Genomic DNA, 57,671 nt, shown 5'->3' on the forward strand with positions numbered 1-57,671 from the left:
AATTATAGTCAATGTAAAAGAATTTTCTGTATGTTTACAGGTATTGCAATTGTGATTGAGTATAGTAGAATAATTAAGGCTCTGGATATGAGAGTATTTAAAGGTCTCTTTATCGGTTGCTAAGAACCTTTCAGTCTTTGAAGGAAATTCCAGATTTTATGAGTGACTTTCGTCTTACATATCATCTTGGTGGATTATATTATCTAAATTCAGACAAAGATTTAAAAGCATACAATGATCTCTTGCAAGAAGCTTTAGATATTGCTGCTAGCTCTGGAATAGAAGATGTATCAATTCACCCGCCCTTTATTGGTGAAGATATAAGTCTAAGAGATCTATCTAGAGAATACTTTAAAGAAATAATTAAAGAGTGGTTGCTAAAATATAAGAATGAAGGTATAGGTTTATCCCTTGAAACTCATGTTTCAGCAGAATATTTTATCTTTAATGGTCTTGAAGATTATGCTGAGCATAGCTGGCATGTCTGTTTATCTGCTTTAATGCTAAAAGATTATGCTGATGAAAAGATTAATATTGATAAAGTTATTAAAATGCTACTTATCCATGATCTAGGCGAGATTGATTCATGAGATACTATTATATATGAAAGTGAAAAGACAGAATTGAAAGAGAACGAGGCTGATGGGGTTAGACGTTTATTAGGTATTCTACCTGAGGGTAAGACAGAGGAATATATGGAGCTATGGTATGAATTTGAAGCAGGAAAAACAGCCGACTCAAAATTTGCAAAAGCTATTGACCGTATCCCACCATTGTTCCATAACCTATACGGAGAAGGACATAGTTGGAAGGAAAATAAGATATCCAAAGAAAAAGTTTTTTCATTAAATAGCCGTATAAGTGAAGGAAGTCAGAAATTATGGCAAGCAATAGAAGCTAAGTTGAATGAAGCTGTTTCTAATGGAATTCTTAAGTAGGTTTTCTATTTTCCTTTTGATATCAATAAACTAGAGTTCTAATAATGATGGTCTGATTCAATACATTTATAAATAATGGGAGGAATTATTATGAATTATATTACTAAGAACAAAGAAGCTTGGGAGGAAGCCTTTGAGCGGGCAACAGCTTGGGGTAATGATATAGAAAAACGCTTAGCTAAAGAGGAATATCCTTTTATTGAGAAGGTTTTAGTTGATGAGTTAGTAAATTATGACTTTACTGACAAGAAAATTGCTCAATTTTGTTGTAACAATGGTAGGGAACTCTTATCAATTATGAATTTTGGTGCTGATAGCGAGGTTGGTTTTGATATTGCAGAAAATATGGTGGATTTTGCTAATCAAACAGCTCAAAACTTAGGGATTAATTGCAGCTTTGTGGCTACTAATATTCTGGAAATAGATCAAAAGTATTATAATAGCTTTGATTATATTTTTATCACAATTGGAGCATTGACCTGGTTTGAAGATTTATTACCCTTTTTTAGGAAAGTATCACAATGTCTAAAGGAAGGTGGTAGATTGATAATTAACGAATGCCATCCAGTAACTAATATGCTAGGAGCAAATGGAGAAGAGCAATATGATCAAGAAACACCTAATATATTGATTTATTCCTACTTTAAAGATAATGCTTGGATTGAAAATGATGGTATGGGTTATATGAATGGAGAGAATTATGAATCAAAGACCTTCTATAGCTATTCCCATACCTTTACAGAGATAATAAATGCAATCTGTCAAAATGGGATGAGTATCAATAAATTAATGGAATTTGATTATGATATTTCTGAAATGTTTAGCAACTTAAACAATAGAGGAATACCATTAAGCTATATTTTGATTAGCCAAAAAGTTTGATTTTTTGGTTACTTTTTCATCAAGGAAAAAGGTAACTCGCCATTCAGGCGAAACCTGGACTAAGATAAAGTAAAATTTTTAATAAAAACTTAAAACTAAGATGTTATTAGAAAGATAAAAAGAAAGCTATATATTCACTGATCTATCTTATAATATTAGAGAGAAAAATATAATAACAGTACCTAAAAAGGTTGTGATTTAAATGATAACATTATCTAAAGTAAATAAAAATTATGGTTTTGAAGCAGTCTTAGAGAATTTTTCAATGACGATAAATAGCGGTGAAAAAGTCGGTTTAATTGGTGCCAATGGCTCAGGAAAATCGACGGTTTTTAAGCTATTGGCAGGAATTGAAAGTCCAGATCAAGGTATGATAGCCATTAGTCAAGGACTAAAGGTAGGCTATATGAATCAGATGATAGACTATAAAGAACAAGAGACTGTTGAAGAAAGATTGTTAGTTAATTTTGATTATTTACAGCAGTTAGAGGAGAGATTAAGAGAATTGGAAGTAACGATGAAAAACTTAACTAACAATCAGCTAGAGAAGAAGCTCAAGGAGTATTCTAAATTATCTACTAAGTATGAAGTATCAGGAGGCTATACTTATCAAAGTCAGATTGATCAAGTAGTTCAGGGGCTAGGTTTAGATTCTTTAAAAGGTAACTTGATTTCAGAGCTAAGTGGTGGAGAACGGGCAAGGGTACAGATAGCAGAATTGCTCTTAACAGAACCTGATATCCTACTTTTAGATGAGCCTACTAATCACCTTGATTTTAAGGCTATTAATTGGCTAGAAGAGTATATCAACAATTATAGCGGGACAGTAATTATTATCTCCCATGATCGTTATTTTCTCGATAAGACTATTGATCGGATTATAGAAATCAAACATGGTCAAGCAGAAGAGTATGCTGGGAATTATTCTTATTATTTAACGGAACGAAAAAAGCGTTATCAGTTAGCACTTAAGCAATATAATAATCAACAGAAAGAGATTAAAAGGAAAGAAGAGACAATTAAACAGTTACGAAATTGGGGTAAGCAGAGTGATAATGAGAAATTCTATAAACGGGCAGCTAGTATGGAGAAACAATTAGCTAAGATAGATAAATTAGATAACCCAGATTTAGGTGATTCTGATTTTAATCTTGATTTTGCTGCTGATAGAAGTGGTCAGGAAGTAGTTGTTTTAGATCAGGTTTCTAAAACCTTTGGGGACAAGCTCCTATTTAAAAATATAGATTTAAAGATATTTTATGGACAAAAAGTAGGGTTAATTGGTCCTAATGGCTCTGGCAAGACTACCTTGCTCAGACTTTTATTAGATGAAGAAGTTGCTGATAAAGGTAATATTAAGCTAGGAGCTAATGTTAAGATCGGTTATCTATCTCAACACCAAGAGCTAGAAAATCAAGACTTGACTTTATTAGAAGCCTTTAGAGCTGATGCTCCACCGATGTATGAATCTAAAGCGAGAACTATTCTAGCTAGCTATGGTTTCAAGGGAGATAATGTCTTTAGATATATTAAAGAGTTAAGCGGTGGCGAACGGGTACGCTTCCATCTGTTGAAGATGATGCATAGTGAGATAAACTTCTTAATTTTAGATGAACCTACTAACCATTTAGATATCAAATCGATTGAGATTTTAGAAGAGACTTTGGCAGATTATCAAGGTACATTATTAGTAGTTTCCCATGATCGCTATTTTCTAAATAAAACTATAGATAGCTTGTATGTAGTAGAGACTAAAGATGTGAAGCATTATGCTGGAAATTATGATTATTACCAGCAAAAAATAAAGTTAGAAAAAGCTAGACAGTTCAGAGAGAAAGAAAATAGTAAGAAGAATAGTAATAAAAAGGTACAAATTAAATCTCAAACCAGTTCTAGTAATAGCTTAAAGAAAAAGCTGGAAGCTATAGAGAGTCAAATATTGGAGTTGGAAGTTAAGCTAGAAGAGAATAATCAATTGATGATGGAGCCACAGAATTTGAATGATTATGAATATTTGAATCAGCTAAAAGATGATAATGAAAATATTCACTTGAAATTAGAAGCTTTAATCAACAGTTGGGAAGATATTAGCTTAGAAATTGAGAAGGTATAAGTTATAGGTTATCTTTTAGAGAAGAGTCTTTAGAACAGAGTTTACTGTTTTTAAAGCTAAGGTTAGTCAATTGAAAGTGAATATAAAAGAGTAGTTATTATAAAAAAGTAGTTATTATAAAAAATATATTGGAGGAATTAATTTGAAGACAATCAATTATGAAAAATTAACAAAAGATGAAGTAGAATTATCATTATTTTCAAACTTTAATCGCTATCAAGATGTAAAGAAATGCTGGCGCAAAGAAAATGGAGACTTGATATTGAAAGAAATTTCTTTCACTGAACAGTGGGGTCCTAATGAGTATAAACATCTTGTTAACTGCCTTAAGAATACTATAGAAACAGGTGGGACAGTATTTAGTGTATTTGAAAATAATGGCAACAGCCTTGTTGGATTTGCATCTTTAGAAAATCAACTTTTTGGAACTGCAAATCAATATTTGCAACTTTCAAGTATTCACATCTCTTATAAAAATCGTGGGATGGGAATAGGAAAGAGGTTATTTTCTCTTGTTTGTGAGCAGGCAATAGAAATGGGTGCAAAAAAGTTATATATTTCTGCACATTCATCACAAGAGACACAGGCTTTTTATAAAGCTGTGGGCTGTGTAGAAGCGATAGAGCATAATGAAGCATTAGTTGCTAAAGAACCATATGATTGTCAATTAGAATATAGATTATTCTAGTTAAAAGAAATTATATTTGGTAATAGATGTTGATAGCTGGAAACAGCAGGTTAAGTACATCTCAGTAATGATGAGATTGTAAGGAATAGATTTTATATTTCAGCAGAATAATTTTTCAATCAAAAGATTAAAATGAAAGGAATTTGGTTCAATAGAGACCAGAAGCAAAACTATTGGGAAGATATAAAAGAGATTGATAGTTTAGAGAAGATAAAAGAGATCTTCTTTTAATAATGGTCTTATTTATGTTGCTAGGTATAATCAGAAGGTCTTAAAGTGGCTATATGGAAATCAGGAATTGATCAAGAGTGCTCTTAGGTGTTTAGAATAATAAAATCAAAAGAGGATAAGAAAAAAATACATTAGTTTACACAAATCATAACTAAAACCTTGAAATATAGTTAATGGTGAATATATACTATATATAATAGCATTGGATAAAGATGTAGAATAATCTAATTAAAAGGAGTTGATAACTATGATTTAGCCATAAATACTTCCTGACCTAATCGCTTAGAAATTAATATATTGTCACGACCTATCTGAAGGTAGATATAAATAATAAATTTAGTGTAACTAGATTTAAATTAGAGAGGGGATAAGATGAAGATTAGAAGAGCACAGATAAATGATTTAAAGGTGATTAAAGAATTATATTGGCTGTTAGACGGTGATGCAGTATATTATCAACCAGAACATTTTATTAGAACTCAAAGACCTGATGATTTTATCCTTGACAGTATCAAGAGTGAGAAAGCAGATTTTTTATTAGTGGAAGAAGACAATAGAACTATCGGTTTTGCTTTACTAAGAGATAATCAAACCGCAAAGATCAGCTGTTTACAAGAGCATAGATATCTCCAGGTCGATGATTTGGTAATTGCAAAAGAGTATCGGGATCAAGGCTATGGTTCTAAGTTGTTAGCAGCAGCTAAAAGTTGGGGTCAGGATAGAAATTTAGAGTTCTTAAGGTTATCTGTTTTTTCTAAAAATGAAGGAGGAATTAGATTTTATGAGCGCCATGGATTGCAAGAGAGAATGATAAAGATGGAGTGTGAATTGTAAAAGCTTTAGATAATATTTGTTGCTATAAATTGACTTTATTTAATGAGGTGAATCAAGTGGATAGAAAACTGACCTTCAATCAAGATGTAAAAAATTATGACAAGTTTAGACCTAGCTATCCTAAAGAGTTGTTTAAAGAGATTATTGATTATTCTGGTCTTGACTGTAATAAGCATTCACTTGAAATTGGGATCGGGACTGGTCAAGCAACTAGACCGATTTTAGAGACAGGTTGTGCTGTTAGAGCAATTGAATTCGGAGATAAATTAGCAGATTATTCAAAAGAAAAATTTAGTAGTTACAATAATTTTAAGATTAAGAATATCTCCTTTGAAGACTTTGAATGTGACTCTAATAGCATTGATTTAGTTTATTCTGCGACTGCTTTTCATTGGCTTCCAGAGGAAATTGCTTATCCAAAAGTCCTTGATTTACTTAAGAGGGGTGGTACGATGACTCTTTTTTGGAATCGTCCCTTTGTTGGCAGAGACAATGATCCTCTTCATCAAGAGATTCAAGCTATTTACGATAAGTATAGACCATCAACTAAGGTTCTGATTGAGCATGATCAAGAGAGGTATAATAAGAGAATTGATACAATTAAAAAGTATGGTTTTGTAGACTTAGAGTTCAAATTGTTTCATCAAACTAGAAGCTTTAATGCAGAGGATTATGTCTGTCTGTTAAATACCTATTCAGATCATCGTATCCTTCTACCAAATATCAAGGCAGAATTTGAAGCTGAGATCAAATCAGCAATAAACAGACATGGTGGTATTTTGAAGGTCTATGATACTGTAGATCTGTATTTAGCAAGGAAACCCTCATAAAATAATCTTAAATGATACTTAGTAATTATTCTATTAGGCAAAATATTAAATATAATTTGAGGTATTGGAGTTTCATCAATTTTAAGAAGGTAATTTAGAAAGGAGGTCTAAAATTGAAAGAATATCTAGGTAGAGAAGTAAAAGTGAAAATTGATCGACCACTAGGCTCAAAGCATCCAGAGTATGGTTTTTATTATCCTCTAAATTATGGATATATACCGAATACTATAGGTGGTGATGGTGAAGAGATAGATGCTTATGTATTAGGTGTACATGAGCCAATTAGTCAATATCGGGGAAAGGTGATTGGAATTATACAGCGCAAAGATGATGATGAGGATAAGCTAGTGGTAGCAGCAGAGAAAAATTACTATGGGAAGGAAGCTATTAAAGCCTTAACGGAGTTTCAAGAGAGATTTTTTGAGATAGAGATTATCGTCTTTGATAAATAACAGGTAACAAAGGAATTTAAAACAACTTTTTATTTAAAAATTTTGAAGAATAAAAGGTTTAGTAATTATATAGCTCAAATGGTGACTTATTTTAGATTTAATTTAGGATTGATTGTGAATTGTAAGATAATAGTATAGCTAACTTTATATTTATAAAAGGGGAGATTTATATTGTCTAGTCAAATTAAAGAAGAACTTAAGCAAATATATAATCAACATGCTGATGAACGTCATAAATCGAAAAAACAGCCTTGGAAAGTGAAAATTAGACAAGAATTTTTACAAATGATTGAAAAAGACAATCTAACAACCATTTTGGATGTAGGTGCAGGTACTGGGCAGGATAGTTCTTTCTTTCAGAACGAAGGTTTGGAGGTAACTGCGATAGATTTATCTAATAAACATGTTAAGTATTGTAAACAAAAGGGTATTAATGCATATGAAATGGATTTATATAATTTATCATTTTCAGATGAAAGCTTTGATGCTCTTTACTCATTAAACTGTTTATTACATATACCTAAAAGGGATTTAGATGATGTATTAATAGAATTGAAAAGAGTATTAAAGACAAAAGGTTTATTTTATCTTGGAGTTTATGGTGGAACGGAATTTGAGGGTATAAATGAAAAGGATCATTATTCTGAAAAGAGGTTTTTCTCATTTTATAGGTATGAGAATTATTTAGAAAAGCTACAAGAGCATTTTCAAATAGTCAAATCTGAAAAAATTATGCTTGAAAAAGATTTTGAGTTCCATTATTTTATTGTGAAAAAGTAATTTAGCAACTCTATTACATCATATAATATGTAATTTTAAAGATGAATTTTGGAGGATTAGTCGGTACAGGAAAAGGATCAGGTATGGCTCTTATGTTCTTTTTTGCTTGTATCATAGGATTAGTAATTAGTTTAAGTGGTTGTTTAATTAAAGATGTCAGGAATATTGAAGAAGATATACCTGATTATGAGCTGGTAGTTAATAGTAATATTTAAGTTTAGAGGTATAAATAAGAATTATATATGATTTGAGATTAAAAATGCTCAGTGAATGTAGATTTTGATTTATAAATAATATCATTTGATAGGAGGAGTTAAAGTGTCAGAAAGAAGAAGAGTTGTTGAGCTTCTTCCCTATGATCTAGAATGGAAAGAAGAATTTGCAAAGATTAAGACCATGATAGATAGTTATATTGGTGATTTAATTTTAAGAATTGAACATGTAGGAAGTACATCTGTTGAAGGATTAGCTGCTAAACCAGTTATAGATATTGATGTTGTGATTGAGAGCTATGATATATTTCCAAAGATTATTGAGTGTTTAGAACAAGAAGGCTATGAACATGAAGGAAATTTAGGAGTTGAAGGGCGTGAAGTATTTAAGAGAAGATGTGATGATGGGTTGATGAACTATCATTTATATGTATGTCCTAAAGATGGTAAAGGATATTTAGAGCATATTGCTTTTAGAGATTATTTAAGAGAGAATACCAAAGCAAGAGAAGAGTATGAAGTTTTAAAGTATAAGTTAGCTGAAGCTTATAGAGATGATAGAGATAGTTATTGTAATAAAAAATCTGAATTTGTAGAAAGTATATTAGAGCGGACTATTTACCATCAAGAGAAAGAATAACAATTATGTTTGGAGGCATGATTAATATGAAAAAAATACATAAAGATTACTTACAAATATCAAATCAGAATAGCCAAATCCCTGCTATCTTATGGGGAGAAAAGAGCAATAAAATCTTAATAGCAGTTCATGGCAATTTCTCAGATAAAGAGGATACTATAATAGCTATCATGGCAGAAATAGCAGTGGCACAGGGTTATCAGGTATTAAGTTTTGATTTACCCGGACATGGGGAGCGAGTAGATGGGAATGATGAAAGTTTTCCACAAACTTGTGTAAGTGATTTAAAGGCAGTTTATAACTATGCTAAAGTTTTAGCAGATGATCTGAGCCTTTTTGCCTGTAGTATAGGGGCTTATTTCAGTATGCTGGCTTATCAGCAATTTCAGCTAAAGCAGAGTTTATTTTTGTCGCCAGTAGTTAATTTAGAGCAGATCATAGAAGAGATGATGAAAAGCTTTAATATTAGTGAAGAGAGATTGAGATTAGAAAAGAGAATTGAATTGCCAATTGACCATAACTTATATTGGAACTATTACTCTTATATAAAGAAGAATCCACTCTCTTTTCTGGGTCAGAGTCCAATTGTAATTCTGTATGGTTCAGCAGATAATATGACACAGTGGGAACTAATTTCAGAGTTTGCCAAGAACTATCAAGCCGAGGTAGAGGTTATCGAAAATGGAGAACATTACTTTCATACTGAACAGCAGCTGGATGCATTTAGGGAATGGGCTGAAGAAAAATTATTCTAAATAAGGAGATGAAAAATTGATAGACTATAAGCAAATTCCTAATTCTGATCATTGGGAGATTGTAAAAGCAGTTAACAAAGGTTGGTCTAAGGATCAGAAATATTATATCCAAACTAGAGACAAGGAAGAATTGTTATTGAGAGTATCAGATATAAAAGAGTATGAACAGAAGAAAAAAGAATATAATTCCTTAAAAAGACTTGATAATATGGATTTTTTAGTATCGAAACCTATTGATTTTGGAGTCTGTAATAAGGGTCAAGCAGTCTATTCTTTGCTGACTTGGATTGCTGGAGAGGATGCTGAGATTATTCTACCTACCTTTGATGATAAGGAGCAGTATCACCTTGGAGTTAAGGCTGGAGAGATTTTGCGACAGATACATAGTATTCCTGCTCCTAAGGATCAGCCTAGCTGGTCAGAAAGGTTTAATAAGAAGATTGACAGAAAGATATCAAATTATAAATCTTGTAGCATTCAGTTTGAAGGTGCTGACAAAATGATTGGCTATATCGAAGAAAATCGTTCTCTGTTGTTAAATCGACCCCAGTCTTTTCAGCATGGAGATTATCATGTAGGGAATATGATTATTACACCAGTAGGAGAGTTGGGGATAATTGATTTTAACAGGTGGGATTACGGTGACCCTTGGGAAGAGTTTAATAGAATTGTTTGGTCTGTTGCTAAGAGTCCTAGCTTTGCCTCAGGATATATTAATGGGTATTTTAAAAATCAGGTACCTGATTTATTCTTTAGATTACTGGCATTATACATTGCAAATAATCAGCTTGGAGCGATTTCTTGGGCTATTCCCTTTGGAGAAGAAGAGGTTAATACGATGCTGAAGCAAGCTGATGAAGTTTTGAAATGGTATGATGGTTTCACAACATATATTCCCGATTGGTATCTGAAAATATAATTTTTCTTGTAATGTGGGGGAGTAATTTTGACAATGATTAATTATGTAAGTGGTTATATATAATAAGGATATCAACTTTGTTAATAGATAATTTGTATCTTTACTTAAGCAGTGTCATAAAGATATGAGTTATGTGAAATAGGGGTGAATTAAGTTTTAAAAAGTTAAGGAGGACCTTTTATTATGGGGATGGACTGGTATGATATGATCGCTAAAAGAAATGGTGGCTACAAAAGTAATGCTATTTACACAATTGAAGGAGAATCGGGTGAAGAAGAATTTGAAAAGAGATTAATAGAAATGTTGCCAAGTTATGAATCGGTATTAGACGCAGGATGTGGAGATGGGGAATTCACTTTAAAGATGGCTAAATATGCAAAAAAGATTATTGGATTTGATAATTCTAACGAATTATTAAAGATAGCTAGCTTATCGTTGCAAGAAATAAATGAAATTAATAATGTAAAATTTATCTACGCCCATACAAAGGATAAAGATGGACTTCCTTTCGAGGATGAACAGTTTGATTTAATCTATAATAGAAGGGGACCCACTTCTATATACAATTACATTAGAATTCTTCGTTCAGGTGGGAGAATATTTAGTATTCATCCTGCATGCTTAGAAAAAGCAAAGGAAAGATTAATAAAAGGTGGTTTCATTAATATAAAAATAGAAATATTTGATAAAGCTTATATTTACTTTCCTAATGAAATTGAATATGCTAAGTGGTTAACAGCTATACCAGGTAATCCAGATTATACAATAGAAGAAAATAAAGATAAACTCGAAAAGAAGATAAAAGAAAATATAATTGATGGTAGAATTGGTGAACAATTATGGAGATATCTAGTGACTGCAACAAAAGCATAGAAAATATTTTTTAGTAAGTGTGTGAAAGATACTTCTATTACAGATAATAAGATGTTTTAGCTACACTGATTAACTGGAGAGTAGTGGGATGACTTATGTGAGATTCGGTGGTGAAAATAAAGGCTAAGATGAAAACAACGGCGTTGCAAACCCTTGAACTGTTATATGGCATATAGTATAAAGTTATTAATGATTATATCCGATATATTTGTACAAGAATTGTCGGGAAAGAAAATTTAAATTCATATATACTATAATTGAAAGGATTGATAATATGGACTGGCTTGAACAAATAAATAGAGTAATGGAATATATTGAAGAGAATTTAGCAGATGAAATTAGCTATGACAAAGTAGCTAAAATGGCATGTTGTTCAAAGTATCATTTTTCTAGAATGTTTTCATCAATTATGGGGATTACATTATCTCAGTATATCCGCCGTAGGAGGTTATCACTTGCAGCATTTGAATTACAGAATAGTGATATCAAAATAATTGATCTTGCTATGAAATATGGATATTCTTCAGCAGACTCATTTTCCCGTGCTTTTTACAATCTTCATGGTGTTAATCCATCAATAGCCCGTAATAATGGAGTACAGTTAAAAGCCTTTCCTAAGATGTCCTTTCAAATTACTATTAAGGGAGATGTTGAAATGGAGTACAGAATTGAAAGACTAGATTTTGAGTTTACAGTTGTAGGAGTAAAAAATACTATTCTTACTGAAAAATCCTTTGAGATGGTACCTAAAATATGGGAAGAAGCTAGCAAGACAGGCTTAGTACAGAGATTAATTGATATGTCATGGGAAGATCCTCAATGTAAGCTAGAAAGTTTATTAGGAGTAGTGGGTGAGCAACCTTCTATTACCGATGAAAAGTTTGAGTATATGATAGGAGTCCGTTATAAAAATAAAGTACCTGAGGATATGGAAAAGATAGTAATCCCCAAAAGTACATGGGCGGTTTTTCCTGATGTAACTGATGCCTGGAAAAGGTTATATACTGAATGGTTGCCAACATCAGGATATGAATTAGCTGATTTACCTTGTATTGAATGTTATTATGCTCCAGATCATGAACCTAAAGATGAATTATGGGTTCCAATTATAGCTTAGATTCATTATATCTGCGTTATATGTTTCTAAATACTTATAATAATGCTTTGTGCTAGTAGAAGAACTGATACAATATAGAGATAATGCGACACTTTCGTTCTAGTTGATAGTTAAACCATTAAACTCTTTATGTTCTAAGGTTTTGAACTTAACTATCCACTATCAACTTTACACTATACACTGAGGTTAAAGTGTCGCAATATCCCCATAAAAAGACACTATTAGTATTTAAATTTAACTAGCACAACGGGTTACAATATTAAATTTATAAAAGAAAGCAGGGGTAAAATGGGAATCACAAAAATAGCAAAAGAAAATTATGAAGAATTAGGATTAAATCTCGACAGATTAAAGATGTTAGATTCAGCTTTACAAAGCTATATTGATGATGGACAGCGACAGGCGATTGTATTTAAGGCAACCAGAAGAGGAAGAACAATTTTTGAAAAGACCTATGGAAGAAATACAAAGGAATATGGATTGAAGATGGATCTATTATATAGTGTGCAATCCGTTACAAAACCAGTTGTGGCAGCTTTGATTTTGTGCCTGCAAGAGGATGGACTGCTTGATATCACAGAACCTGTTGAGAAATATCTACCTGAATTTACTGGAGGAGGTAGAGAGGATATTTGCTTATGGCACCTGATGACACATACCAGTGGAATATTTGTTAGTGACCTTGAAGAATTTGAAAAGGAATATGTTGAGAAAGAATTGAATATGAAAGCACCAGGTGGAGATGATTTTGATTGGGAAGGATTCATTAATGAAGTGAAGGAGAAGATGAATATATCAGCAGATGCAACAGGAAGGATGGCAGATCCTGAATATCTTATCTCATTAAAAATGCCAATTAAAAGAAAACCTCATGTGGAAATGGATTACTTAGGTTATGGTTTTACCCTACTAAAAGAGGTTATAGAAGAGGTTTCTGACAAGACAATTGATGAATATGCACAAGAAAGAATGTTTAAATCTTTGGGAATGAAGGATAGCTATTGGAAACTTCCTAAAAAGATGTGGGATAGAGTTATTGGAAGAGAGGAAGATGCTGTAAATGGTAAGTGGTTTAATAGTGAACATAACTATACCAGTGAAAACGGTGCTTGGGGACTTAAAACTACAGTAGATGATATAACTAAGTTCATGCTGATGATTCTAAATGATGGAAAGTATAATGGTAAACGAGTTATGTCAAAAGCCACAGTAGCTCAGTTCTTTGTAAATCATAATCAAGGTGTAATCTCAGAAGGTAGTGAGGAATATGCAAGCTGGACTTATGGCTGGAACTTACATGGTAACAAGAAGGATGCACAGGGAACAATGCGTTCACATCTTTCTATAGATCATACAGGCTTTGGTGGTACCTGGATTCTTGTAGACCCAGTCCATGAACTGACAATAGCATGTTTTGGAGTGGAAAAAGTATACTTTACAAAACCAGAGTTTTTAAATATCAATGGGCGTGTAGGAAACTTACTTATTTCAGCACTAGAGGATTAATCTATTTGATTTTATTAATTAGAGTCAGATTATCTAAATTTAGCTGCAGGTAATTATAATTACCTGCGGCTTTTGCGTATTATAAATAGTTGAATATATTTTGGAGGTGAATAATTAAGTGAAAAATAGTACAAATAAAATGAAGAGGCAAAGAGTAATTAAAGTTGTTTCATATAATCCTAACTGGAAAAAAGACTATGAGTTTGAAGCAGAAAAAATTAAAGATATCTTCAAAGAAATCATTATTGATATACATCATATTGGTAGTACTGCTATACAAGAAATTAAAGCAAAACCAATAATTGATATTCTTGTAGAAGTAGAAGATATAAATAAAAATGAATTTCATAGAAAGCATGGAGAAGTTCCAAAAGAAGTTGATATTGAAGGTGAATATCTCTATGATGCTATTAATCATTTGATGATAGACAGTGTGCTTAGAGAAGCAGGAACCCAAGAGTTCTTTTCTGAAAGCAATATTACACCACTAACTATTGTCTATGAAGATTTTATTGACAATTATGAAGAAACAGTGATAAGAATATTAAAATTTTTGGAGATAGCAAATATTAATCAAGTAAAGATTGCTCCACCTTATTTTGAGAAATTGGCAGATGACTTATCAGAGAAATGGGTACAGAGATTTCGTAAAGAAAGACAAAGGAAGTGGGAGAATATTGGTTGGTAAGTATGATGATTATATATTAATATTTGTTGTTTAGTAGGAGGAGATTGACATTAAAATAATTAATTTAAAGTCTAATCATTTAGAATACATAGATAATATTAAAGAAATGCTTATTGATGCTTTTGGAGAAAACAGTAATGGAAAGTGGCTAAAAGATATAAAAGAATCATTTGCTGAAGATAGGATAAGTATAGCAGCTATCAATGATTCTGATAATGCGATAGGTTGGATAGGTGGAATTAAAAAGTATAGTGGTAATGTATGGGAGTTACATCCTTTAGTAGTGAATAAGTATGGTAGAAAGCAGGGTATAGGCACTTTATTAGTAACTGAATTTGAAGATCAAGTTAAAGCAAAAGGTGGAATTACAATTTGCTTAGGTAGCGATGATGAAAATAACAGTACATCATTATCTAATGTTAATCTTTATGATGATTTGTTTAACAAATTAGAAACTATTGAAAATAAAAACTCACATCCCTATGAATTTTATCAGAACTTAGGTTATAAAATTGTAGGTGTTTTACCAGATGCAAATGGAATTGGTAAGCCAGATATATTTTTAGCAAAAGGAGTCAAATAATATCTTGGATTAAACACAAAGAAAGGAAGTCAATATAGATGGAAAAGAATCTAAAAGAAAAATTTGAAGAATTGATTTTAGATAAAAATAAGAATTTTAAAGGGTGGGATTTTAGTTATTTAGAGAAGAGTGGTCGAGTAAGGGAGTTTCCACTTAGCTGGAACTATTATAATGAGATAATGGACTATTGTAAACAGGCTAGTTCACTGTTAGATATGGGAACAGGTGGAGGAGAATTCTTATCTAGCTTATCCTTCTTGCCAGAGGATACGTCTGCTACAGAAGGATACAAACTTAATATTAAAATAGCCAAAGAAAGCTTAGAGCCTTTGGGAATTAAAGTTTACCCAGTAGAAGATGACTACAATCTACCAGTTGAATCAGAAAGTTTTGATTTAATCATTAATCGTCAGTCATTCTATGTAGTTGCTGAGGTTAATCGAATTTTAAAAGAAAAAGGTTATTTTATTACTCAACAGGTGGGGGCCTTAAATCACCTAGAGTTAAATTTATTATTAGGAGCAGAGAATTATGAATTTGAAGCTTGGGATTTAAAGCAAGCAAGTAAACAGCTACTTAATGGTGGGTTTAAACTAATCAAGATGAAGGAAGATGAGGTTAAGACTAGATTTTATGATATTGGAGCAATTATTTATCATTTAAAGGCAATTTCTTGGCAAATACCAGACTTTAGTGTTGATAAATATTATGAACAACTATATTCAATCCATCAGCTTATTGAAAAGCAAGGATATATTGATATTAGTTGCCATCGCTTTTTGATAATTGCTCAAAAGAAGTAATGAGCATATATTATTATTTAATTGAGGAGGTTTTTCAAAATGAACAATCCTATAATTAGAGTCAAGATGGGAAAATCCAATTCTTATTTAATTCAAGGAGAAGAAGGGTTGATTTTAGTAGATGCAGGAATACCAAATAAAGTTACTAATCTGGTTAAAGTTCTAAAAAAGATTAATAAAGATATTTTAGATATCAACTTAATTATAGCTACCCATGTTCATTATGATCATGTAGGAAGTCTTAGTAAGATAAAAGATAAATCTGGGGCTTTGGTTTTAGTACATAGTAAAGAAAAAGATTTATTAGCTGCTGGGAGTAGTGGATTTCCAAAGGGGACTATCTTCTTTTCTAAGATTATTTCTAGGCTGGCAAATAAATTTTTAAAGGAAAGTTTTGAAGCAGTAACTCCTGATATCATTGTTGAGAAGGAGTTTGATTTAAGTGAGTTTGGAGTTAAGGGAAAGGTTATTCATACTCCTGGACACACTATAGGTTCAATCTCTGTAATCATTAACGAAAAGCATTGTATTTGTGGTGATACTCTCTTTAACTTTTTACCACAATCTATTTATCCTCCCTTTGCTAATAATGAAGAACTATTAATTGAAAGTTGGAAGAAAATCAGTAACTATAGATGTGAGAGATATTATCCAGGACATGGTGGAGAATTTGATCAGATTAAATTTGAGAAGGGTCTTCATAGAGCTATCAATTAGAATATAGCTTGTTCTACTTAAAACAAATAATATTTGGTCATAGGAGTTGACTCTGTGGAGCTGAAAAAAAATATAAAATCAGCACAATGCTAATAAAATTAAGGGAGTAAAAAAGTATGGATTTATTAAGAATAGAAGACTTAAATAAAACACAAATTTTAGATATATTTAGTTTGACAGATAAGCTCAAAAAAAGTAATAGATCAAATATTTTAAGGGGAAAGGATTTTGTCTTGTTTTTTCCGGAGTCAAGTTTAAGAACAAGAATATCTTTTGAAAAAGGTATTAAGAATTTGGGTGGTAATTGTATTTTATTTCCACCTGAAACACTTGATAAAAAAGAAAGCTTATATGATGTTGGAAAATATATTGAAAATTGGGCTGAAGGGATAATTGTTAGACATCCTGATTTAAGTAAATTGGAACAATTATCAAAGGATACAGCAATACCTGTTATAAATGCGATGACAACAGAAAATCATCCTTGTGAAATTATTACAGATTTATATTCAATAAGTAAGCTGAAAAAAGACTATCAAGAGTTAGTATATACATTTGTTGGTGTTGCTAATAATATTTCAAGGTCATGGATGAACATTGCAAGAGTAATGGATCTTAAATTGAACCATGTATGTGTCAACGGTAATAGATTTACTCCTGATAATGATAATTATAGTTTTACTACTGATCTTGAAAATACACTGTATTGTAGTGACATAGTTCTTACTGATTCACTTCCAGATAAATATTCTAATCAAGAATATATTAAGAAATATCAAATAACTTTAAAAAGGATGGGGTTAGCTAATAAGAATGCATTATTAAATCCTTGTCCACCATTTTTTAGAGGTGAAGAAGTAAGTAAGGATGTAATAGCTTCAGATTATTTTGTTGGTCATTTATTTAAGAAGAACTTGATATATGTCCAGCAGGCTATAATAGCGTATTGTCTTGGATTGAGTATATAAGGGGCTAACATCAGCAATATGCAATTTGAAAGAATGAATGAGAGTATCGAGCTAGAGTACTATTCGCCTAACGAAGTACCCCTTTTTGAAAAGAGGGCTAAATTACTTTTAGAGAGATTGAATTTAATTTAGATTTGTTTAGGTTAATAGAAAAATAATTTTAGAAGATATTCTATAAGTATTTTTGGCTACAGATATACAGAGATTAACATGAATTAGTCATTAATAGATTTGAAAATCGAGATAGGAGATGATCTTTTGAAAGAGATAGCCAAGAAAGCAGTGGAAGAATGGGGAGCAGAAGTCCAGACTAAAATGGCAATAGAGGAGATGGCAGAGTTAATAGTAGCTTTAAACCATTATGATCGGGGAAGGATTACTTTAGAAGAGGTAGCTAGTGAAATTGCTGATGTGAAAATAATGATGGAGCAATTAGAGTATATCATTGATAAGAAGGCTGAAAAAGAATTAGTAAGAGAGCAAGAAAAATATAAGAAAAGTAGATTGGCTAAGATGCTGGAATAAATAATTTTATCTTAAGAAAGAGAAAATTAACATTACTTTACATAAAAATTATAATAATCCTTGACATACATTTGCAAGAAATATATACTATTGATAGTATTAAATAAAAGAAATTCAAAGTATAATCGACAGGGGGCTATGAGTGATGATTTATCCAACTTTAGTAGTGAAGACTTTTGAGTCTAATCTTTTAGAAATTAATAAATCTCACGACCTACCTGGAGGCAGATACTAAATTGAATTGATCCTTTATATCTATCCTTTTAGATATATCTATACATTCAGTGCAACTATTTTTAAACCACAGGTTCTAGTGACTTGTGGTTTTTTGTCTTTAAATTAAGGAAGGGAGAGAAAGTTAATGATCGATATAGTCAATGTAAAAGAATTTTCTGGCGATTTAACTAAAGCAATCCAATATATTCATGGGGTCTGGGGAGATGATAGCAATTATAATTTTTATCAAGATGCTATTGAAAATTCATCGCTACCGGACAAAGCATTACCACAATTTTATCTGATGCTAAAAGAGGATAAAATTATTGGTTGTTCAGCTTTGATAACCAATGATTTTATTAGTCGCCATGATTTATATCCATGGATGGCCTGTTTATATGTCGATGAAGAGGAAAGAGGGCATAGCTATGCAAGATTATTGATAGAGTATGCTGAAGATCAGGCCAGGAAGGCGGGGTTTTCAAATATTTACCTCACAACTGACCATGCTGGTTACTACGAAAAATATGGCTGGCAAAGAATTGAAGATGGAATTGATCTATTTAGTGATCAAGTAACTAGAATATATACTAAAAAGTTATAAGGTATATAGATTTAATTAAAACTTCACAGTAAAAGATAAAATCAAGTTCAAAAGATAGAATTATATAATTCTTTAGAAGATAGGCAGATTGAGATTATACGGGGGGAGTTAGAAATGGAGAAATGGGATCTATTTGATGAAAATAGAAGACCTCTAAATAAGACTCATAATAGGCAAGACCAAATGATAACTGGTGAATATCATATCGCTGTAGAAGTCTGGACTGTTAATAGTAAGCATGAAATCTTGCTTACCTTACGCCATCCAGAGAAGAAACACTATCCTAATTTTTGGGAGAATACAGGTGGTTCTGTGCTAGCAGGAGAAAGAAGTAGAATGGGAGCAAAAAGAGAATTATTTGAAGAGACTGGAATCACTACTGATGAAGATGAGTTATTCCTACTAGGAACTAGAAGGGAAGAAACAGCCTTTTTTGATACTTATATAGTTAGAAAAGATATATTAATAGCTGATTTGACAATGCAGGAGGGAGAGACAGCTGCTGCCCAATGGGTGAGTATAGATAGATTAGATGAAATGATAAAGACTGGAGCTGTTGCAGCACCAGTTGCAGAGAGATTAGCACCTTTGAGGAAGAAATTCGAGGAATTTTTATTTACTAGATGTTAGAGTATATAAAAGCCAATCAACCAAAACTTACTAAAGAATATGAAGAGATTATATATAATGACAAAAGCAACTATATAGAAGAAATAAGAGATAGATGGGCAAAGGATTCTAGAGTTAGCTTTGTATTTGATTAAAAAATGTTGATTTATAGCAGAATCTTTTAGAATTAGAACTGGGAGAGTAGTAGAGTTTGAAGATTTTTTAGATTAATCAGCTCCCCATTGTGGTGGGTAAATAATGATTAGGAGGAGAAAAATTATGCCATATGCAGAGGTTTCAGTGAGTCAAAATCTTATTAATGAAGAGGAAAAATCTATTATTGCCGAAGGATTGACAAAGATTCTTCTAAAATATGAGGGTCTAGTTGATAATTCGATTTCAAGGTCAATTGCATTGTTAGAGATCAAGGAGTTTGATGGTTTATATGTTGGTGGAGAGAAAGATAAGCATGATAAAGCTGTGATAAAGGTTTATATCTTTGCAGATGCAATCAATGAAGAGATTAAGAAGAAGCTATTTTCAGAGATTACCAAGCTGTTCATTTCAGTTAGTGATAAAGTCAAAGCACAGAATGGGAGAAATGTATGGTGTATCACAATCCCATTACATGAATTTGATTTTGCTGCTGGAGGAATTCCTGTTAGTTTGGAGATGACAAGGAAACTTGTTTTGTCTTAATTAGCTAATCAATTGTAAAGGAGTTTTGACAATGAATTTTGGGAATAATCACTTTGAATTTATCTCACTGGATTCCAAATGGTATGAGCAAGTGGTAAATTTGCGATATGAAAACTTTTTTAAAGACTTAAGTTTACCTAGAGAGATTGTAGCTGACTCTAATGAAGAAGAGAGCAGTCATTTAGTCTGTATTAATTCAGAAAGAGTACTCGGTTATGGTAGATTGACAATAGATCAGAATATAAGTCAAATATCTCAAGTGGTTGTTGATCTTGAGGTAAGGGGTCAAGGAATAGGGGAGGAAATTATAAGGAGGCTTATTGAGAGAGTAATCGAGAATAATAGTGATAAGATTTATTTAAATGCTAGGTTGGATGCCATTGATTTTTATACAAAGTTTGATTTTAAAGCAGTAGGAGAGGTCTTTGCATCAGATAAAACAGGAATATTACATCAAAGAATGGAAAGGCTATCTTAATTAGGATTGTTAAAAACAAAGGGAAGGAGAGATAGCAGTGAGCTTTACAACAAAAGATTATCCAATATCTATTCAAGAGGTCTTTCGGGCCAAGGAGAGTGTATATAGGTTTTTAAAGCCGACAAAGTTAAATTATTATCAGAACTTATCTAAGCTGATTGGAGCAGAGATATACATAAAGCATGAAAATCATAACCCAGGTGGGAGTTTCAAGATAAGAGGTGGCATAAATGTGATGCACCATTTAAAGAAAGGAGGAGTCAATGGGGTAATCACCTTCTCTACAGGAAATCATGGTATTTCTGTAGCAACTGCTGCTAAATGGTTTGGGATGGATGCTGTAGTTGTAGTACCTAAGGGAAATAACTCAGCTAAGAATCAGGCTATTATTGATACTGGTGCCAAGCTAGTAGAAGAGGGTAATAACTTTGAAGAGGCTGCAGAGGTTGTTGAAAGCTTAAGTAAAGAAAGAGGTTTGTATTATATTCATGCTGCAAATGAGCCCCATTTAATTAATGGTGTAGGTACAGAATTTTTAGAAATCATAGCTGATTTACCAGATGTAGATGCAGTGATATTACCTATTGGAGCAGGCAGTGAGCTTGCAGCAGCGATAACTGTTTTAAAGAAGATTAATCCTAAGATTGAAATCATTGCTGTTCAAGCAGAGGCTTCCCAAGCTGCTTATCTTTCATGGAGAGAGAAGATGATTCAAAGTAGTGAAAATAAGACCTTTGCAGGTGGTTTTGCCACAGGCTCAGCCTATGAATTACCATTTTCAATTTATAAAGATCAGCTTGATGATTTTGTGACATTAAATGAAGATGAGATTAAAAAAGGGATTACTCTTGCTTTAAAGCATACTCATAATCTCGCTGAAGGAGCAGGTAGTGCACCAATTATGGCAGCCCTTAAGCTAAAGGATAAATTAAAGGATAAAAAGGTAGTTCTGCAAATGAGTGGGGCTAATATAGATGAAAAGATTTTAAAGGAAGTTATTCAATCAATTTAGTTCATTCTACTAGATGGGGTATATTCTTTAAAAGGATGAGAATAGATGACTAACTTATACTCTAGTTGCTCTTGCAGTGGGGAGGGATAGCAATGAATCAGATAGCAACACTTGGTGCAATGGGAACCTTTAGTGAGATTGCTACCAAGAAATACATTGAAGTAAGCAATAAAAAATTAGAAATATCCTATTATCCAACAATAAGACAGGTCTTTAAGGCTATTGGTCAGGAATGTAATCTAGGAATTGTACCTATTGAAAATACCCTTGATGGTTTTGTACAAAGAACTCTTGATTTACTCTTAGAGTCAGATTTTTATATTGTCAATGAAATAATCATACCAATTCAATTTTCCTTTGTAGCTAATAGTCAGAATATATCAGATATAGAAAAAATATATGTTCAATTTAAGACTCGCGGTCAATGTTATAATTTTTTGGATGAATTTAACCAGATCAAGCTTATAACTACTGAAAGTAATAGTGAGTCATTTTCTCAGGTAAAAAAAGGTCATATAGCTGAGGGTGCAATCATTCCTAGACATCTGCTTGATACTAAAAAAGATTTTTCTCTCTGTATTGACAATGTAGCTGATTCAGAGCATAATCAGACTAGATTTATTGTACTTGCTAAGCCTAAGGTTGCTTATAAGATAGATAAAACCTATAAAACTTCAATAATTATTTTGGAAGGAGTAGCAGATCAAGCAGGTGTTCTGTCTAAAATTTTAAATGAGTTTTCAAGCAGAGATATTAATTTAAAATCAATCATCTCCCGCCCAACTAAACAAGAACTTGGTAAGTATTATTTTTTCATTGATATTGAAGGGCACAAATATGAAGAAGAGATAAGAGAAGCACTCGATAAAATTAGAAAGAATAATCTAGTTAAGATTTTGGGTTCTTATTCATTGCTTGGAGATTAGCTTTTTAAAATAATTCTTATTTTTGGCTTACTTCTAATTAAGAAGGATCAGGAGGTTACATTATGGGACAGATTAAGATATATGGTTTAGAGAGTTATTTAAATCCAATTAAAAAGAAGATGTCAGATATAATTCATTCTTGTGTAATTGAAGCCTTTGACTATCCTGTAGACAAAAGATTTCATAGATTCTTTCCAATGAAAGAAGATAACTTTTATTTTCCTGCAGGTAGAAGTAAAAACTATACAATAATCGAAATAAGCATTTTTGCAGGAAGAAGAGAAGCGACTAAGAAGAAGTTGATAAACTTATTATTTAAGAGGATAACAAAAGAGTTGCAGATAGATTCTAAAGATATTGAGATAACTATCTTTGAAACTCCTCCATCTAATTGGGGAATTAGAGGAGTGACAGGTGATGAGTTAATTTTAAATTATAAGGTAGAGCTTTAAAAGATATATTTAAATTCAAATAGAAGAGAAGCAGACTACGAGATAATATTTTAAAGTAAAGGCTCTACGATTATTATTAAGTCAAGTTGAAATCAATAGGGGTGGACAAATAGATGGGGCTTATTCCAATACTATTACTATTAATTGATTTATTATTTATTGTTACAGGTATAATTTACTTTGAAGTCAATATGGCAATAATTTTTTTCGTAATTATTCTAATTATTAATCTAATCTATATGGCGGTTATTAAGAAATTGAGTCTAAGCTATCAAATATTTAAGAGGTGGTTTAAAGGAGTATTATTAGCAGATGAAGAGTGGAAGGAATTAATGCTAACTAGTAGACAGTTATTAGTTGTAAACTATAGTTTGCTGTTTCTGGTTATGATTGTTTATTTTCTTGTTAGTACTTTAGGGCTGATAGTAGATCTTCCAGTAAATTACTATACTATAGTTAACTTAATGCAAACGATTATATTATATAATGGTATCTTCTTAGCACCAAGCTATCTATTACTTGCTCGGAAGCTGAAAGCTAGATTTTAATAGGTAGATACTTATTTATCAATAGCGTTGTCATAATAAGAGGCTAATTATAAGAGCTAATGCTTAAGGAGGGCGTTAATGAATAATAAAGAGAGAGAATTGTTAAAGGTAAATCATAGTTTATTACTGGTTAATTTTATCCATAGCCAAAATATAGATATAGTTATTATCTCGCTGCTTGCATTAATTATAATCGGCTTTTTTACTTATGGAATGTTTTTATTACTTGCCAAGAATTACATTTATTCAGTTATACAAATTATTCTTTCTGGATTAGCATTTTTATTATTAAGACAGATTATCAAATCTAAGCAGTTACTTTATCAAAAGGTATTTAAAGTTAAAGATAAATTTAAAAGAGATTTTCCAGAGTTAGTTGATCAAGATATCGTTAAATTACATAATAAAATAAGATAATAAAGGTAAAAAATCTCTAAGAAGGAGAGAATAATTTAATGAAGAAGGTTATTTTAATTGTATTGATGCTAATATCTATTTTTAGTTATGGTTGTGAAGCTACTTATAATTTAGAACTAAAAGATATAAATATAAACTTTGCTAAATATTTTGAAGCTTACAAAGGATGCTTTATTCTCTATGACTTAGATAAAGATTTTTATCTAAAATATAATCAAATTCAGTAATACTAGATAGAAAATAAAAAATTAAGGAGATGAAAAATGGAAATAAGACAAGGAGCTTATTTAATTACAGATAATAAGGATAGAATTGATATCGATTTTGTTATAAGCTCTTTACAGACAACTTATTGGGCAACTAATAGGCAGCGAGAAATTATCATCGATTCAATAGATAATTCTGTATTTATATCACTATTTAAAGGAACAGAACAGATAGGCTTTAGTAGAATAGTAACTGATAAGGTTACCTTTGCTTGGATTGCTGATGTATTTATTGATGAGAGATATAGAGAAACTGGTTTGGGAAAATGGTTGGTTCAAAGTACAACAGACCATCCAAGTATAAAGAATGTACTCTTGCAGCTTTTAAAGACTAGAGATGCTCATGGTTTATATGAGCAGTTTGGCTTTAGAAAGGACGAATGCTTGACCAAGCGGAATAAATAATAAGAGATTATAGCTGAGTATAAATGAAGTTTAAGATGACTTATGTTGGATTTGCTATTTTAAGAAGATACTTTGATTTAGAAATATTACAAGGAGTGATGAAATGGAACTAGATAAGGTGACTGAAATCTTCTTCTCACCTACCAATACAACCAAGGAGGTAATCACAGCAATAGCTAAGGGGATTGGAGTTACTAATACAGAGGCGATAGATTTAACTAAGCCTGCTATTCGTGATAAATTTAACCTCCATATTGAGAGTAGTAAGGAGATTCTAATACTTGGTGTTCCAGTCTATGAAGAACGAATTCCAGAAATACTTGAAAGAACTTTAACTAAGCTCAAAGGGGAAGGGCAAGCAATAATTTTAGTTGCCCTTTATGGAAATATCGGTGAGGGAATAGCACTTAAACAGCTAAAATCGTTGGCGGAGCAAGGAGGATTTAAGGTTGTTGGAGCAGCTTCATTTATTGGAGAGCATTCCTTTTCCACTTCTAAATTGGAGATAGCCCAAGGTCGTCCTGACAGAGCTGACTTAAAACAGGCAGAGGAATTTGGGAAGAGAATAGCTAAAAAACTAAAAAATACAGCTGATATACATAAATTACCGGAGTTAAAGATTGAAGGGAAATTACCCTTAATGGCAAAAATTTTACCAAGAAATAGTGCTAGATTCTTTGCTGAAAAGCCTCAAGTTGAAAAAGAAAATTGTAATAGTTGTGGCATATGTGTTAGCAGATGCCCAGTAGGAGCAATTGCTAAGGATGATTTGGAGATAAATGATATGATTTGTTTACGTTGTTTTGCCTGTGTCAGGGTATGTTCTCAAGAAGCAAGAAAGATTAAATTCAAAAAAGGATGGATTATAAAATTTATTTTGAAAATGAAGAGTAGAAAGAGAAAGGAACCTAGGACTTATCTATAAAAAAGTTAAAAATAGAAAATGAGGTGAGAATAATGGAGTTGAAAGAATTGATTGAACAACGGGTACATGATTATTATTGGGAGGAAGACTTAAATTGTGCTACTACAATGTTAAAGACACTTGGAGAGATATACAAAGTAAAGTTAGATGATCAAGTGCTAGATGCTGCCATTGCCATGCATGGTGCAGGAAAATTTGGAGCACAATGTGGGCTAGTAGAAGGAACCTTGATGTTTTATGGTGTCTTAGGTAGAAAGAGAGAAATTTCCAATGGAGAGATTGTTAAATCTTGCTATGATTTTGCAGATCAATTTCAAGAGGAGTTTGGTAGTCTACTCTGTAGAGAGTTACGTCCAGAAGGCTTTGCAGATGACAATCCACCACATTTATGTGAAGATTTAACTAAAAGAGCAGTAGAATTTAGTGCAAAAATTATAATTGATAACAGTAGCTTCAATGATATTGAGTAGATATTTAAGATGTTAAGTTTAGAGTTGAAGAATCTTATATAATCCACTTTATTTACTAAACCACAGTTTGAGAAAAAATATTCAAATTTCTCAATTGTGGTTTTTATTTTTGTATTAAATTTATTTTATTTGACATAGAGCCGTAAAAAATTAAATTTAAACTGCTGTGAAGCTGCTATATTAACTATTGATTTTAATAAACTCTCTAGGTGAGATTCCCAAGATATCTTTAAAAGATCTATAAAAACTAGAATAATCTCCAAAACCTAAACTAATGCTGACCTCGTTACAAGTAATTCCTTGCAAGAGCATCTCCTTTGATTTCATGATTTTCTTATATCTTATATATTGTAAGATTGTAAATCCTGTATTTTCTTTAAACAGGTGGCAAATGTAGTATTTATCCAGATGAAACTTATTTTGAAGTATTTTCAATGTTATTTTGCGATTTAAGTTGTTATTAATAAAATTGAGTATTCTAGTTATTTTAGGATCACAATCAACAGATTTAATATGAAGATTATCTGTTTGACTATATATTTTATTTAGTAAGACTAGAATTTGAATAAAGGTTGTTTCAATCATAACTTCAGCTTCAGGAGGTTTTCTTCTGATATAATCTATAATCTTATCAAAATAGTGATCGATCTTGTAAGCATAGATGTTATAGTGGTCAATTTTATTTAAATGACCAGGTTTTCTTTCTTCAAAGCATTGGAGTAAATTAAAATTATCGTTATTATATTTTGATATATATTCAGGATTAAAGTGGATAGTCATTCTTTCATAGGTGAGATCAGAATTAAATACAGGTTTATGAAGCTCTTGATTATTAATTATTAGGATATCATTATTCTTAATTTCATAGCTCTGTCCTTCTATGTAATAAGTAACATCACCAGAAATAAAGTAATATAATTCATAGCAGTCATGAACATGTAATTGAAATTTAGGAAGTGTCATAGATTTACTTTGAGCAATATTATACTTATTTTGGGATTCGTAGTGGAAATGGTTTTCCATAACTATATCACCTCTTGATAAATAATTAAGTCATATACTAATATTATACACCAAGATTTGCAATCTTTAAAGCAATAATAGCAAAGAAAATTGTAATAATTTATACTATAATTATAATGTAACAAGATAGAATGAACTAGTAAAAATATAAACTGATAAAGATTTCATATTAGAAATTTTAAAAGCAAAAGAGCAAACAAGAATAATTTTTAGCCACAAATCACACGAATAAGTTCAAAACTTATTCATTAAATTAATTAATTGTTTATTCTTTGATTAGTGTTCTATATAATTAGGAGGAGAAAAAATGAGGAATTTTAAATTACAAATTTACGAAAATAAATTAGAAGATAAAAAAGATTTACAGGATATGCTAATACAGCTTTTAAAACCATTAAAGGATAGTTTTTGTATGGGAAATACTAGATTGCATTTAGGAAATACCTCTGCCCATTATACTGATAGTGTAGCTGGTTTAGAAGGTTTTTCTAGATTGCTGTGGGGCTTGGCTCCCTTTCAAGCAGGTGGTGGTGATGATGATGAAATATGGAGCAAGATGATAAAGGGAATAGAGAATGGTAGCGATCCAGAAAGTGAATATTATTGGGGAAATGCCTTTAAATTTGATCAGAGGTTGGTAGAGATGGCTGCCTTTGGATATGCAATGGTATTAGCTCCAGAAAAATTTTGGGATCCATTATCAAAGGAAGCAAAAGATAATTTATATCAGTGGTTAGATCAAGTCAATCATGTTGAATTGATACCTTGCAATTGGCAGTTTTTTAGAGTGTTAGTTAATATAGCTTTTAAACATTTAGGATTAACTTATAATCAAGAGAAATTAGAAGAAAGTTTAGATATGCTTGATAGCTATTATGTTGAGGAAGGTTGGTATAGAGATGGTGGCGATGATGCCAATATAGATTATTACTTACCCTTTGCTATGCATTATTATGGGCTGTTTTTTGCTAAGTATATGTCTGATGTATATCCTAAAAGATCTAAAAGATATAATCAGAGAGCTGCAACTTTTGCAAAAGAGTATATCTATTGGTCTTCAAAAAATGGAGCAAGTATTCCTTTTGGAAGGAGCCAAACTTATAGATTTGCTCAGGGATCATTTTGGAGTATGCTAGTTTATACAGATGTGGAACTGCCCTTTGAACTAGGTGTTATCAAAGGAATAATTTTAAGGCATTTAAGATGGTGGATGAAGCAACCTATTTTTAACGAAAATGGTATTTTGACAATAGGTTATGCTTATCCAAATCTAAATATGGCAGAACTTTATAATTCTCCTACTTCACCTTACTGGGCTTTAAAAACGTTAACTATTTTAGCCCTTGAAGATGAGCATCCATTCTGGAGTGTAGCAGAGAAAGAACTTCCTAAGTTGGAAGAGAAGCATATCCAGTACATACCTAAAAGAGCAATCTGTAGAGGAGAAAATTCAGATCAGGTTTTAAAATATAATTCTGGAGCAAAGACACCGACAATCTTTATATATGAAAAATATCAAAAGCTAGTTTATTCTACACTATTTGGATTTAGTATTCCAAGAGCAAATAGTAGCTTAGAGCAAGGAGCATATGATAATTGTTTAGCACTATCTGAAGAAGGTCACTACTGGAGATCAAAGCGAGTAACACTTTCCCAAGAAATTAATGAAGACTTTCTTAAAACAGTCTGGAAACCATGGAATGATGTAGAGATTGAGAGTTGGGTTGTTTTTGGCTATCCATGGCATCTAAGAATTCATAAAATAAATACTAAAAGAAAGTTACAAGCTGCAGAAGGTGGCTTTGCAATTGCCAGAGAAAAACCCAATTGTAAGGTAGTAGAAGCTCAAGAGATAGAGCTTGATAATGGAATAGCTATCAAAACAGATTATGATTATTCTTTGATTAAGAGAATCAGTGGCTTTGAGGAATCAAGAGTAATCTATGCTGAACCAAATACCAATCTAATTGCTTCTAGAACAGCAATACCTACATTAATGAGTGAATTAGAAATAGGTGAAAATCTTTTAGTATCCTACATAGCAGGAGATGAATTAAAAGCTGAAAATTACGAAGAGGCATTAGTAGCTCCCAAAGTTGAGATTCTAGATGATAAGATTTTAGTCTATCCTAAAGATAGTACAGAGATTGTAATCAATATTTAAAGTTTAAAGATTGATGAATTAGGGGGGAATAAAATGTTAAAAGGATTATATATTCTTGGAAATGAAAGTTATGATATGATTTATGGTCAAGAGCAACGAAAAGAGATAAGTAATCTGGTGGATATTTATGCTCCACAGCAGACTTCAGAGTCAATTAGAGAGAATTTATCCTTACTGAATGATGTTGAAGTAATTTTTTCTGGTTGGGGAGGTCCTAAGATTGACCAAGAGTTTCTTGATGCAGCTCCAAATTTAAAGGTGGTATTTTATGGTGCAGGATCAATTAAAGGGATTGTTAGCGATGAATTTTGGGACCGGAATATTCTAATTACTAGTGCTTATGCTGCTAATGCTGTACCTGTAGCTGAATATACATTATCCCAAATTCTATTCTGTTTAAAGCGTGGCTGGGAATTGGCTCTAACTATCAAGGAGAAGAGAGATTATTATAAATATGGTTTTGGTAGTTATGTGGAAGAGGTATCTGGTAAGCTACCTGGTGCTTATAAGAGTAAGGTGGGGATTATTTCTTTAGGTATGATTGGTAGTTTAGTTTGTGAGTTACTTAAACCCTTTGATTTAGAAGTAATAGCCTATGACCCATTTGTTTCTAAGGAAAAAGCTGCTGAATTAGATGTCAAATTATGCTCCTTAGAAGAGATATTTAAAGAAGCTGATGTAGTTTCTTTACATACTCCTTGGTTGAAAGAGACTGAAGGTATGATTATTGGAGAGTTATTTAAATCTATGAAGAAGAATTCTACTTTTATTAATACGGCTCGAGGAGCAGTGGTTAATGAATCAGAAATGATTGAGGTACTAAAAGATCGTACTGATATTCAAGCAGTTTTAGATGTAACTCATCCAGAACCACCAGTTGAGGGGTCTCCCTTATATACAATGCCTAATGTAGTCTTGACTCCTCATCTTGCAGGCTCCTATCATAAAGAATGCCAAAGAATGGCTGCTTATATGATTGAAGAATTGAAAAGATATCTAGATGATAAACCTTTAAAGTGGCAAATTACTAAGGAAAAATTCCAAATGCTTGCTTAAAATATATCAATATAATGTTATATTTTAATTTTATTTTAGAGTCATTAATCTACGTATATTTAACAATAAAGTAAAATAAATAAAAAATATACATACCTTACTTTAAGTCGCTCCTATCTAGGAGATGAGTTGTGGGTGAGGTTAGTTTTATATTTGATTTTCCAATTATCTGTACAATAAATTAATAATTATAGGAGTTGATTAAAATCATAAAAGAAAAAGTTGCAGTTATAACAGGAGCTGCCAGAGGAATTGGTCATGGTATTGCTTTAGAATTAGCTAAGGATGGATGTGCAGTAGCTATCTTTGATCTTCTAAACCTTGAAGATGTGCAAGAAAATATCGATCAGATTAAAAAATTAGGGTTACCTGTTTTATATTTTCAAGGTGATTTAACTAATGAGCAAGCTCGGGATAATTTCTGTCAGAAAGTAATGAATGAATATGGTCGGATAGATCTTTTAGTAAATAATGCTGGAGTAGCCCCTAAAGAGAGAAAGGATATCCTAGAAACATCAGAGGAAAGCTTTAATTTTGTGATGGATATTAATTTGAAAGGTACTTTCTTCTTTACACAAAAAATAGCTAATATAATGGTAGAAGAAGTGAAGGAAGGATTAGAGATAGAACCTAAGATTGTTAATATCTCTTCAATGTCTTCTTATACTTCATCACCAGCTAGAGGAGAATACTGTATTTCTAAAGCAGGAATTAGTATGCTAACCAAACTGTATGCAGATAGATTAGCTGAATATGGAATTAATGTTTATGAAGTCAGACCTGGTATAATATATACTAAGATGACTGAGGTAGTAACAGATAAATATGATAGATTAATTGAAGAAGGAGTAACCCCAATTAAACGCTGGGGTTATCCAGAAGATATAGCTAAAGCTGTTTCAGTCTTCTGTTCAGGTAAGTTGAATTTCTCTACTGGAGAAGTTATCAATGTAGATGGGGGATTTCATTTAAGGAGGTTATAAGATGAGTATCAAATTAGCTTTTAGTACTTTGGCTTGTCCAGAGTATAATATAAATGAAATTGTTAAAATTGCTAAAAATGCTGGATATAGCGGAGTAGAATTAAGAAGTTATGGGGTAGATAACCATATTGATATTACTGCTAGCCAAGAGAAAAGAGAAGAAGTTAGAAAGAAGTTTGAAGAGAATAATATTGATATCTGTTGTTTAGCAGGCTATACAAGATTCGATACTAAAGATCAATTAGAGAAACAGATAGCTAAACTTAAAGAATTAATTAAATTAGCTAGTGATTTAAATGTTCCTTATATTCGTACCTTTGGTGGTCAGGTTTCTTTAATTCAAGAAGCCTTTAATCAAGTTGCAGAAGTAGCAGAAGAATTTGAAGTGAAAATACTTCTTGAGACCCATGATATCTTAAGTCGTGGAGAGGAAATAGTGAAGGTTTTTGACAAAGTGGATAGTGATTATTTTGGAGTGATTTGGGATGTAAAGCATACAGTTAGTGCAGGAGAAAGTCTAGAGGAGACTATAGGATACCTTAAAGATTATATCTATCATGTTCACATCAAGGACTGGATTTCTGTACCAGACTATGTATCAGTAACAAACCAAGAAGCTGGACATTTGGTATTGTTAGGGGCAGGAGAATTACAAATTGATAAAATAATAGAGTTATTAAATGATATTAGTTATGATGGCTATTTATCTTTAGAATGGGAAAAACCTTGGTTACCAGAGATTGAAGAATCTGATATTGCACTTTACCAGTATGCTTTGAAATTAAAAGAGTTGCTTTGATTTTTTAATAATTACATATTGTGTTGGTAGAAATATTGAGATATTAAGACAGTAACGAGTGGATAGGAAAAATCCGCAATTGGATTTTTCCATTACGAAAGGTTCAAAGAACCTGAAGGATGAGTAACAAGTGACAAGAAGAGCTTCTTACGCGTTACCCGTCACTGATTACTAAACTGTCGCAATATACCTATAATCAGATATTGAAATAATTAGACTAAAATCTAAAAGGAGGAATAAAGATTATGAAAACAAGAGATTATTGGGTTAAAACCTTAATTAAGATAGCAGATCCTGTATTAAGTAATTTGGAACAAAGAACTTTGAAGGAAAAGATGCCTAGTATAGAAGGCAGAAACAGAGAAGCATTTACCCATCTAGAGGCTTTGGGAAGGTTATTAGCGGGTATGGCTCCTTGGTTAGAATCTAGTCAAAAGGGCAAAGAAGAGGAGCTTAGAAATAAATATGCTAGTATGGCACGTGCGGCTATTGATGCAGCAACTGATCCTGATTCTCCTGATTATATGAATTTCAAAAAAGAGAAAGGAGATCAACCTGTAGTAGATGCAGCCTTTTTGGCTCATGCTATTGTCAGAGCTCCTAATGAATTATTAGGTAAACTAGATAAGCGGGTTAAAAATAATTTGATACAAGCTTTTTATGATACTAGAGAGATTAGACCTTATTTTTGTAACTGGTTATTATTTAGTGCTATGATAGAAGCTGCACTTTTTGCTATGGGGGAAGAGTATGATTCAATGAGAGTTGACTTTGCTCTTAAACAGCATGAGCAATGGTACCTTGGTGATGGTATTTATGGTGATGGTGTCGATTTTCACTGGGACTATTATAATAGTTTTGTAATTCAACCGATGCTAGTGGATATTATCAGGGTGCTTGGAAATCAATATGAAGATTGGGGTAATTTAGAACAATCAGTAAATAAAAGAGCCCAACGCTATGCTGCTATTCAGGAACGGTTGATCTCTCCAGAGGGGACATTTCCTCCTATAGGTCGTTCACTTGTTTATAGAACTGGGGTATTTCAGTTATTGGCTCAGATGGCACTTCAGGATAATTTGCCAGAAGAGGTTTTACCTGCACAGGTAAGGTGTGCTTTGACTGCAGTAATAAAAGGGATGTTAGAAGCCCCGGGTACTTATGATGAGAACGGCTGGCTAAGACTTGGTTTCTGTGGTCATCAGCCTGATATAGCAGAGCCTTATATTGCTATAGGTTCTCTTTATCTATGTTCTACAGTATTTCTACCTTTAGGGCTAAGTTCAGAAGATGAATTCTGGAAAGGTGAGGATAGAGATTGGACTGCTAAAAAGGTTTGGTCAGGTGCAAATATGAAAAATGACCATGCTTTATATTAGAATAAGTAATGGGTCTGAGCAGTAACTTTTAATATTTGGATAATCAAATAATTATATATTTTTATGTTGAAAATATGCTCTTTATTTTAAATCTAATATTAGATTATCTATATCTTTAAATGGATTTGCTAAACTTACAAGTCTAGCAAATCCATTTCCCATTATTGGCATAAATGTTATTCCCAGCTAAGCATCTAATATCTAAATTGCCTCATCAGTAGATAGATATAAATTCAATTATCCTCTCTTTAATCTTCTCTAAATCATCATCTTCAATCTCTAAATCGAAATAATCAAATTTATTCTGGGAATGTAGATAAAGTGGGTCATAATATTCAGTTAATAGAATCTCAACCACCTTTTCTAGCTCTCCTTGTTTACAGTGATTAACTAACTTATTATAATCATTTTTACCTATTTTTTTAACAAGGTGCTTTCTGATACAGGTGATAGCTTCTAAGGAGGCTTGCAGAAATTTATTTTCATCTTGAGTATAACTTCCTTTATACTCATCGATAATTCTATTGATTCTGCTCTCAAGGGAACTTTTAATTAAAGTATGGAGTCCCTTCTTCATTGCTTCTAATAGAAAATCAGGTAGAGTTGATATTCCTATTCGTTTACTTTCAGCTTCAATAGCAACGACTTTACTATCTTTTATTTCTTCTAGCTTCTCCCATAATAAGGAGTCAAACATCTTCTGATTTCTAGGTTGCTCAAGACCAATACTACCAAAGGCAGAGCCACGATGATTGGCCAACCCTTCTAAGTCTATTACAGATATATCTGCATCCTCTAATTTATATAATAAATCTGTCTTGCCAACACCAGTAAAACCATGAATTACCATGAGCTTACTATCTAATTGGTAGTTCCTTAACTTTTCTATAATGAAGTTACGATAGGCTTTATAACCCCCTTTAAGTTTATAAACCTTAAAACCTGCTAATTCACTAAAAGTAGCAATACTTTCACTTCTCATCCCACCTCTAGCACAAAAGATTACTACATGTTGATGGTTTTCAGTTAATTCTTTAATCTTTCTAATCATTTGAGGGATCTTAGGTGAGACTAAATCCACTGCCAGTAATTTAGCTGCAGCAGGACTCTGTTGAGTATAGATAGTTCCAACTTCAGCTCTTTCTTCATTACTGAAGATAGGAAGGTTAATTGCTCCAGGAATCGTTGATTCTGCAAATTCATCTGGTGTTCTAACATCAACATAGATTACTGATTCTTTATTTAATAACTTTTGATAACTTATTATTTTCATTTTAAAACTCTCCTATGTATAGTCTGTTTTATTATTCTTTCTGCAAGGATTATTTAACTCCTGCTTGATATTAGCTTAAAAGCTATAATTTATGATAATGTCCTCGAAGGAGGATTTTGATAAGTATAATATTCTATAGTTTGGCTAATAATGGATAAATAAATACAAAGAAACTTTATAAAGTTTGTTATAATATGTTTAGGGATATTTACCTTGTGATTATAAAGGAGATTTGCTGAGTTTATTCAATTGATATAGTTAATGATATTATTATAAAGATGAAATTTAAATAAGATATATAAGGATAGAATTTAGGGGGATGAGTCATGGATTTTATATCGTATGGTCTTATAGAGGCTACTTTGAATCTGTTTGATAAGGGAAGATTGCCTGAGATTAAGAATATTGACGAAGGTGCTATTAATGATACTATAAAGTATTTAAAGAAGATTATTCATCTAAATGAAGTCAGAGATAAGCAGAAGAAGCTAGTCTTTGTTTCAGGAGTTCCTGGTGCTGGAAAGACTTTAGCTGCTTTGCAGGTCTTATATGATTATAATAGCTATAAACTTGATCTTTATCAAAAGCCGTTATCGGCGATTTATTTATCAAGAAATGCCCCTTTGATTAATATCTTGCAGGGGATTTTAGGTGATAGAATAGGTGAGTTAGGCAAGAATGCTAAGTTATATCTGCGAAGTATGGGGAGCTATAAGTATGAGCACATGAATAATCCTAAGGTTCCTTTAGAGAATGTAATAGTCTTTGATGATGCCCAGAGAGCTTGGGATGAGCAGAAAATGAAAGACAATGAATCAGAAGCAGATGTGATTTTGAAGATAGGGCAGAAGATATATCGGAGTCAAGAAAATGTAACGATAATCTGTTTTATAGGAGAGGGACAAGCTATACATACTGGAGAAGAAGAGGGTATTAATATATGGAAGAAGTCGATAAGCAAGAGAGGGATTAATGATTGGAATATCTATTGTCCTCCTAAATATGAGAAGGTATTTGCTAATGCAGTTAGCGTAACGATAGATAAGAGGCTAAATTTAGATTACTCTATTAGAAGTCTTTTCATAGATACAAGTCTGTGGATAGAGAGTTTATTAGATAGTAATTTCGATAGTGCAAGAGAAGCTTTAAAGGAGATGTATCAGAAGGGATTTCTTCTTAGGGTAACTAGGGACTTTGAAAGAGCTAAGGAGTTTATTAAAAAGAAGGAAGAGAAAAATAAAGATATCAGTTATGGATTGCTGATATCGTCTAAGGCTAGAGATAAAGAAGTAAAGTATAAGATAAATGGTGGGCGATATTTTGGTAGTTTTATGGAACTTGATGAGATTGGTCAGTGGTTTAGAGGGAAGAATAAGAAATTTGAGCAAGGTGCTTCAGAGTTTGCTTGTCAGGGCTTAGAGTTGGATTATCCGATAGTCTGTTTTGGAGGTGATTATTATTATAATGGTGAAGTGTGGGAGATTGAGAAGAATATTAGAAGGTATAACTCTAGTAAGTATCAGGACTTTACTCAGATAATAGAGAATATCTATCGGGTATTATTATCGAGAGCCCGTAAAGGAATGTTGATTTATATTCCTGAAATGGATAGGTTGGATAAGACTTATCAGGCTTTAGTAGAGTCAGGAGTAAAAGAATTATAATTAAGAAAGAATAAGATAAGATGTTATGCTTGAAATTGTTAAGTCGATTATGATTAATGAGGATCAATAGCTCTTTATTTCTCAAAAAAATTAGTAGATATTGTATTTTTCAAGCAGAAAGATAGAAGATGAGATACAATGAATATCTTTAAGAAGGTAGCAAAGGGATTACAGATTGAGGCTAATGCTAATCGTCCAAGGTTAATGCTTAGCTATAGAAGTAGTAAAGCGCAGTTTAAGGATTGGAATACTGAAAGGGTGACTAATGAAGGATTTAAGGTATCGACTTATGTTTATTCTTGTGTTTATCGAATTATGAAGGTGGTGCTAGTGTACTACCTTTAAAGGTTTATGGGAGTATAATCAGAGCATCCTTTTCAGTTCTAAGCTTTTTATAAACTCTAAGGCGATCATAGTCACTTTTACTTTGCTAGTATAGCTATATCTTTGCAATTTTTATCGGAATTAAAGCTTAATTCAACATCATGTTCTCCTAAATTCAATTATTTTTATTTCTTCTAGAATTATTATATTATACAACTAACAAATAGGGTAAGACAATAGAATAAAATAAATCTAATTACAGATACACTACTAAAATGTATTTTTCTTTTATCGTGATTTACATCTTATTAAATTTAAAATATTGATTATTATTTTATTTGATTTATGTAAATTGCTAATTCAGTTCTATTATCTAGCTCTAATTTATCCAATATTTTAGTAACATAGTTTTTGACAGTACCTTCTGTTAAAAATAACTCCTCACAGATAGATTTATTACTCTTACCATCAGCAACTAATTTGGCAACATCTAGTTCTCTAGTTGTTAGTAATTTCAACTTCTCATCATTTTCTAAATCTTTATTTTGATTAAGATTATTATTTAATACATTCACTATTTTTTTAGTAACTTCAGGGTTGAGTAAAATATTGCCTTTATAAGCTGTTTTAATAGCGTTAATTAGAATATCAGAATCGGAATCTTTTAAAATATAGCCATTAGCCCCATTTTTAAGTCCTTTAAATATAAATTCATCTTCATTAAAAGTTGTTAAGATAATTATTTTGATGTCAGGGTACTTTTCCTTAATTGCTTTTGTTGTTTCAACTCCATCCATTATAGGCATTCTGATGTCCATCAAGATTACATCTGGCATCATTTCTGGAACTATCTCCATTAATTCTTTTCCATTCCCCGCTTCCCCTAAAATGTTTATTTGATCATCGAGGCTTAGTATCATTTTCAAACCATCTCTTACTATTTTTTGATCATCGACAACTATAGTATTAATCATTTATTTCTGCCTCCTTTGTATTTCAAGAATACTTTAATCATACTATTTAATCTTTATAATTTCATTTTCCGCATCTATAGGAAGCTTTGCTTCCGTAAAAAAACCTTTATTTCTTTGACTACTAAAGAAAACTGATCCCCCTAAAGCAAATATTCTGTCCTGTATACCTTTTAATCCATTTGACATATTTATCTTATCACAACCTATGCCATTATCGTTAATTTTTAATATGACAGTATTTTTCTCTATATATAGCTTGACTTTAAAGACTGTTGTATTGCCATGTTTTATACCATTGGTAATACTCTCTCTAATTGTTTTGTAGATACAGAGCTTAAGATCTGGATTTAAGGTTTCTAATTCTTTCTCCATTATCAAATCTATTGTTATATTACTTAGAGCTAAAAAATTATCTATAAGTTCATTAATGGAATTTCTTAGACTTTCAATATTTCGTTCATCCTTTAAGGTAGTTACAGCTTCTCTTAATGTAGATGTACTAATTTTTGCAAGCTCCTTAGCTTTTACAATAACCTGTTTAGTTTTAGCTGGATTGCTAGTAAAGGTTTTTTCTAAAAAGTTAAGATGCATAGTTAAGGCCATCAAAGAATGTCCTAATGAATCGTGTAATTCTTGAGCTACTCTTTCTCTTTCTTTAGTAGTAGAAAGTTCTTTTACTTTCTGTGAATATTGATGTAATTTTATATTTGCTCTATTTAATTTTTTATTTAATTTTTTTGTCTCTTCTTTTTCTGTGTGTAAGGAGTGAGTTATATAAGATATATAAACAATACTAAAATAAACTAGTAATTTTTTAAATAAATTTGTTTCAAGTGTAATTAGATTTATAGGAAAATTGACTAGGTTAAGATTTAAAATTGTTAAATATAAAAGAAAATGAAATACCAGAAAAAATTTTTTAATTATATTCTTCAGATATAAAATATCAATTATATAAAAGAAGTAGAAATAATATATTGCAAGACTATCAGATAAGTATTTCAATAATGATGCTAAAATTAAGGACAAAGCTAATGAAGGGGAGTATGACTTTGTATTTCTTTTAATAGTACATCTATAACAATCATTTATGATTAGTAAAATAAATAAGGTAGAAAAAATTACTGCTTGTGTAATAGACAAGGTAGTAAATGATTGAATATATGTTATAAGTAATATAAAAAAAAGTAAGATCAAGTTTAAATATTTGTTATCAATTAAATAGTTACTTATCTCAATCATTTTTTAGACTACTCCTTTCAATTCATTTATTTAAATTATAACGTCTAGTAAAATATTTTAATATATGACTTTAGTAATATATAGATTGATGTCTAAAGTAACTATAAAAAACTAGAATGATGCTTTATACTTAATTTAGAGTCGATCAAATTGTTTAATGTTTGCTTGTGTTGATTATATCATTTTTCAAAAAATTAATCCAACTAAAAAAGGATTGGTAAAGAAGATAGGTGGAGCTCAATTATTAGAACTTATTAATGATAGAAAGGGGAATAACAATTGAAATTAAATAATGTAAAGAGCAAATCATATAAGGTAATATTAATGTTGATTATTTTGACTTTTTTGTTTGTAGGCTGTAGTAAAACAGATAAGAAAACGGTAGCTAGTCAGTTACTAGCAGAGACTAATGAAGCAATGACCGATACAACCACGTCAATCGAATCTTCTATCAATGTAGAGGTGCAGAAAGTTAAAAAAGATAAATTAACTACTTATGTGCAGGTTGTTGGTGAAGCTAGGCCCTATCGAGAAGTAGAACTGGTACCTGATTTGCAAGGAAGAGTTGAAGAATTATATGTAGCACTAGGGGGTCAAGTCAGCAAAGGGAATATTTTACTTGAATTAAATTGTGAAGATGAGAAAATAGCAGTTAAACAAGCAGAGGCTTCATTGGTAGGAGCAGAAGCAAATCTTCAGGATGTTTTAAATGGAAGTAGTAAAGAAGAAATTACTAAACTAAAGGCTAATTTAGAAAAAACAAAATCAGATATGAAAATAGCTCAATCAGATTATAATCGTTATAAGAAACTATATAATGAGGAGTACATTTCTAAACAATCTTTTGAAAAGTATGAACAACAACTCATTTCTGCTCGGAGTAGTTATCAATCAGCCAAACAATCATTAATAAGTGCTGAAGCCGGACCTACTACAGAAGAGGTTAAAAGTTTAAAGGCTCAAGTAGCAAATGCAGAGGCAAGTTTGGAAAAGGCTAAATTGAATTTATCTAGGACTGAAGTTAAGGCACCTATATCCGGTATAATTTCTAGTCTAAATATTGATTTAGGCGAACAAGCAACTAATTCTCCAATATTAACAATATCTCAGCTTAAAAAGACTCGTATTAAGTCTTATGTTAGTCATAGTAATGTAAATAAAATAAGAATTGGTGATCAAGTTCAGATATATTTTCCTGCATTAAAGCAAAGTTTTCTTGGAGCAATAGAAGGCGTTTCGCCAGTTGCTGATGAAGATAAAAAAAGTTTTCCAGTAGAGATTGTAGTAGATAATCCTGATTATATTATAAAAGCTGGAATGTATGCAGAGGTTAAATTAAATACTAGTCAAAGTAGTGAGCAGCTAATAATTGCTCAGAGTGCTCTTGTTGAAGAGAATGGAGACAAATTTGTCTATATAGTAAAAAATAATAAAGCCCACAAGGTTAAAGTAGAAACTGGAATATCTTCTGAAGGTAAAGTGGCGATTTTAGCAGGTTTAAATGAAGGAGAACAGGTTGTTGTGACAAGCGCTGAATATCTAAAAAATGGAGCTAATATTAATCTAATTGGTCAGGGGGATAAATAATGAAAATATCTAATATTTCTGTTGATAGACCAGTTGCAATAACAATGATTATACTTACAATTATATTGCTTGGTATTATTTCTTTTAACAGATTGCCAATGCGGCAGATGCCAAAAACTGATTCATCATTCTTGATGATTAGAACAACTTATAGAGGTGCTAGTCCTGAGGAAATAGAAGATTCTGTTACCAAGATTATTGAAGAAAATGTTGCTACCTTAAATGGTCTTGATACTATAAGTTCTACTAGTTATGAGGGATATTCAATGGTTAAGTTGGAGATGGAGTATGGCACAGATCTTACAGAAACCAAAAATGATCTACGTGATATTATTTCGCGAATGTCTAGTATCTTACCTAATGAAGCAGATGCCCCACAGATTATAACTTATGATCCAAATTCAGAGGCTATATTGATATTAGCTATTTCAGGGGAAGATTTAGTTAATTTAAAGAATATTGCTGAAGATGAATTTAAGCCTGCGTTAGAAAAAATAGTTGGTGTAGCGTCTGTAGAAATATCTGGTGGATTGGAAAGAGAACTACATGTAAATGTAAATCAGGATCAGATGTTAGGTTATGGGTTAAATCTCAATAATATAGCTTCTAGTATCAAAGCAGCAACTAGTAATGCAACAGTAGGTAATATCAAAAAAGGATATAAAAAGATTTCTTTAAGAGCGGTAGGAGATTTTAATAGTATTGATGAAATTAGAAATATATCTATAATAACACAGTCAGGAAAGAAGATTCCATTATCAGAAGTGGCTACTGTGGAAGATACTTTTGCTGATCGAGATAGTTTTAGTTATTTAAATGGAAAGAATAGTTTGACTCTCTTGGTGCAAAAAGAAGGTGATAGTAATACGGTTCAAGTTGCTAAAGAAGCTCTTAGCGTGTTAGATACTCTTAAAAAAGAGAATCCAAACATAGATATCTCTATTATTAGTAATTCTGCTGATGATATTGAAAATTCAATCTCAAATGTGGCAAAGAGTTTTATGGTTGGTGGATTATTAGCAATTATAATCTTGTTTTTATTTTTGAGAAATGTTAGAACTACTATAATTATTGCAACTGCCATTCCTACTTCGGTTATTGCAACCTTTGTTTTAATGTATTTTGGTAATCTAACTCTCAATATATTATCTTTAGGGGGATTGACTCTAGGGGTTGGTATGTTACTTGATAATTCAATTGTAGTTCTAGAAAATATTTATCGCCATTATATAGCAGGAGATGATAGGATAAAAGCAGCCAAGGAAGGATCAGCTGAGGTTGCAACAGCTATTATTGCTTCAACAATGACAACTGCTGCAGTATTTTTACCGATAATTTTTGTAAAAGATATGTTGGCACAGCTTTTTACCCCTTTTTCTTTGACTGTAACCTTTTCTTTATTGGCTTCATTGTTTGTTGCTTTAACCTTTGTTCCTATGCTTTCTTCCAAGCTGTTGAATAGTAACGGGAAAATGGAAGAAGCAGAATTGGAGAGTAATGATACAGGAAAATTTGGTACAATAAAGAAGATATATATTAAAATTCTTAGTTGGTCGCTAGAACATAATAAGACAGTGGTTGCTATTTTGTTAATAGGTTTAATATTATTTGGAACGGGCTTAGGTATGGGATTAATTCCACTTAAGATGGAATATATTCCATCTTCTGATTTAGGAAAGATTAGTGTTTATATTGATTTAGCTCAAAATACTATGGTAGAAAGGACAGCTGTTGTATTAAAGGATGCTGAGAATAGATTGAAAGATATTCCTGAGATTGAGACAATAAATAGTTCAGCTGAGAATAATAGTGCTGAATTATCTCTGAAGCTAATTGATTTGAATAAACGTGAACGAAGTGTTGATCAGGTGGCTGAAGAAGTAAGAACTAGAATGAAAGGGATTGCTGCTGATATTTATGTTGCTGCTCATAATTCTATGATGGGTAGTACAGGTAAAGGTGGTAATGATATTAAAATCAATATTCAGGGTCCTAATCTAGAGGTTTTATCAAAGCTTTCTGATATTATTGTGGAGCAGGTTAAATCCATAGATGGTACTAGAAATATTGCCAAAAGTTTGGATGACAACAAGTCTGAATTTAAAATTTATCCTAAAATAGAAATTGCCAATGAACTAGGTTTTACTACTGCTGGAATTACTTCTGCAGTAGATGATGCAGTAGAAGGAAATACTGTTAGTACCTATAGTGAAGATGGAAAAGAATACGATATTAATTTAAAAATTTCAAAAGATCAGATTGAAAATATTGATGAATTAAAACAGCTAATGATTAGCTCTGCTACGGGGATTACTGTTCCATTAGAACAGGTAGCAAATATCGAAGAAGGCACTGGTTATAATAAAATTGAAAGAGAAGACCAAGAAAGGGTCTCTTCTATTTCTCTGGGCATTTATGATAGAGCTTTAAATGAGGTACAGCAGGATATTGAAGAAAAAATAAATAATTTATCTATACCAGCAGGATATACTGTTACTTATGGCGGTAATGTTGACAATATGAATAGTTCTTTTAACCAGTTAGCAATAACAATGATTTTGTCAATAATATTGGTTTATATGGTTATGGCAGCTCAATTTGAATCACTTATTCATCCTTTCATAGTAATGTTTAGTGTACCACTTTCATTAGTTGGAGCAGTTTTAGGGTTGTCAATAACAGGTATTCCTCTTAGTGTACCAGGTTTTATTGGTGTAATTATGCTTGTGGGAATAGTTGTTAATAATGCTATCGTAATCATAGACTATATAAATAGCCGTCGAAGAACAAAAAGTAAGAAGGAAGCTATTATAGAGGCAGGAGAAACAAGAATTAGACCGATTATGATGACTACTTTAACAACTGTATTAGCTATGGTTCCGATGTCATTAGGCATTGGGCAGGGAGCTGAACAGCAGCAACCGATGGCAATAGTAGTAATGGCAGGATTGTTATTTTCAACAATTCTAACCCTAGTAGTAATTCCTGTTTTATACGATATAGTTGATGAAATTAAAAATAAATTTCATCATATAGAGGAAAGCATTGGTTAATGGAGACTAACTATTAAACTTTATTGAAGAATTTGAGAATAGGTTGATCTTAATAAAAAAACAAGTTAAATAAAATTGTTTTTTTATTAAGAGTTATTATAATAAGCAAATTTTATATTTTAACCTTAATAATCTTTTATTTTAATTCGTTTTTTCTGTGTTAATCTGCGTCTAATATTCTTTTGACTTCAAGTTGTTTATAATATGAAATCTTTATCGGTTTCTATATATATTAACTAAGCTTTTTGATTTCCTCAGGAAGAAAATTATTATTTATAAAGAAATAAAAGGAGTGAATGCTAAGTGAAGGAAAAGACAAAGTTTATATTTATCTTACTCTGTTTTGTTATCATAGGATTTTCAAATAATGTATTAGCAGCTGAATCTGATGGCAAGGATCAAAGGACAGTTGCTCAAGTGATTGCAAAGAATGAAGGTGGAAGAATTTATAATTTAGTTGCTGCTAATGATAAGATATATTACTTAAAAGGTGTCAATTATTATCCAACCCCTTTTAATTCAAGAGCAGAACTGTCTTTGATAGAGTATAATCCTATAAGTAGTCAAAAGAAGATTCTTAAGAGAATGAAATCTACTAGTGCTACTTCGATGCAAGTAGTTGGAAATAAGATTTATTATTCTCTTGTTGAACTTGACAGAGAATCAAAAAATTTGAGTAGAGACACTTTAAATGTGTTATATAGTTATGACTTAATTACGGCAAAAAATATTGAGATTTTTAGAGATAATTTTAAAGATTTCGTAGTTTTAGATACAGGAGAAGTTATTTATACTAAGAATAACAAGGAGGAATTTGGTTCTCAACTTTGGAGATATAGCAGCAAAGGTAAAGAAAAATTAAATATAAGTGATGAGTTTATTAAGGAAATTACAATTTATCAAGATAAGTTTATTGTAGTAAGCAAGAATGAAACAGGTTCTTGGAATATCAATTATTTAAATTTAGCTAAGGATAAAGTTGCTTTAAAGCCTATTATTGATACATCTTATACAGAAAAGTTTATAAAGATAGTAGACAATAGTATTTATTTTTCGGCTGATTATGATGGGAATTATTCAGGTTATAGTTATAATTTAATAACTAAAGAATTATCTCAATTGTCTAAAAATCATCCTAGTATTGAAGGGATACCATATCAGGATAAATATTATTTTGTTAGTTTGAATCGGCAAGGACAAACTCTTTATAAAGAAAAGTTAGATATGATGCCTATCACTATAGCAATAGAAAAAAAGAGGCTTACTTCAGAGAATACAGCAGATGATTATAAGGTTAAAAACAGAAAAGATCAATTAGGATTATTTAAACCTTTGATTAAGTTTCCGATTTTTATAGGTGGGAATATTTTTACTGGAAATTACTATGTGATTAAATATTTGGGTGACTTCTCTGTTAATTTTGAAAGCAAATTATCTAATTCTTTATATCTGGGAATTAGTAGTTTTGAGGATGAAGATGATGATAAGATAACTACAGAGGTATCATTGAATTCTCCACTTTATTTATCAAAATTAAGTGGGCTTTCAGTAGTAAAATTAGGCTATAGTACAGATTTTAATGAAAAATTTAATCCGAATTTAGCTGCTTCTTTTTCTTATCCAAGGCAGGATATAGTAGTGTCTGAGGAGGTTAATTTAAAAGAAGAGAGTAGTACTAATACAAAACTTCTTTATCGATATATTTTTGATAATAGCAGTATAGTTCTTCAATCTAAGAGATATTATAATTTTGAAAATGAAGAAGGAAGCCGTACCTTTAGCTCAGCAGAAGCGGATAATGGATATCAACTAAATTTAGATTACATACATAAGTTAAAGGAAGTTAGAAATAATTTATGGAGTCCTAATTATTTTCTTAAAGATATCTATGGTAGTATTTTTATGGATTATTCTAAGGATTTGAATGAGGGAAATTATGATTTTTCTGGAGGATATGAATTGTTATTTGAGTTTAAGTTTGCTAAGTATATTCCTGTAGTTCCTAGGTTAGGTATCACAAGCAATGGTGAAGATTTTAAAGGTTATTTCGGAATTCAAGGAGATTTTTAGCATAAATAAAGTAAATGCCTTAGTAAGATCATAATCTGTGCTTGGGGACGATTAATTAACCCTAAAATTGCATATTTTAAAGTTCTCATTTATTTAGCCTCCTAATATATTCAAGCATTCTTACCTATTATATCATCAACTATAAAAATCAAAAGTACAAACATGTCAATATTGACATGTTTGTACTTAGGTGATATATTATAAATATTAAGATAATAATAGTCAGAAAATTATGAAGAAGAAAGGAGAAAAGAAAGAATAATAATCATAAACATAATTGGGAGGTTTTTTAATGAAAATTAATTTAAGACAAGGTGTTTTAGTGTATCTACTAGCTTTAATGGTAATAGGTTTACTTGGAGGGTGTAAGAATGCTGAATATGATGAACTGATGACTACTGTGGAATATTATTCAGAAACCACAGGGCAGACCAGAAAAGCTAATGTTATTTTGCCCGCGGGATATGATGAAAGCAAGGAATATCCTGTATTATATCTGCTTCATGGACTTGGGGGTGATTGTAATGAATGGCTTGCTGCCGACCCACTATATATTATAGGAAATCTAATTGAAACTGGTCAAGCTGAAGAGATGATTGTGGTAATGCCCAATGTAAGAGCACGAAAGGATGATTCTCCAAATCCACCTGATGTATTTACTTTAGAACATTACAAGGCATTTGATAATTTTATAAATGATTTAAGCAATGACTTAATGCCATATATTGAAGCCAACTATTCAATCAAGAAAGGTCGTAAGAATACAGCTATTGCAGGTCTTTCTATGGGAGGTAGAGAATCCTTATATATTGGCTTTACATTACCAGAAAAGTTTGGATATATTGGAGCCTTTAGTCCTGCTTATGGTATCTTGCCATATACTAATTTTGGTATTACAGAAGAAGGGTTATTTACAGAAGAGACCTTTAAGCTTCCAGAGAAATATAGTAATAATACTTATGTAATGATTGTAACAGGTAAGTCAGATACTTTAGTCAAGGATGAACCTTTTAGATACCATCAAGCTTTGGAAGACAATTGTGTTGAACATGTATATTATGAAAGAGCAGGTGGACATGATTTTACAGTTTGGAGACCTGCATTAGATAATTTTGTTAAGAATATCTTTCATGACTAATCTTAGTTAATGGAGGGTGATAGAATGGCAGAATTTAATTGTAAGGTGCCAGAGGGATTTGATGCTAAATATGATGATGTTAACTATGGTGAGATGAGCTCAATAGAATATGAGTCTAGTTCACTAAAGGCTCCTAGAAAGGCGGTAGTAATTCTACCAGCAGGTTATGATACAAGCAAGGAGTATCCAGTCTTATATCTATTTCATGGACTTGGTGGAGATGAACAAGAATGGTTTATCGGTAATCCACAATATATAGTTGCTAACCTAATCGATTCTAAAGAAGCTGAAGAGATGATAGTTGTATTGCCTAATATCAGAGCTAGAGAGGATAGTTCTATTCCAGCAGAAGAAGAGATGTATACTTTAGAACATTACAAGGCTTTTGATAACTTTATTAATATATTAAAAGATGATTTGATGCCATATATTGAAGCCAACTATTCAATCAAGGAAGGTCGTAAGAATACTGCTATTGCAGGTCTTTCTATGGGAGGTAGAGAGTCCTTATATATTGGCTTTACATTACCAGAAAAGTTTGGCTATATAGGTGCCTTTACTCCTGCCCCGGGAGTATTAGGGTATACTAATTTTAATGTAAGTGAAAAAGGGTTATTTACCGAGGAAAACTTTGTTGTATCAGATGAATATGAAATCTTAATTATGATAGTTAAAGGCAAATCAGATACTTTGGTTAAAGGAGTACCAGAGAAATATCATAAAGTCCTTGAAACAAATGGTGTTGACCATATTTATTATGAAACAGCTGGTGGACATGATTTTAAAGTTTGGGATAATGCCTTATATAATTTTGCCAAAGAATTATTTCATTAATGAGAGGGGCGAGTAGATGAAGGCTATCTTTGAATCATTTAATAATCCTGAGAAGGAATTTGTTGATTTTGATGCAATGGGTAAGTTAGCAACCTGTGATAATTTAGTCCAAAAAAGTGCTGAAATTGTTGAAGGTGTTAATAATATTTGGTATGAATATATCCCTAAATCCTATGATGGAACTAAAAGTGTCCCCTTAGTAGTTCAGGTTCATGGTGGTGGACATGATGGAAAACGATGGGTTGATTATACAATCTGGCATAAGTTAGCTGAACAGCTAGGCTTTATAGTAATTTATCCTAATTCCATAGAATATCAGATGTGGACATGTACAGATACTGATATAGAATATCTCTATGATTTAATCAAGTTAATTCAATCAAGATACAACATCGATAAAAACAGAATCTATATGCAGGGTATGTCAAATGGTGATATGATGACTCTTGCCTTTTCAATGAAACATCCAGAAATGCTGGCTGCAGCAGGATTTTTAACAGGACCAGCTCCTGAAGAAGCAATAGATGGTGAAAGACCTGTTGGGGCATTACCATTGATTCAGTTTAGAGGAGAAAAGGATGTTAATTGGAACCTTAATCCAGATACAGAAGATGTATATTCAGTAAGATATGAAATGAATGATCTTAATAGAGAAATATGGCTTGAGGCAAATGGCATTACAGGTTTACCAGCTCTTTCTATTGTTGGCAGACAGAATTTCCTAAGATTTAAGGGAAGCAATGCTCCAATTATAAATTGGGAGATAAAGGATATGGGACATAGAGAACCAGCCGAGAGTGCACAGATAATCTGGGATTACTTGTACTCAGGATGTAGTAGATTGGAAGATGGTTCTCTTAAACTTGAAAATCCTATCAAAAATATTGAAGGCGATAATGATCTTGTTGTCTTATCTGCTGGTGGAGATAAGATATATAAAAAGGATAAAGTAGTTTCTATTGGCTCCCTTTCTGAAGGTTGTGCAAAGATATTCCACCCTTCTGATCCTGACACGTTCTTTGATAAACCATTAAATGAAATGTATCAAACACCAGACTTATTTGCTCCAGCTGAATTCTTTAACGCAGCCTTTGGTGCAGAGGTTGAATATATTGATTCAGGAGATCAGGTAGTAATAACCTTTAATAATGGGATGAAGGTTGAAATGTTCTCTAAAAGTCCCCTTATCATAGTTGATGGGGAATATAGAGCATTGAAAAAACCATCTGTTTTATTATGTGGTGCCTTTTATGTTCCTGTTGGTATCTTCTGTGAAGAAATACTTAATAAGCATGTAAGCATGGCTGATGATACAATGTGTATTTCAGGGCATTTTGCTCAAATTGGTAGATATACAGCTAGAATCATTAAAAATTACATTAAATAGATCATTAATTGAAAGGAATGTCTATATGAAAGAAGTATTAATAATTAATGTTGAAATTACAGCTATAGATGAAATACATGGAAGCAAGGGCGAAGTAGCAATGATTCATTTTGGTGGATATGCTGACTGTGAGCTTTTTAAAGGAAAGATTATGCCAGGGGCTGTAGATACTCAAAAAGAATTGTATGGAGAAGATAGAATATTATCAGCTCGATATATGCTTCAGGGGACTGATTGTGCAGGAGAAGAATGTAGATTGTTTATAGAGAATAATAGTATTGGTGTGGATAGCAATGGTGAAATGATAACTAAGCCAGAGATAATAACTGATAGTCAAGAGCTGGCTTGGCTTGAAAGAGCCGATTTAAGAGGTAGCATTAGAGCGATTCCAAAGGGGATTATGATTATTATAAGGAAAAATTAACCAATTTAGTTCCTTTAAAATAATTTATTCTAAGATATTGACAGTTCCCTAAAAATTTGATAAAATTTTTAATATTCATCGGAGGAAGCTTGCTCCATAGGGGAGACCCTAAGAAGTAAGTTTGCCGGATAAGATGGTATGTCGAGAGATATACTATTTTATCCGGCTTATTTTTTTTTAAGAAAGGAAAATATTTATGACAAAGATATCTAATTTAACAGAAGGTGAAATTTTATCCCCGTTATTAAAGTTTGCAATGCCTGTACTTCTTGCTATGTTGTTGCAAGTAATATATGGTGCTGTTGACCTTATAATTGTCGGACAATTTGGTGCAGCTACAGATGTTTCGGCAGTTGCAACGGGAAGTCAAGTGATGATGACTATTACTTCTATTATTAACGGCTTTGCAATGGGTGTTACAATACTAATAGGACAAAAGATTGGTCAAGGGAGGTTTAAAGAAGCAGGCAATGTAGTAGGTAGTGGTATCTGTATCTTCTCTGTACTTGCAGCTATCATTACTGCTGTTATGCTTATTTTTGCTGTGCCAATCTCAAGACTAATGCACGCACCTGTAGAGGCATTTGACGATACGGTGTTATATGTGTATATTTGTTCGGCAGGTACTATTTTTATTATTGCTTATAATGTAATCTGTGGTATTTTTAGAGGGATTGGAGATTCTAAAACCCCACTTATAACAGTAGCAATTGCCAGTGTGGCTAATATCGCCGGTGATGTTTTTTTAGTTGCAGGATTTGATATGAGTGTTGCAGGGGTAGCAATTGCAACTATATCTGCCCAAGCAATTAGTGTAATACTTTCTATCGTCATTATTAAGAAGCGTGGATTGCCCTTTGAATTTTCAAAGAGTAGTATTCGCTTTCATAAGGGGATTACTTCCCAAATTCTAAAATATGGTGCTCCAATTGCCCTACAAGACGGACTTGTAAACTTATCCTTCTTGGCTATTACCACCATTATAAATTCACTGGGTATTATTGCTTCGGCAGGAGTTGGTGTTGCAGAAAAGTTAGCTGGACTTATTATGCTTGTGCCATCGGCTTTTGCGCAGTCAGTTTCTGCTTTTGTGGCTCAAAACTATGGTGCCAACAAATATACTCGAGCCAAAAAGACTTTGGCTTATGGTATTAGTGTTTCTTTATGCTTTGGTGTTGTGATGGCATACTTTACTTTTTTTCATGGAAACCTTATTTCTGGAATCTTCTCAAAGGATATTGCAGTTATAAATGCTTCTTGGGATTATATGAAAGCCTATGCTATCGACGTTTTAATGACTTCCTTCATGTTTAGTATGACTGGATTTTTTAATGGATGTGGTAAAACAACCTTTGTTATGTTTCAAGGAATTTTTGGTGCCTTTTGTATTAGAATTCCGTTATCTTATATCATCAGCAAAGCAGCTCCAGCCTCATTATTTTATATAGGTCTTGCAACTCCCTCTTCCACTTTTGTGCAGGTAATATTCTGTCTAGTTTATTTTATAATTGTTTCAAAAGAATTTAAGAAAGAAAAGTATACAAAAAGTGGCGTTTATATTTAATAAATGAATTTATGCTAATACCTTCGATAGCAAGAAGAGTAGACTTCTCTTTAAATATCCAACTGGATATTGTCTAAATCCTTTATTATAGAGTTGATTCTATTAATAAGTGGATTTTGTAGGGAAAATATTTACCTAACAATTAAAACATGGACTAAATTTAAGAGCTTAGATGGCAGGTTAACTTTTGACTAGACAGATTACTTATCAACAGACTTGGTTTTAGAGTACTCTAACGGTGTTATACCGCAGGTTTTCTTGAAGTATCGAGAGAAGTGAGACAGGTTATTAAAGCCTGATAAAGTGGCGGCCTGATTTACAGGAAGACCATCTACCTTTAATAAGTATTTCGCCTTGGTAATCCTGGCTTCTAAAAGCTCAGACTTAGGTGAGCGTGAAAAGAAATGTTGATAATATTTATAAAACTGACTGGTTCCTAGGTTTGTGAGAGAAGACATAGACTCTGCGGTCCAGTCTTTTTCTATGTTGGTGAGTATTTCAACTCTAGCCTTGTGAAATTGCTCAAAAAGATTAAAGTTTTTGTTCAAACCATAAGAGCTAGATTGTAGCTGCCTTGAAAATTCAATAAAAAGTTGCTTTATAAGGCAATCTGCTTTTTCTATATAGTGTATGTTTTTCACGCAAAATTCTACATATATCTGTTTGAAAATATCATTGATAGGTTCAGTATTGGAAGGATAAACAATCTGGTTTACAGGGATATTATATTTTTCTATAAAGTCATCATCGTCTGCAGAAAAGTGTAAAAAGCTGTTTTTGAACTTTTTGACAGCTCTGTATTCCTGTGGAGCTCCCTTTGGAAACAGAATAAAAGCATTCTCTTTTGATAAAATAGTATTATTTTCAATTTTTATTTTCATTGGTGTAATAAAGAATAGAAAAAGGTAGTCGCCACTACCTAAAGGCCTGTAAATTTGGTCATAATCAGGATTTGAATGATTATAGTCACAATAATTTATCTTTAGCATTGATAGTCCTCTCTTTCCCATAGTGTGATGGAAACTTGTTTTTTTATTATACAACAATCGGAAAAAAAATCAAATAAAACGGAAGAAAAGATATGGTTAATGATTCTGTATTTGGTATAATAATGATATGAAACTTTATTTTATACATTGAATTTAGGATTGCTAGCAAGCAGCAGATATTTCAAATAATTTAACTAAATTTATAAAAAATGAAAAGAGGGAAAAGAATATGAAACCTGGATTTGAATTAAACAAGCATAACAGAGATTTAAAGCCATGTTTTGAGTCCCATAATCCATAGAACTTATACCAGAAAAAACATATCTATTTACTGCCTATGATTATGAAAATTCTGAAGAATTTACTGTACTTAGTGGGATAACAGTTGATGGTGAAGTTGTTTGGTCAAAAAATAAAGTATCGGAAAGGGTGTTCTAGTATTATGAAAAATAAAATATATGTAAATACAAAAAAAGAGATGTTTCCCGTAGCCGAGGATCTTTATGGTTTATTCTTTGAAGATATTAATAGAGCCGGTGATGGTGGTCTTTATCCAGAAATGATAAGAAATAGATCTTTTGAGGACTCTCTGGTGCCGGCAGGATGTACAACTGATGAAAAGCAGCTGATATATATAAATAGGGGTGGGTGGTCCGGTGGATTTAATCATGGAGAGGGCATGGATGATTGGGCAGCAGCTGTTCCCTTTACAAGTATACCAGGTTGGTATAGTGAGAATGCTGTTATAAATCTTGATAAAAGTGATACCCTTAATGATAATAGAGAGTGTTCGATGAAAGTTGAATTTGAAGCAGGCGGCAAGATTTGGAATATTGGTTATTCAGGAGTTCCTGTAAAAAGTGGAGCAGAATATAATTTATATCTTTTTTATAAAGCTAATAAGGTTTGTAATTTGACAGTTTCTCTTGAAAGCGAGCAGGGAGTGGTACACGGAAGTGATACAAAAGAAATTCTTCCCGATGGAAGCTGGCAGAGACTGGACTACAAATTGAAAGCAAATGCAGATGATTTTAAGGGTAGAGTAGTTTTTAAGGTTGATGAACCTTGTGAAATTAATTTTGGTTTTACATCACTTATGCCAGAGGATACATACATGGGTCATGGGCTTAGAAAAGATCTCGTTGAAATGTTAAAAAACCTTCATCCTAAATTTATGCGTTTTCCTGGGGGATGTGTGGTAGAAGGTCTTTCAAAAGAAACAGCGATGAGATTTTCGGATACAATTGGACCAGTCTGGCAAAGACCTAGTCACCAGCTTATGTGGCATTATAGAACCACAAATGGATTGGGCTTTCATGAATATTTGCAACTATGCGAGGATTTAAACATGGAGCCAATGTATGTTTGTAACTGTGGTATGAGCTGTCAGGCTAGAAATGGTGAAGTCTTTGACATGGAAGAAACGAATAATCTTGTGCAGGATGCCCTCAATGCTTTGGAATATGCTCTTGGAGCAGTGGATACAGAATTTGGGGCTATGCGTGCAGCAGCAGGACATCCAGAACCCTTTGCCATGAAGTATGTTGAAATAGGAAATGAAAATTTTGGTCCTGAATATAATAAGAGATATGAAATCTTTTACAAAGCCTTAAAGGAAGCCTATCCAGATATCATATATATTTCAAATTCCCATACAGAGCAGGAGAATCTTCCTACAGAGTATGTTGATGAGCATTACTATAATGGTCCTGAATATTTTCTTGAGAATGATACTAAATTTGACGACTATGATAGAGAAGGACCAAAAATCTTTATTGGTGAATATGCTGTTAATGGCGGAAATACAATAGCATCTATGGAATGTGCTCTTGCTGAAGCAGTATTTTTAACAGGAATTGAAAAAAATCAGGATATTGTTAAATTATCAGCCTATGCACCACTATTTCAGAATGCTGATTATACAACATGGAAACCTAATCTGATTGTTTTTGATAATCATCAGGTATATGGTATTCCAAGTTATCATGCTATTGCTATGATGGCTGAGTATAGAGGAAAAACAGTGATAGAGACAAGTGCAGATGTTGAGAGAAGACCTCCAGTGTACAAGGGAGTACCTGGGGTAATGTGTGAAAAGCCAGGTATGCAGATGAAGAATGCTAGGATAAATGGAAAAGCAGTTGATATTAGCCGGACAGTATATGGAAGCTTTGTTAAAGAAGATGATATCTATACAATGAAAAGAGGTGGCAATCAGCATTCATTTGTAGGTAAGAGCGATACCTGGAATAGAGCATTTGAGAAGTTTATAAGAGGACACCGCTGGCCGGGGCAAAGTGATGAGAGAGATTTTATGTGGGCTACATTTGGCACTGAGGACATGGAGGAGTATACCTTTGAGATAGACTTAAAGTTTGAGCAGGATAATATAGTTACATTGTCATCTTGGAATTTTCATCCTAAGACGGATGCTGGTTGTAATGAGCCTAAGGATCCTGACTGGAATCTTAGATCAGTCAGAAATCAGATCTGGAAGATTGAAGATGGAAAGGGTGTCATAGATAGAAAGCACTTCTTTGAGTTTAATAAACCTGAGCCTGAACAAACACCCCTTGATATTGACTATACCAAGTTTAATACGTATAAGATTGTAGCAAATCATTTTGGATATGAATGTTATATTAATGATGTATTGGTTCAGAAGAAGGAGCATCTGCTTCATCCGTTAATATACCAAGTAGCATCAATAGAAGATGAGAATATATATATCAAGCTAATAAATGTAGGAAATGAAGATATAGAGGTGGAAGTGAATTTGGATTGTGATATTGATTCTATTGTTGATGTAAAGACACTTTCAGCAGAACTTGATGAAGTAAATAGTATGAATCATAAGTTGAAAGTATCTCCAAAAGAAAGTCAGATTACTAAGGGAGCAAAGACATTTACTTTTAAGGCAGCAAAATATTCTATTAATGTTTTAAATGCAAAAATAGTGTTGTGACCTCAGTAAAATATGGTTTCATCTGGGATCACAACAATTAATTTGCTGTGAAGAAGATGTACTAAGTTTTAGAAATATTTCGGTCTGTATATTATATCATAGTGCTAAATTTGCTAAAGAAAGGCAGATATATAGCCAGAGATAGAGGGTAAAAGTTGGACTATAGAAAGGATTTGGAGTAGGAATTGGAGGAAAAACTTTGAGAATGGAATAGGTAGGTTTGGAGATAAGATTAAAAATTTAATATGATATAAATAGATCTGCTATTCAATGGTAGGTCTATTTACATCATATTATTAATGATTTTTTCTATTTATCACTTTTAAATAAAAGGTTTTATGTTATAATATATAATGTTATAGTTTACGAAATGAGATGTATTATCAAAAGGAGGAAGAAATATGGCAAAGGATAAGAAATATTTAATCCAAACCTACGGTTGTCCGTGTAACATAGCTAGAATGATTAAATTGAATATATAAAAACCCCTCTTACTCAACTAGAGTAGAGGGGTTTTCGTTTTTGATAGGGTCTTTTCTATATAGAAAATAATATATAGATAATTACTTAAAAAAATATTTTTAATTTATATATAAAAAAATGATACATAAATCTATATGCATATATATAAAAATGATTCATAATGTAAAAAAAACAAGTATAGTATAAAAAAAATATGTATTATGATGAATAATTTGATTTGGTAGGCGTATATATAATCAAAGGATTAATTTAGAGAAAGATATTTTTCTTAAAATTATTAATTTACATTAAAATAAATGAGGAGGAAAGAAGATGATATTGAAGTGTGATGATCATGTAAGTGATTATAATGTTAAGTTTGTAAAAAGAAATGCTGATCAAATTGGAAATGTGAAAGAATTTGAAATATTTAGGCATAGTGAAGATTCTCCATATGAAAATGAAGGTAATAGTCATTTTAATTATACTTTCATATTAAAAGATGATAAAGAGAATCAAATTTGGTTTCAGACCAACTGTGGATATGGGGGTTCTGGTCCTTTGGCTACTCAAGAAATTCTACAGATTTTAGGGTTAAAGTCAGATTATCAAGTTGACAAGAAAGAATATATAAAAGAAACCAACCTTACCCCCGAACACAAATTGAATTTCATTGTTGGAACATATCGGAAAGGAAGAACCCCTATTGATACTCATAGTTGGTCTGATATGAATGAGAGGTTTTGGGTTATGACAGATTTCAAATATGCCTATCAATTATTTGATTTTAAAAAGATATTAAAGAGCATTGGTTATTTGGATAATTTTTTTATTGAAACAGAAATTGAACTACCAGAAGAGATAGCAAAACCTAATCCAACTAAAGATGGGGGACCTCGTGATCTTTATAGGAATGAATGGAGAGGATATGCGACTAATAATGAGTTTAGGCTTAATCATCAATTTCCTGAAGTAGAAGATAATTTTTTAAAGATATTTTTTAAAAATCTTGTAGAGAAGCATGGAGGAACAATACAATTTAAAGAAGTTTAATTTTTTCTTGAAGTAGAGTTGTATAACCAAAAAGAAGGAGGATGATGGATTATAGCCAAACTATAGAAGGATTGAGTTAAGTTTTAAGGGAAAGGGCTGAATTCTTATGTAGAGAACGCTAAGAAAAAATATATTTTTGCAGGGAAAGACAATATAAAAAACAAACCTATCAGATTGATCAGAAAAGGTATAATTTATATTAAATCGCTTATAAAAGAAATTTACATATTAAAATGAAGTATCAAATAAACTGTGGAGGTGTAGTATGTTATACCAATTTGGTTTGATATGGGAGCAGGCAGTCGGATAATCACTGCCTGCCCCCACTTTAAAAATAAAAAGATAAACTATTTAGTTGAAATTATAGCATAGCTAGAATTACTAACTTAAACATATAAAAACCCCTCGGCTAGTAAAGTAGAGGGGTTGGCTTTACATTCTTCCCTTTAGTCCTTTGGCATTCTCTTCCCAGATAAACTTATGTTTGAATCCATTTACAAATTCTATCTCTAAAACCTTCTTATCATCAACTAATATTCTGTTAATAATACTTTGAATAAAGTCTTTGAGTAAATCTCTATTAGTCATACATAGTTTCTTATAATTTATATTGTTTTGCAGTATATTTTTAGCTATTAGAAATTGAGAGGCTTTTTGGATAAAGCTTAAATCGGCAGCTGGAGAGTTACTTTTAGAATTAATATCAAAAATATTGTCATTGATTTCTTCAATTTTATCCTGTAAATCTTTTTTCTTAATTAAATAATCCTTTTTACTCATAGCGTCTTCTGAGAATAGGTATAAATCTTCAAGGCGACTTAAGGCTCTTTCATACTTTTGCTTCTCTTTTTTTAGATTATCTAGTTTTAGGTTATTATCTTGATTTTCTTCCTTTTTAATTTCAAAGAAGGTTTTATTTCCTGATTGAGAGATTATATTATAAGTAGTATTTAAGCTTTCAGAGTCAATCCCCACGACCTCCTTAAAATACTTTCCTTGGGTCAATATGCTCTGTAATTCCTGCTTAGAGATACTGTTATCCATTATAAGCTCCTTAGCCTTAACTAGATTTGCAATATAGCTTAATATAAATGGTCCCAAATTAACCTCTGATATGAAGTTATTATGAGGGCATTTAGAATGCTTTACTTTGGATAAGGAGTAATTCCTACATTTATAAATA

Annotated in this window: 57 protein-coding genes and 1 pseudogene (1 of these 58 only partly in view); 52 read left to right on the forward strand and 6 right to left on the reverse strand. The window is 31.8% G+C overall.

Annotated features, from left to right (window positions below):
* Nucleotides 1-158 precede the first annotated feature (158 nt).
* The 35 genes and pseudogenes from BX659_RS19425 to BX659_RS08765 all read left to right on the forward strand — a co-directional run bounded on the left by BX659_RS19425 (nt 159) and on the right by BX659_RS08765 (nt 26,081).
* Nucleotides 159-938, forward strand: a pseudogene (locus BX659_RS19425) (HD domain-containing protein).
* Nucleotides 939-1,028: 90 nt separating this feature from the next.
* Nucleotides 1,029-1,820 carry a class I SAM-dependent methyltransferase gene (locus BX659_RS08610; RefSeq protein WP_106231794.1) on the forward strand — a complete coding sequence of 264 codons (792 nt, stop codon included), beginning with the start codon at nt 1,029-1,031 and terminating at the stop codon, nt 1,818-1,820.
* Between the two features lie 202 nt (nt 1,821-2,022).
* A complete protein-coding gene (gene abc-f, locus BX659_RS08615) occupies nt 2,023-3,933 on the forward strand; it encodes a ribosomal protection-like ABC-F family protein (RefSeq protein WP_106231796.1) in 1,911 nt (636 codons plus the stop codon).
* A 142-nt stretch (nt 3,934-4,075) separates the two neighbouring features.
* Nucleotides 4,076-4,621 carry a GNAT family N-acetyltransferase gene (locus BX659_RS08620; RefSeq protein WP_106231797.1) on the forward strand — a complete coding sequence of 182 codons (546 nt, stop codon included), beginning with the start codon at nt 4,076-4,078 and terminating at the stop codon, nt 4,619-4,621.
* A gap of 603 nt (nt 4,622-5,224) precedes the next feature.
* Nucleotides 5,225-5,686, forward strand: a complete 462-nt coding sequence (locus BX659_RS08625) for a GNAT family N-acetyltransferase (protein WP_097018919.1) — start codon at nt 5,225-5,227, stop codon at nt 5,684-5,686.
* Between the two features lie 56 nt (nt 5,687-5,742).
* Nucleotides 5,743-6,516: a class I SAM-dependent methyltransferase gene (locus BX659_RS08630; protein ID WP_106231799.1), complete on the forward strand. Its 774-nt coding sequence runs from the start codon at nt 5,743-5,745 to the stop codon at nt 6,514-6,516.
* Nucleotides 6,517-6,629: 113 nt separating this feature from the next.
* Entirely contained in the window at nt 6,630-6,968 is a 339-nt protein-coding gene (locus BX659_RS08635) for an inorganic diphosphatase (protein WP_106231801.1), read from the forward strand.
* Nucleotides 6,969-7,139: 171 nt separating this feature from the next.
* The gene (locus BX659_RS08640) at nt 7,140-7,748 is read left to right on the forward strand and encodes a class I SAM-dependent methyltransferase (protein WP_097018922.1); all 609 of its coding nucleotides are present in this window, start codon (nt 7,140-7,142) and stop codon (nt 7,746-7,748) included.
* A 41-nt stretch (nt 7,749-7,789) separates the two neighbouring features.
* Nucleotides 7,790-7,963 carry a hypothetical protein gene (locus BX659_RS19000; protein ID WP_172431961.1) on the forward strand — a complete coding sequence of 58 codons (174 nt, stop codon included), beginning with the start codon at nt 7,790-7,792 and terminating at the stop codon, nt 7,961-7,963.
* Nucleotides 7,964-8,066: 103 nt separating this feature from the next.
* Nucleotides 8,067-8,600 (forward strand): GrpB family protein, encoded by a 534-nt coding sequence (locus BX659_RS08645; protein ID WP_097018923.1) that lies wholly within the window; start codon nt 8,067-8,069, stop codon nt 8,598-8,600.
* A gap of 26 nt (nt 8,601-8,626) precedes the next feature.
* Nucleotides 8,627-9,355 (forward strand): alpha/beta hydrolase, encoded by a 729-nt coding sequence (locus BX659_RS08650; RefSeq protein WP_097018924.1) that lies wholly within the window; start codon nt 8,627-8,629, stop codon nt 9,353-9,355.
* 16 nt (nt 9,356-9,371) lie between these two features.
* Nucleotides 9,372-10,274, forward strand: a complete 903-nt coding sequence (locus BX659_RS08655) for an aminoglycoside phosphotransferase family protein (protein WP_216358826.1) — start codon at nt 9,372-9,374, stop codon at nt 10,272-10,274.
* A 183-nt stretch (nt 10,275-10,457) separates the two neighbouring features.
* The gene (locus BX659_RS08660; protein WP_097018925.1) at nt 10,458-11,147 is read left to right on the forward strand and encodes a class I SAM-dependent methyltransferase; all 690 of its coding nucleotides are present in this window, start codon (nt 10,458-10,460) and stop codon (nt 11,145-11,147) included.
* A 274-nt stretch (nt 11,148-11,421) separates the two neighbouring features.
* On the forward strand, nt 11,422-12,264 hold the full coding sequence (locus tag BX659_RS08665) for an AraC family transcriptional regulator (protein ID WP_097018926.1): 843 nt from the start codon (nt 11,422-11,424) through the stop codon (nt 12,262-12,264).
* Between the two features lie 288 nt (nt 12,265-12,552).
* Complete coding sequence (locus tag BX659_RS08670) at nt 12,553-13,770, forward strand: serine hydrolase domain-containing protein (RefSeq protein WP_097018927.1); 1,218 nt, start codon at nt 12,553-12,555, stop codon at nt 13,768-13,770.
* Between the two features lie 139 nt (nt 13,771-13,909).
* On the forward strand, nt 13,910-14,458 hold the full coding sequence (locus tag BX659_RS08675; protein ID WP_181186431.1) for a Stf0 family sulfotransferase: 549 nt from the start codon (nt 13,910-13,912) through the stop codon (nt 14,456-14,458).
* Between the two features lie 106 nt (nt 14,459-14,564).
* A complete protein-coding gene (locus BX659_RS08680; protein ID WP_216358827.1) occupies nt 14,565-15,041 on the forward strand; it encodes a GNAT family N-acetyltransferase in 477 nt (158 codons plus the stop codon).
* Nucleotides 15,042-15,079: 38 nt separating this feature from the next.
* Nucleotides 15,080-15,844, forward strand: a complete 765-nt coding sequence (locus tag BX659_RS08685) for a class I SAM-dependent methyltransferase (RefSeq protein ID WP_097018930.1) — start codon at nt 15,080-15,082, stop codon at nt 15,842-15,844.
* 39 nt (nt 15,845-15,883) lie between these two features.
* Nucleotides 15,884-16,561 (forward strand): MBL fold metallo-hydrolase, encoded by a 678-nt coding sequence (locus BX659_RS08690; protein ID WP_097018931.1) that lies wholly within the window; start codon nt 15,884-15,886, stop codon nt 16,559-16,561.
* Nucleotides 16,562-16,677: 116 nt separating this feature from the next.
* Nucleotides 16,678-17,529: an ornithine carbamoyltransferase gene (locus BX659_RS08695; RefSeq protein WP_097018932.1), complete on the forward strand. Its 852-nt coding sequence runs from the start codon at nt 16,678-16,680 to the stop codon at nt 17,527-17,529.
* A 258-nt stretch (nt 17,530-17,787) separates the two neighbouring features.
* The gene (locus BX659_RS08700; RefSeq protein ID WP_097018933.1) at nt 17,788-18,054 is read left to right on the forward strand and encodes an antitoxin; all 267 of its coding nucleotides are present in this window, start codon (nt 17,788-17,790) and stop codon (nt 18,052-18,054) included.
* A 361-nt stretch (nt 18,055-18,415) separates the two neighbouring features.
* The gene (locus tag BX659_RS08705) at nt 18,416-18,874 is read left to right on the forward strand and encodes a GNAT family N-acetyltransferase (protein WP_097018934.1); all 459 of its coding nucleotides are present in this window, start codon (nt 18,416-18,418) and stop codon (nt 18,872-18,874) included.
* Between the two features lie 114 nt (nt 18,875-18,988).
* Nucleotides 18,989-19,504, forward strand: coding sequence for an NUDIX hydrolase (locus tag BX659_RS08710; protein ID WP_097018935.1), 516 nt, complete (start codon nt 18,989-18,991; stop codon nt 19,502-19,504).
* Nucleotides 19,498-19,638, forward strand: a complete 141-nt coding sequence (locus tag BX659_RS19005) for a hypothetical protein (RefSeq protein ID WP_172431963.1) — start codon at nt 19,498-19,500, stop codon at nt 19,636-19,638. The genes BX659_RS08710 and BX659_RS19005 overlap by 7 nt, the downstream gene beginning before the upstream one ends.
* Nucleotides 19,639-19,762: 124 nt before the next feature.
* Entirely contained in the window at nt 19,763-20,182 is a 420-nt protein-coding gene (locus BX659_RS08715) for a hypothetical protein (RefSeq protein ID WP_097018936.1), read from the forward strand.
* Between the two features lie 31 nt (nt 20,183-20,213).
* On the forward strand, nt 20,214-20,660 hold the full coding sequence (locus tag BX659_RS08720) for a GNAT family N-acetyltransferase (RefSeq protein ID WP_097018937.1): 447 nt from the start codon (nt 20,214-20,216) through the stop codon (nt 20,658-20,660).
* Nucleotides 20,661-20,697: 37 nt separating this feature from the next.
* Entirely contained in the window at nt 20,698-21,672 is a 975-nt protein-coding gene (locus BX659_RS08725; protein WP_106231803.1) for a threonine ammonia-lyase, read from the forward strand.
* A 92-nt stretch (nt 21,673-21,764) separates the two neighbouring features.
* Nucleotides 21,765-22,598, forward strand: coding sequence for a prephenate dehydratase (locus BX659_RS08730; RefSeq protein WP_106231804.1), 834 nt, complete (start codon nt 21,765-21,767; stop codon nt 22,596-22,598).
* A gap of 62 nt (nt 22,599-22,660) precedes the next feature.
* Complete coding sequence (locus BX659_RS08735) at nt 22,661-23,050, forward strand: tautomerase family protein (protein ID WP_106231806.1); 390 nt, start codon at nt 22,661-22,663, stop codon at nt 23,048-23,050.
* 113 nt (nt 23,051-23,163) lie between these two features.
* Entirely contained in the window at nt 23,164-23,598 is a 435-nt protein-coding gene (locus BX659_RS08740; RefSeq protein WP_106231807.1) for a hypothetical protein, read from the forward strand.
* 78 nt (nt 23,599-23,676) lie between these two features.
* Nucleotides 23,677-24,015, forward strand: coding sequence for a hypothetical protein (locus BX659_RS08745; RefSeq protein WP_097018942.1), 339 nt, complete (start codon nt 23,677-23,679; stop codon nt 24,013-24,015).
* A gap of 38 nt (nt 24,016-24,053) precedes the next feature.
* Nucleotides 24,054-24,242, forward strand: coding sequence for a hypothetical protein (locus BX659_RS08750; RefSeq protein WP_106231809.1), 189 nt, complete (start codon nt 24,054-24,056; stop codon nt 24,240-24,242).
* A 36-nt stretch (nt 24,243-24,278) separates the two neighbouring features.
* Nucleotides 24,279-24,686 carry a GNAT family N-acetyltransferase gene (locus BX659_RS08755; RefSeq protein ID WP_106231810.1) on the forward strand — a complete coding sequence of 136 codons (408 nt, stop codon included), beginning with the start codon at nt 24,279-24,281 and terminating at the stop codon, nt 24,684-24,686.
* 103 nt (nt 24,687-24,789) lie between these two features.
* Nucleotides 24,790-25,611, forward strand: coding sequence for an EFR1 family ferrodoxin (locus BX659_RS08760; RefSeq protein WP_106231812.1), 822 nt, complete (start codon nt 24,790-24,792; stop codon nt 25,609-25,611).
* Nucleotides 25,612-25,643: 32 nt separating this feature from the next.
* Nucleotides 25,644-26,081, forward strand: a complete 438-nt coding sequence (locus tag BX659_RS08765) for a C-GCAxxG-C-C family protein (RefSeq protein ID WP_106231814.1) — start codon at nt 25,644-25,646, stop codon at nt 26,079-26,081.
* Between the two features lie 180 nt (nt 26,082-26,261).
* Here BX659_RS08765 and BX659_RS08770 read toward each other — a convergent pair whose 3' ends face one another.
* On the reverse strand, nt 26,262-27,104 hold the full coding sequence (locus BX659_RS08770) for an AraC family transcriptional regulator (RefSeq protein WP_097018947.1): 843 nt from the start codon (nt 27,102-27,104) through the stop codon (nt 26,262-26,264).
* A 307-nt stretch (nt 27,105-27,411) separates the two neighbouring features.
* On the opposite strand from BX659_RS08770, the gene BX659_RS08775 reads away from it, so the two are divergent.
* From BX659_RS08775 to BX659_RS08795, 5 genes are all read left to right on the forward strand, one after another.
* Nucleotides 27,412-29,268: a DUF2264 domain-containing protein gene (locus BX659_RS08775; RefSeq protein WP_097018948.1), complete on the forward strand. Its 1,857-nt coding sequence runs from the start codon at nt 27,412-27,414 to the stop codon at nt 29,266-29,268.
* Nucleotides 29,269-29,301: 33 nt separating this feature from the next.
* On the forward strand, nt 29,302-30,324 hold the full coding sequence (locus BX659_RS08780) for a hydroxyacid dehydrogenase (protein ID WP_097018949.1): 1,023 nt from the start codon (nt 29,302-29,304) through the stop codon (nt 30,322-30,324).
* Nucleotides 30,325-30,530: 206 nt separating this feature from the next.
* Nucleotides 30,531-31,307 carry a 3-ketoacyl-ACP reductase gene (locus BX659_RS08785; protein WP_097018969.1) on the forward strand — a complete coding sequence of 259 codons (777 nt, stop codon included), beginning with the start codon at nt 30,531-30,533 and terminating at the stop codon, nt 31,305-31,307.
* Between the two features lies 1 nt (nt 31,308).
* Nucleotides 31,309-32,106 (forward strand): sugar phosphate isomerase/epimerase family protein, encoded by a 798-nt coding sequence (locus BX659_RS08790; protein ID WP_097018950.1) that lies wholly within the window; start codon nt 31,309-31,311, stop codon nt 32,104-32,106.
* A 245-nt stretch (nt 32,107-32,351) separates the two neighbouring features.
* On the forward strand, nt 32,352-33,485 hold the full coding sequence (locus BX659_RS08795) for a DUF2264 domain-containing protein (protein WP_097018951.1): 1,134 nt from the start codon (nt 32,352-32,354) through the stop codon (nt 33,483-33,485).
* A gap of 214 nt (nt 33,486-33,699) precedes the next feature.
* On the opposite strand, the gene mnmH is transcribed toward BX659_RS08795, so the two are convergent.
* Nucleotides 33,700-34,758 (reverse strand): tRNA 2-selenouridine(34) synthase MnmH, encoded by a 1,059-nt coding sequence (mnmH, locus tag BX659_RS08800; RefSeq protein WP_097018952.1) that lies wholly within the window; start codon nt 34,756-34,758, stop codon nt 33,700-33,702.
* A gap of 326 nt (nt 34,759-35,084) precedes the next feature.
* Between mnmH and BX659_RS08805 the strand changes: the two genes are divergently transcribed.
* Together BX659_RS08805 and BX659_RS08810 are read left to right on the forward strand one after the other, a co-directional pair.
* Nucleotides 35,085-36,422 carry a DNA/RNA helicase domain-containing protein gene (locus tag BX659_RS08805; protein WP_097018953.1) on the forward strand — a complete coding sequence of 446 codons (1,338 nt, stop codon included), beginning with the start codon at nt 35,085-35,087 and terminating at the stop codon, nt 36,420-36,422.
* A gap of 138 nt (nt 36,423-36,560) precedes the next feature.
* Nucleotides 36,561-36,767 (forward strand): hypothetical protein, encoded by a 207-nt coding sequence (locus BX659_RS08810; protein WP_097018954.1) that lies wholly within the window; start codon nt 36,561-36,563, stop codon nt 36,765-36,767.
* A 308-nt stretch (nt 36,768-37,075) separates the two neighbouring features.
* Here BX659_RS08810 and BX659_RS08815 read toward each other — a convergent pair whose 3' ends face one another.
* Nucleotides 37,076-37,720: a response regulator transcription factor gene (locus BX659_RS08815; RefSeq protein WP_097018955.1), complete on the reverse strand. Its 645-nt coding sequence runs from the start codon at nt 37,718-37,720 to the stop codon at nt 37,076-37,078.
* 42 nt (nt 37,721-37,762) lie between these two features.
* Nucleotides 37,763-38,962, reverse strand: a complete 1,200-nt coding sequence (locus BX659_RS08820) for a sensor histidine kinase (RefSeq protein WP_097018956.1) — start codon at nt 38,960-38,962, stop codon at nt 37,763-37,765.
* A gap of 279 nt (nt 38,963-39,241) precedes the next feature.
* On the opposite strand from BX659_RS08820, the gene BX659_RS08825 reads away from it, so the two are divergent.
* From BX659_RS08825 to BX659_RS08860, 8 genes are all read left to right on the forward strand, one after another.
* Nucleotides 39,242-40,549: an efflux RND transporter periplasmic adaptor subunit gene (locus BX659_RS08825; protein WP_097018957.1), complete on the forward strand. Its 1,308-nt coding sequence runs from the start codon at nt 39,242-39,244 to the stop codon at nt 40,547-40,549.
* Nucleotides 40,549-43,602, forward strand: a complete 3,054-nt coding sequence (locus BX659_RS08830) for an efflux RND transporter permease subunit (RefSeq protein ID WP_097018958.1) — start codon at nt 40,549-40,551, stop codon at nt 43,600-43,602. Before BX659_RS08825 ends, BX659_RS08830 begins: the two co-directional genes overlap by 1 nt.
* Before the next feature lie 303 nt (nt 43,603-43,905).
* Complete coding sequence (locus tag BX659_RS08835; RefSeq protein ID WP_097018959.1) at nt 43,906-45,672, forward strand: hypothetical protein; 1,767 nt, start codon at nt 43,906-43,908, stop codon at nt 45,670-45,672.
* 292 nt (nt 45,673-45,964) lie between these two features.
* The gene (locus tag BX659_RS08840; RefSeq protein ID WP_097018960.1) at nt 45,965-46,810 is read left to right on the forward strand and encodes an alpha/beta hydrolase; all 846 of its coding nucleotides are present in this window, start codon (nt 45,965-45,967) and stop codon (nt 46,808-46,810) included.
* 24 nt (nt 46,811-46,834) lie between these two features.
* Nucleotides 46,835-47,644, forward strand: coding sequence for an alpha/beta hydrolase (locus BX659_RS08845; RefSeq protein ID WP_172431964.1), 810 nt, complete (start codon nt 46,835-46,837; stop codon nt 47,642-47,644).
* A 16-nt stretch (nt 47,645-47,660) separates the two neighbouring features.
* Complete coding sequence (locus BX659_RS08850) at nt 47,661-49,031, forward strand: PHB depolymerase family esterase (protein ID WP_097018962.1); 1,371 nt, start codon at nt 47,661-47,663, stop codon at nt 49,029-49,031.
* Between the two features lie 25 nt (nt 49,032-49,056).
* On the forward strand, nt 49,057-49,455 hold the full coding sequence (locus BX659_RS08855) for a hypothetical protein (RefSeq protein WP_097018963.1): 399 nt from the start codon (nt 49,057-49,059) through the stop codon (nt 49,453-49,455).
* Nucleotides 49,456-49,651: 196 nt separating this feature from the next.
* Entirely contained in the window at nt 49,652-51,019 is a 1,368-nt protein-coding gene (locus BX659_RS08860; RefSeq protein WP_097018964.1) for an MATE family efflux transporter, read from the forward strand.
* Between the two features lie 200 nt (nt 51,020-51,219).
* On the opposite strand, the gene BX659_RS08865 is transcribed toward BX659_RS08860, so the two are convergent.
* Entirely contained in the window at nt 51,220-52,008 is a 789-nt protein-coding gene (locus BX659_RS08865; RefSeq protein WP_097018965.1) for an AraC family transcriptional regulator, read from the reverse strand.
* Between the two features lie 442 nt (nt 52,009-52,450).
* On the opposite strand from BX659_RS08865, the gene BX659_RS08870 reads away from it, so the two are divergent.
* Together BX659_RS08870 and BX659_RS08875 are read left to right on the forward strand one after the other, a co-directional pair.
* On the forward strand, nt 52,451-54,973 hold the full coding sequence (locus BX659_RS08870; RefSeq protein WP_172431965.1) for an alpha-L-arabinofuranosidase C-terminal domain-containing protein: 2,523 nt from the start codon (nt 52,451-52,453) through the stop codon (nt 54,971-54,973).
* Between the two features lie 795 nt (nt 54,974-55,768).
* Nucleotides 55,769-56,488 (forward strand): hypothetical protein, encoded by a 720-nt coding sequence (locus tag BX659_RS08875; RefSeq protein WP_097018967.1) that lies wholly within the window; start codon nt 55,769-55,771, stop codon nt 56,486-56,488.
* Nucleotides 56,489-56,920: 432 nt separating this feature from the next.
* On the opposite strand, the gene BX659_RS08880 is transcribed toward BX659_RS08875, so the two are convergent.
* Nucleotides 56,921-57,671: the 3' portion of a recombinase family protein gene (locus tag BX659_RS08880; RefSeq protein WP_106231815.1), read on the reverse strand. 962 nt of this gene lie beyond the right edge of the window; the window shows 751 of its 1,713 coding nt (coding positions 963-1,713); its start codon lies off the right edge, out of view; it ends in the stop codon at nt 56,921-56,923.

This window comes from Orenia metallireducens, assembly GCF_003001995.1.
GTDB classification, from domain to species: domain Bacteria; phylum Bacillota; class Halanaerobiia; order Halobacteroidales; family Halobacteroidaceae; genus Orenia; species Orenia metallireducens_B.

Coding starts and splice junctions, on each gene's coding strand:
- BX659_RS08795 (WP_097018951.1), top strand. CDS start 32,352: ATGAAAACAAGAGATTATTGGGTTAAAACCTTAATTAAGATAGCAGAT.
- BX659_RS08820 (WP_097018956.1), bottom strand. CDS start 38,962: ATGATTGAGATAAGTAACTATTTAATTGATAACAAATATTTAAACTTG.
- BX659_RS08775 (WP_097018948.1), top strand. CDS start 27,412: ATGAGGAATTTTAAATTACAAATTTACGAAAATAAATTAGAAGATAAA.
- BX659_RS08660 (WP_097018925.1), top strand. CDS start 10,458: ATGGGGATGGACTGGTATGATATGATCGCTAAAAGAAATGGTGGCTAC.
- BX659_RS08665 (WP_097018926.1), top strand. CDS start 11,422: ATGGACTGGCTTGAACAAATAAATAGAGTAATGGAATATATTGAAGAG.
- BX659_RS08850 (WP_097018962.1), top strand. CDS start 47,661: ATGAAGGCTATCTTTGAATCATTTAATAATCCTGAGAAGGAATTTGTT.
- BX659_RS08765 (WP_106231814.1), top strand. CDS start 25,644: ATGGAGTTGAAAGAATTGATTGAACAACGGGTACATGATTATTATTGG.
- BX659_RS08680 (WP_216358827.1), top strand. CDS start 14,565: ATGCTTATTGATGCTTTTGGAGAAAACAGTAATGGAAAGTGGCTAAAA.
- BX659_RS08670 (WP_097018927.1), top strand. CDS start 12,553: ATGGGAATCACAAAAATAGCAAAAGAAAATTATGAAGAATTAGGATTA.
- BX659_RS08815 (WP_097018955.1), bottom strand. CDS start 37,720: ATGATTAATACTATAGTTGTCGATGATCAAAAAATAGTAAGAGATGGT.
- BX659_RS08720 (WP_097018937.1), top strand. CDS start 20,214: ATGAATTTTGGGAATAATCACTTTGAATTTATCTCACTGGATTCCAAA.
- BX659_RS19000 (WP_172431961.1), top strand. CDS start 7,790: ATGAATTTTGGAGGATTAGTCGGTACAGGAAAAGGATCAGGTATGGCT.
- BX659_RS08705 (WP_097018934.1), top strand. CDS start 18,416: ATGATCGATATAGTCAATGTAAAAGAATTTTCTGGCGATTTAACTAAA.
- BX659_RS08715 (WP_097018936.1), top strand. CDS start 19,763: ATGCCATATGCAGAGGTTTCAGTGAGTCAAAATCTTATTAATGAAGAG.
- mnmH (WP_097018952.1), bottom strand. CDS start 34,758: ATGAAAATAATAAGTTATCAAAAGTTATTAAATAAAGAATCAGTAATC.
- BX659_RS08690 (WP_097018931.1), top strand. CDS start 15,884: ATGAACAATCCTATAATTAGAGTCAAGATGGGAAAATCCAATTCTTAT.
- BX659_RS08735 (WP_106231806.1), top strand. CDS start 22,661: ATGGGACAGATTAAGATATATGGTTTAGAGAGTTATTTAAATCCAATT.
- BX659_RS08870 (WP_172431965.1), top strand. CDS start 52,451: ATGAAAAATAAAATATATGTAAATACAAAAAAAGAGATGTTTCCCGTA.
- BX659_RS08855 (WP_097018963.1), top strand. CDS start 49,057: ATGAAAGAAGTATTAATAATTAATGTTGAAATTACAGCTATAGATGAA.
- BX659_RS19005 (WP_172431963.1), top strand. CDS start 19,498: ATGTTAGAGTATATAAAAGCCAATCAACCAAAACTTACTAAAGAATAT.
- BX659_RS08685 (WP_097018930.1), top strand. CDS start 15,080: ATGGAAAAGAATCTAAAAGAAAAATTTGAAGAATTGATTTTAGATAAA.
- BX659_RS08845 (WP_172431964.1), top strand. CDS start 46,835: ATGGCAGAATTTAATTGTAAGGTGCCAGAGGGATTTGATGCTAAATAT.
- BX659_RS08770 (WP_097018947.1), bottom strand. CDS start 27,104: ATGGAAAACCATTTCCACTACGAATCCCAAAATAAGTATAATATTGCT.
- BX659_RS08750 (WP_106231809.1), top strand. CDS start 24,054: ATGAAGAAGGTTATTTTAATTGTATTGATGCTAATATCTATTTTTAGT.
- BX659_RS08730 (WP_106231804.1), top strand. CDS start 21,765: ATGAATCAGATAGCAACACTTGGTGCAATGGGAACCTTTAGTGAGATT.
- BX659_RS08865 (WP_097018965.1), bottom strand. CDS start 52,008: ATGCTAAAGATAAATTATTGTGACTATAATCATTCAAATCCTGATTAT.
- BX659_RS08805 (WP_097018953.1), top strand. CDS start 35,085: ATGGATTTTATATCGTATGGTCTTATAGAGGCTACTTTGAATCTGTTT.
- BX659_RS08695 (WP_097018932.1), top strand. CDS start 16,678: ATGGATTTATTAAGAATAGAAGACTTAAATAAAACACAAATTTTAGAT.
- BX659_RS08610 (WP_106231794.1), top strand. CDS start 1,029: ATGAATTATATTACTAAGAACAAAGAAGCTTGGGAGGAAGCCTTTGAG.
- BX659_RS08625 (WP_097018919.1), top strand. CDS start 5,225: ATGAAGATTAGAAGAGCACAGATAAATGATTTAAAGGTGATTAAAGAA.
- BX659_RS08675 (WP_181186431.1), top strand. CDS start 13,910: ATGAAGAGGCAAAGAGTAATTAAAGTTGTTTCATATAATCCTAACTGG.
- BX659_RS08710 (WP_097018935.1), top strand. CDS start 18,989: ATGGAGAAATGGGATCTATTTGATGAAAATAGAAGACCTCTAAATAAG.
- BX659_RS08810 (WP_097018954.1), top strand. CDS start 36,561: ATGAATATCTTTAAGAAGGTAGCAAAGGGATTACAGATTGAGGCTAAT.
- abc-f (WP_106231796.1), top strand. CDS start 2,023: ATGATAACATTATCTAAAGTAAATAAAAATTATGGTTTTGAAGCAGTC.
- BX659_RS08760 (WP_106231812.1), top strand. CDS start 24,790: ATGGAACTAGATAAGGTGACTGAAATCTTCTTCTCACCTACCAATACA.
- BX659_RS08840 (WP_097018960.1), top strand. CDS start 45,965: ATGAAAATTAATTTAAGACAAGGTGTTTTAGTGTATCTACTAGCTTTA.
- BX659_RS08790 (WP_097018950.1), top strand. CDS start 31,309: ATGAGTATCAAATTAGCTTTTAGTACTTTGGCTTGTCCAGAGTATAAT.
- BX659_RS08755 (WP_106231810.1), top strand. CDS start 24,279: ATGGAAATAAGACAAGGAGCTTATTTAATTACAGATAATAAGGATAGA.
- BX659_RS08860 (WP_097018964.1), top strand. CDS start 49,652: ATGACAAAGATATCTAATTTAACAGAAGGTGAAATTTTATCCCCGTTA.
- BX659_RS08830 (WP_097018958.1), top strand. CDS start 40,549: ATGAAAATATCTAATATTTCTGTTGATAGACCAGTTGCAATAACAATG.
- BX659_RS08740 (WP_106231807.1), top strand. CDS start 23,164: ATGGGGCTTATTCCAATACTATTACTATTAATTGATTTATTATTTATT.
- BX659_RS08875 (WP_097018967.1), top strand. CDS start 55,769: ATGATATTGAAGTGTGATGATCATGTAAGTGATTATAATGTTAAGTTT.
- BX659_RS08650 (WP_097018924.1), top strand. CDS start 8,627: ATGAAAAAAATACATAAAGATTACTTACAAATATCAAATCAGAATAGC.
- BX659_RS08780 (WP_097018949.1), top strand. CDS start 29,302: ATGTTAAAAGGATTATATATTCTTGGAAATGAAAGTTATGATATGATT.
- BX659_RS08745 (WP_097018942.1), top strand. CDS start 23,677: ATGAATAATAAAGAGAGAGAATTGTTAAAGGTAAATCATAGTTTATTA.